This window comes from Snodgrassella communis (assembly GCF_914768045.1).
Taxonomy (GTDB): domain Bacteria; phylum Pseudomonadota; class Gammaproteobacteria; order Burkholderiales; family Neisseriaceae; genus Snodgrassella; species Snodgrassella communis.
This window is the reverse complement of sequence record NZ_CAJZCD010000009.1, coordinates 1-56,202: the sequence shown is the minus strand read 5'-3', so window position 1 is coordinate 56,202 and position 56,202 is coordinate 1. Positions and strand designations below refer to the sequence as shown.

The following is a 56,202-nucleotide window of genomic DNA, read 5'->3' as shown; positions in this document are numbered from 1 at the left end:
AAAAAAACTGGAAACTGGTTATTCTTGTTCGATGAGGTGAATGACTGCCATAATGATGTAAAAATGTAGTTTGTATCCGTATCGCTTTCAATTAAATAATTATGTCAAAAATTATGTCATCAATAAAATTCAGCTCAATTCGCCGTTGGCTAGCGTGGTTCAGTGTGCTATTTCTGGCAGCCTGTCACTTTAGTCATAAACCGGTCGACAGCATCATTTCTGGTGAGAGTAGTGCACTGGCACCGGGCAAACCCTTGCCGCCAAACTATGTCTATACGCCGGGTAAGGCTGGTGTCAGCTATCGGGTGGTCTCCTATCAGGCATTGCCACAATGGTCTACCCAGTCATTTATTGATAGTCTGGAAGCATTTAAAGCCAGCTGCAACAAACTGCAAATGCAGCCAGCGTGGCAAACCGTGTGTCAACAGGCGGCACGTACAACCAGACACAATCATCAGGCCAAAGCATTTTTTGAAACTTACTTTACACCATGGGAAGTTAGTCAGAACGGGCAACTGGCCGGTACCGTAACAGGCTATTACGAACCTATGCTGCTGGGCGATACCAAACAGACAGCACAGGCGCGCTTTCCTATTTATGGAATTCCAAATGATTTTGTTGTCGTGCCACTTAACTCAGGGTTGCGTCAGGGAATTGTACGTATTCGCCTAACCGGCACAAACAGTGGTGTCATTACGCCCACTGGAAATTACACAGCCAATCTGGCCTCTTTTCCCCTGAATGAGAAAACACGCGCACTGAAAGGCCGGATAAGCGGTAATCAGCTTGTCCCGTATTACACTCGGGCGCAAATCAATGCCGGAGCGCTCAATGGTAAAGCACCCATTTTGGGTTATGCCAATGATCCGGTAGAGTTGTTTTTTTTGCATGTGCAGGGATCTGGACAGCTGAAAACATCGGATAATCGAATGCTGCGGCTCAGTTTTGCTGATAAAAATGACTATCCTTATGTATCAATTGGTAAATACATGGCGAACAAGGGCTACCTGCCTCTGGGACAGACATCAATGCAAGGTATCAAGGCATGGTTACAGCAACATCCGCAGCGGCTTGCCGAAGTATTAGGACAAAATCCAAGTTATGTCTTCTTTCGCGCATCAGCAGAACCCGCCAGCGGACCCACTGGTGCATTAGGTGTACCACTTACCAAAGGTTATTCTGCTGCCGTGGACAGCCATTTTGTTAGCCTTGGTGCACCAATATTTGTAGCAACAACACACCCGGCCAGTGGCTATGGATTGAACAGATTGCTGATGGCGCAGGATACCGGCAGTGCCATAAATGGTGCCGTAAGAGTAGATTATTTCTGGGGTTACGGCGATGAGGCGGGTGCGCTGGCCGGTAAAATGAAATATCCCGGTTACGTATGGCAACTATTACCTAATGGAATTTTGCCTCAGATTAAATAAAAATCTGGCGAACAAATGCAAGTTAAGGTAAAATAGTTAAAGTATTGACAATTGTATGTGAAGCGTTACCGTAAATGAAAAACATGCATTTAATCATGCGCTCATGCATCTGGCAGTTAACTACAATAAAAGGGATGTAAATTATGGAGTTATATTTACCTATTGCCCTTTTGGTCATATTGCTGGTTGTACTGCTTGTGCTGAAGAAGCGGCAAAAGGCGGGAACTCATGCCAAAGGCAAAAGTGCTGCCCGTAAAAAACAACCTGCATCTAAACGTAAAAAAGATACAGGGAGCAAGAGTACAGACGCTCAGACTTCACCAGATGGTGAAGAAGCAACAGAATCTTTGCCAGAAGATTGGGACTGGCAGCCAGCACAGCCAGATAGGGCTACCGTTTCTGTTGCTACTGTGGATCACCTAACTGAATATAAGGTTTATAAACAGTTTGGGTACTTCCAAAAAGCAGCTGATTCACTTGCTTCATATCTAGAGCAGAATGCTGCTCAGCAGAGTCCGGCAATGGCCAATACTTTGGTTAATGAGCTGGCTGGGCTGTGCATAGAGGCTAAAAATACAGATAAGCTTGCTGAGGTAATTGATCAGTACCGAAGTTATCTGCAACGGCCTGAACTGGAAAGTCTGATTCGTCAGGGCTTGGCACTAGATGCAAATCATCTGGGTCTGCGCGTATTGGCCGAAGACTTGCTGCAATGGGACGTTAAGGAAACTGAAAAAGAAGTTGGTATCAATCAGGATAAGAAAACAGAAGATACCAGACCGGACGCTGAATCTACCAGTAATACCCCAGATATCACCGAACAACCACGCGAATTACTGGTTGAAGGTAATATGGGTAACTTTAAAATTCGTGGCGACGAGCGTGATGTCCTATTAAGTTTCTCCAAGCCAGAAAACAGCTATGTATTGCTAAAAGAGCAATTGCCGTATGATGCCGCCATCCGCTGTCTGAACAAGGCTATTAAAACGTCTAAAAAACCTGCTGGGCTGATTATTGATGCTTTAGCACTGGATTACCGGCGCAATAATATCAATGTATTTGCACAGCATCTGTGGCGTTTATATTACACATTGGGTCAATATGGTAATGTTATTAAAGAACGTATGCTAGGTTGGGGTTATAGCCTTGGACAGCATCCAATGTTCGATTTGCTTGAGACTAAGCCAAATGAAACTGTACTGCGCGATATTGGGATAACGCAGGGATATTTACCTGTGAATAGCAGTGCACTTAAGGCTAAACGCCTGTCTTTGGTTGATAAGGCATCTTCAGATAATGACGTAGCCGAAACACCTGCAGAGCGTGTATTGCGTGATGTTGAATCGTTACTTACATTTGGTCAGTTTGACGAAGCAACGGATTTGCTTGAGAAATCAGTCCTGCTTTATCCACAGGAGTCACAGCTCTACATTACTTTATTTGACTTGTATGAACGTGCAGAAGAATGGACACGTCTGGAAAAAATGTTACAGGTAATCCGTGCTGAAATTCAGACGCCACCTGAAGAAGTTGTACTGGCTATGAGTCAATTATTGAAACGTATTAACCACGGTGGTGTGCAAAATCAATGATGAACAATTCAATACCCAAAGTAAAAACTGCCTATGTTTTGCTCGTCAATGTGGATGATCGCCAGACAGCCATGTTGCGCATGGCATTTAAAATGTACAATAGTGTCAACTACCAGTTGATTCAGCCTGAGGATAATGTACAACCTGAGCTGATTCTGGTAGATGGTGATACAGCTGATGGTGAAGCGGTATGGCAAAAGGTTAAAAAGAAATATCCTGATGCTGTAGTCGTGTTTTTTGGTCGTAATTCGCCCTCATTCACCGCACCTTATCTGATGAAACCAATCAGATTCGATACTTTGTTTCAGCATCTGCGTAATTTGCAACAGGGCAATGGTGTCTGGCTGGCTGATAATAAAGCTGGGGCACAGCAAGAAGCAGTCAGTGAGAAGACTGTGTCCAATACAACACAACAGGATCACAATGCTGCGGATCATTTGCAGCAGGCTGTAACTGTAGTACGTTTCCAAACGAATGGAACATTGCTGGGCATGGTGCAAAAACTGGCAAAGCAAAAGGAAGATACTGCAATCCTATTTGAAAACAAGCCTGTATTGATTGTTTTTCCAAGTGTTGAAAAAGTATTGTTGGCAGTTGAGAGTGATGCTTTACAACAGTTGTGTATGCAAACAGATGTTGAATGGCAGACAAAAGCGGTACCTGCATCTGCACCAACCGCACAGTTGCATGACAAAGCTAAACTAACGCTACAGTCCTGTATATGGCAGTTGTCAATCTGGACAGCTCGTGGTCGCCTGATTGATCCTATTACACCCGATACAGTTATCAAACTGAAGGCTTGGCCAAATATGACTCGTATGGCTTATCTGCCAGAGTCTATGCGCTTGTCAGCTTTTCTTGTGCGCACGCCTGTAGCACTTAACACTTTATACAAGTTGTTACCAGTTTCACTTGAAGATGTATTAAACTATATAGCTGCCACATATTCAATCGGTTCCCTGATTATCGAGCAGCCATTAACGCATTCTGCTGCGCAACAGGAAAAAGAGATGGTTCTGACTCGCAAAGCACCACAGCCTGCTACTAAATCAGCGGCTGGTGCACATACAGCAGAACATAATGAAAGCGATGAAAATAAACCGAAAGGTTTACTGGCACGGTTGATGGGTCGCTTGCGTGGCAATTAATACTTAAGCAGGGAGTAATTATGGTTGAAAATAAAATTATCTTTACCGGCCCAGTTGGGGTGGGAAAAACAACTGCTATCGCTGCATTATCGGATGATCCTCCGGTACAGACTGATGCCAGCGCATCGGATATGACACAAGACAGAAAAGGTCATACTACTGTCGCTATGGACTATGGTGTCATTCGGTTGGATGATCAAACTAAAGTCCATTTATATGGTACACCGGGTCAGGAACGCTTCGATTTCATGTGGAGTATTCTAAGTAAGGGCAGTATGGGCTTGATTCTGCTGTTGGATAACACTCGTCAGAATCCACTGAAAGACCTGAAATTTTTCCTTACTTCTTTTCACGACTTACTAGAAGATGCCCCTGTAGTCGTTGGAGTCACCAAAATGGATTTGAATCCACAGCCAGGAGTGGATGTTTATCAGCAGTATCTGGCGCAACACAATCTCAATGTGCCTGTATTCGAGGTTGATGCCCGTAATGAAAACGATGTCAAACAACTGGTTACTGCTATGCTGTATTCTATTGATCCAGGTTTGGAAGGATAGTCAGTATGGATTCTACATTACAGTTACATCATGATTTATATCCAAAAGTGATGCCTGCGGGTGCATTTTATGCCGTATCTAGCCCAAGTCACAGTGCAAGTCGTATGTTACTGGCCAATATTCTGCAAGCAGATATTAACGCTAAACTAACAGAAGAGCGTCTGAGGCAATGGGCTGAGACAGATGGTGTTCATACTGCCTTAAATTTATTATATCGTTTGCAACGTCTGGAATTCTTATATGGAGAAACTAAACCCAGCTCACAGCTGGTTAAGGTAACTTCTGATGGATTTGAAGATATTCTTGGGCAATTGTCAGACAGCCATAAGGCACTGCTAGTCGATCAGGATGGTTTTTACTTTGCTAATGTTGGTTTTAATCATGAAACAGCCGAAGAAGTGGCTAATCTAGCCAGTGAGGCAACACGACTAACCGAAAAACATAGTCTGCTGATTAAAAATAACCTGAATATTTACAACAATGCTATCGGGATCTGTGACCCTGCTGGCCAGAGTGAATTGACATTCTTCCCTCTATATATTGGGAATACCAAAAATATTTTGGTAACGGCTGGATTGCCATTACTTAACAGTGAAGCTTTCGTCACTATGGTACGTGGCCTGTTTGTATTGGCTGGTGAAGACATTCATGTAGTAAATGAATAAACATCAATAGAAAGACATCAAGATGCAAGAACAATTACTGGTTTCGGTATTAAGTGATTTAAATAGCTCTTCGGCTGACATTACCGCATCTGCTGTAATTTCCTCCGATGGTCTGCCGGTAGCAACCTTGTTACCAAATGGTGTTGATCCAGACCGCGTTGGTGCAATGGCTGCAGCTCTGCTTGCTTTAGGTAACCGTACTTCTCGTGAGTTGCAGTGTGATGAGCTTGAACAAGTTATGGTTAAAGGTAAGCATGGCTACATTCTGCTGATTCAGGCTGGAGATAACAATGTATTGGCTGTCACTGCCAATGAGGGTGCGAAGCTGGGGCTGATTTTATTGGATGCTCGGCGTGCTGCACGCAGTATTGTAGATATCTTACACTAACTGATTATTTCTGAAGAAAACCCTGTTTCTAGCAATTGGACAGGGTTAAAGGATTGTAGTATCCGGAATTAAATTGATGACTGTTTTTCAGCAACAATGTAATTCATAATTTCTTTAATGGGTAATCAATACACTACATGTGTCTTGCTATAAGAATATTTATGCTTTTTAAATAAAAACTGAATTTTCTTATGAATTTTGTTTTATTGATGAAACAGACTCTTTGATTGTTGTCTAAATTGGGTGTATTTGCTGGCAACAGTCCTAAGTATGTTTTTATTGATATATTCAACCATATTACTTAGATCACTGTATTCTAATTATAAGATAACAAAGTTAGCTGTAGCATAATCGTCTGATTAAGCAGATACGATTAAACAGATACTGATAATGGGCAAAGGTTAAATGGTTAGCAATATATTAGCATCAAACATAAAAAATTTATTATTAGGTAAATAAGGCTGTAAGGCTGTATTGAATACATTTTGTAACATCTGTTTTAATGCAAATACAATATATTAATAAAATAAACTAATGATAATTCAAATATTTTCTGAATAAAATAATGCAGAAATTAGTCAGGCTATTAAAGAAAAGATAAGTGGATATGTATAGAATTAATTAATTAGCATGTTCGTGCCAAATAATAAAGTAGTTTGCATCCGGTAGCAAAAAACCTAAAAACCAGCTTTTAGTAATGTAGTCACAAGCAAAGTAGATATATTGCTTGCTTATATAGATAAAGCAATGTTTTTCTTTATCAACAAAAATACTCATCCTATATTTATAGAAAAATATATTCTCAATTCACATGCTGTATCTTACAACAGATATAGATACATTTATTGAAGATAATCCTGATTTGATAAAAGTGCTAACAGATAATATGAATTTCTCTTAATAAACAAATAGAGCGAAGTGGATAGAATAATAGAAGCTATTATCCTTGAAGGTTCTGATATGGATATTGGTTTTTTGGATATTATTGATCATATATCCCAAATTTATTTCTTATACGAGCCATATCTAACAACGCCTGAGTAGAAAGGTATTATAATTCAATTGATTATAATAATATCATGCCAGCTACATGATGACAAATTATCATATCTTATTAGTTTGAATAAAGAGAAGTTAATTGTTTTTAAAAAATACTGTTGTTTATCATAAACCTCAATATGAAATTGAAAACAAAAATAGATGATATTGGATTGCATAGTTAGCGTGATTAGTGCATTTATCAGTTGTGCTTGCTAAAATATAATCATCAGGATTACAAATAAAGTAAATGAAAATTGCCAAGAAAAAGCCGGTATTACAGCATTTGAACCAGATATTCAGTTTAGATGTTGATAACCGCAGCAGTGCTAATCATGTTCCCGTTATTAGTCAGTGGCGGCAGTGGATATGGCAAACGTGTAAAAACTGTTATAAACGCGCCAATATTGCTATATTGTTATGTGATGAAGAAGAAGCATGCCAGTTCAATTATGATTTTCGACACAAAAATTATGCAACTAATGTGTTAAGTTTCGCGCTTAATGAGGGTGAAGACATGTATTTGCCAGAGAGCGATGGACTTCATGGTGATTTGGTGTTTTGTCCTCAGGTAATTGAAAAAGAAGCCATAGCGCAACATAAACCATTGATGGCACACTATGCTCATTTAACTGTTCACGGAACTTTGCATCTGATGGGTTATGATCATATTGAAGATGATGAGGCTGAAATAATGGAAGCACTTGAAATACGGATACTGCATCAGTTAGGATATGCGAATCCCTATGCACAGGATGAATATTGATTATGGACGAGAGTTCGTCGAAACCCGGATTTTTTGAGCGACTGGTAAATCGTATATCTGGAGAGGCTCCAGATACTGAAGAGGAAGTATTACAAACTTTGCGGGAAGCGCATGAACGGCAGGTTTTTGATGCGGATACTTTACAGTATCTGGAAAACGTACTGGATTTTGCTGATCTGGAGGTGCGTGATGCGATGATAACGCGCAGTCAGATGGATGTGCTTAAAATAGAAGATCCGTTAGATAAAATTATTGCTTATATTATTGATACAACCCATTCGCGCTTTCCCGTGATTGGTGAAGATAAAGATGAAATTCTGGGTATCCTGCATGCTAAGGATTTACTTAAATATTGGGGCAGAGGTGAACATTTTCAGCTAGAACAGATACTGCGTCCGGCTGTGTTTGTTCCTGAGGGAAAATCTCTGAGTACGCTGCTGAAAGAATTTCGTGAGCAACGTAATCATATGGCGATTGTTGTCGACGAATATGGTGGTACATCGGGACTGGTGACATTCGAAGATGTGATAGAACCCATTTTCGGCGATATTGAAGACGAATTTGATGAAGATGATAGTGCCGATAATATCTTGGCTGTATCGGCTGAACGTTTCCGCGTAAATGCCGTAACAGAAATAGAAGACATCAATGTATTTTTCGGTACCGATTATTCTGATGATGAAGTAGATACGATTGGTGGTCTAGTCATTCAGGAATTAGGTCACATGCCGGTACGGGGTGAAAAAATTACCATTGGTAAATTGAATTTCACTGTTGCCAAAGCTGATGCACGGCGTTTACAGACCTTGATGGTAACTGTAAAAAATAATGCTCACTAATATTTAAATACCTGTTATGGTTGTATGTTGAAATACCATTGATCTGATTCAGCTTCTGAAACTACTGCTTTAGCACTGGCAGAAAATGTAGATTCAGGCTGCAAATGCGAGTGTTTGCTGGCTGTGGGCTATGGTGATTCAGCAAATTTAATTCGGCTAACTAAAGGCTGTGGAGCTTTATGTGACTAATAAACTGGATATGTCTGTGCAGTATTCTTCTGGTATGAAATGTTATGCTGTTTTAGCAAAGACATGGGTGTACTGGCCGCTATTATTATTGTCAGCAGCTCTGGTGCCATTTGCTTTTGCTCCTTATTATCATTACTGGCTGTTACCTGTTTTGCTGGCCGTATTACTGCTTTTACAAGCTGCACGTCCACAATGGCGTATTCGTTCTGCCTATCTTTGGGCATTAACGGCATATACAACATTATTGTACTGGATAGACATTGCCTTACATGATATTGCCGGGTTACCACAGTTTTTAGCATGGCCACTAACCATGTTGTTACCGGCCTATCTGGCTATTTATCCGGCTTTGGTATTCTGGTTGTTGGGAAAATTCAGGTTTTCCAATACAACCTGTCATGCTGTGATATTACCGCTATTATGGACAGTGGCTGAATTTGTACGCGAACGCGCGCTAACTGGTTTTGGCTGGGGGATTTGGGGATATAGCCAGATAGCAGATTCAGCTTTAGCCGGTTTCGCTCCAGTGGGCGGTATTTTTCTGGTAACACTGGTTACTGTTGCCAGTGGTGCATGGTTAGCAGAACTGTTGCTGGCAACAAAACGTAAAGCAAAGATTGGCTGTGGTGTCAGCCTGATAAGTGTGTGGTTGCTGGGAGCGGTTTTATTACAGTACAACTTTACACAGGCTGATGGTACTCATGCCACAGTGGCGCTGGCACAAGGCAATATTCCACAATCCCTTAAATGGGATGAGCGTTCTTTACAACCCACACTACAGCGCTATCTTGATCAGATAGCCAGTACACGCGCTAATATTGTTATTCTGCCAGAGACGGCTATTCCGGTGATGCGGCAGGATATGCCGCCAGAACAATTGGAAATATTTGCTCATCTTGCGCGGGAGCATGGTTCGGCATTGGCTGCTGGCATTCCCCAATATACTGCAGATGGAAATGGTTACCTGAATTCGGTGGTTAATTTTACAGCCAATACTGCTACAGCCGGTTTACCTTATTATGCTAAAAATCATCTGGTTCCGTTTGGTGAATATATCCCATTACCGCAATTGCTGGGCTGGCTGTATCGCTGGATGGATATGCCACTGGCAGGCTTCTCCAAAGGTGGTTCTGTTCAGACGCCATTACAATTAGCAAATCAGCATGTTGCTTTTAATATCTGCTATGAAGATGGTTTTGGTGATGAATTAATCGCAGCGGCCAAACAAGCCAGTTTGCTGGCTAATGTAAGCAATATGGCTTGGTATGGGCACTCACATGCTATGCAACAGCATTTACAGCAATCACAGGCACGGGCACTGGAAACCGGGCGCTATATGGTGCGTGCCACCAATACGGGTATGACAGCCATTATTAATCCTAAGGGGCAAGTTGTGGCACAGCTAAAACCCGATACGGCGGCCGTATTGGAAGGAAAAATCTCTGGCTATCGGGGGGATACGCCTTATATGTGGCTGGGGAGCAGCTGGCCTTTGGCCTTGATTAGCCTGTTTTTATTGTTAATAATCAACGTGTATGGGCGTTATCGCCATTAAACAAATTGGATTGATGTGTATAATAAATTTTTATAATTGAAATCTGCAAAATACATTATTTTACCCATAATGAACGAATCATAAATAGTAATTGAAGTACATTCATATTTTAATTACAATGATAAATAATCAGCTTAGTTATTGATTAATTGGTTTTCCTGTAACAAACAACGTGTTATTGTGTTGTAACAGGAGTAATTAAAATAACTGGGCACACACAGAAAGGATAGGCATGAATACCGCTTTTGCATTACCCGTGCCGACAGGGCATGGTAGTTTGGAGCAATACATTCATACCGTAAACAATATTCCTATGCTTTCCCCCGAGGAAGAACAGGATTTGGCGGTACGCCAGACCGAAGGGGATCTAGAGGCTGCTAAAAAACTGATTTTGTCTCATTTGCGTGTAGTGGTTTCTATTGCACGTGGTTATGATGGTTATGGCCTGAATCAGGCGGATTTGATTCAGGAGGGCAATATCGGTTTGATGAAAGCGGTAAAACGCTTTCAGCCAAGTCGTGGCGTACGTCTGTTTTCGTTTGCGGTACATTGGATTAAAGCTGAAATTCACGAATTTATTTTACGTAACTGGCGTCTGGTACGCGTAGCTACTACCAAACCTCAGCGCAAGTTGTTTTTCAATTTACGCAGTATGCGTAAGTCCATGGCAGCATTGAGTAATAAAGAAGCGCAATCTATTGCCGATGATTTGGGCGTAAAGCTCTCTGAAGTTCTGGAAATGGAACAGCGCATGACCGGCAAAGACATGTCATTGCTGGCAGAAAATGACGATGAAGATAATTTTGCGCCGATAGACTGGTTAACTGATAGCGCTAACGAGCCAACACAAGTGCTGGCACAACAGGCACATTATGCCTTACAGACTGAAGGCTTGCAGGAAGCACTAGCCAAACTGGACGACCGCAGTCGCCATATTGTTGAAAGTCGCTGGCTGGCAGATGATGGTGGCTTGACCTTGCATGATCTTGCTGGTGAGTATGGTGTATCCGCAGAACGTATTCGCCAGATTGAAGCCAAGGCGATGCAGAAATTACGCGGTTATCTGGCAGAAGCTGAATAATTTAGTTTGAATGAAAAAACTGCATAGATCAGATTTAGCTGGTCTATGCAGTTTTTTTATAGAAGAACAGATACGTTTTGGGGTAGTAAGTTCTCTATACTCAAACGGTATGGCGACAAAGCAGAAACATTCTCAATTGTTTCTGCATCGCGTGATTCTGATGTGATGGTTGTGCTAACTATGAGGTGATTAGATTCTTGCAGTTACACAGCCCAAGCTTTATGTGCCTTGGTAGGCACTATAGTTTTCTTATGGTTTTCTCCAAAGCTGAGCTTTTAAACTCAGCTCAGCAAACACCTGCTTAAGCTTGCGGCCTTCAGTTGCCAGCTTCTTTAAGCGCCACCGTATTTATCGCGCCATTAATAAAAAGCCGAATTCTCCATGCCATATTTACCGCAAATTTTTAATGAGAATACCAACTTCAGCTTCTTTTAAAATAGATACAATCTGATGTTCAGTCATTTTTTCACATTTAAATCCCCTGTGGGCTAACGGAGAAAATTTTCTACTTCGGAGCTGTACTATTTTTAGGGGATAGATAACTTACTGTATTAGCAAAGCGGTAACTATAATCATTTTATTATTGATGGGGTTTGGTTGCTTATTTCTTGATAATGGTAAGTAAATCTTGTGATTTAATATTATGTTTTCCTGTGCTAGCACTTACTATATAAGTTAATAATGATAAGGCTTGATGATGTTTGCATACTCGCTGATTTATATCAGCTAAGGTGTTTTTCCTTTTTGGTAAATGTTTTGATTTGAGCCGGTTTATGAAAGATAAAGCTCAGTAGGATTTATCTTTGCTATGTTTAGGTGATGTATGAGCGGCTGTTGTTTAAGTTAGTTGATAGGTGAATTGGTGGCTGTTTAATGTGAAGCCATGCTTCAGATATAAATGATGTAGGTTGTTGCTGTCTGTTGTTACGCTGGAGTTTGCATGAATGCAGGTGCAGTGCTCTTGATGAGCAATTTTTTTCAGTTCGTTTAAGATTGTGAGGATATGGTTGTCGTCGATAGGCTGATGATAGCTGCTCAGGTCTTCAATATTCAGATGTTTTCCTGCTATCAGGGTAGTTTGGATGCGGAAGCCACAAATGGTGGTGGCATTTTGTTTGCCTTCTTCAAATATGCCTAAGAGGCGATAGCCTTCCGCTCGCTGAATCTGTATCAGTTCTTGAAATTGTCCGATACCACGAATATTAGTATGCAGGCGGTGGAGTGCCGGGAATGCTGTGGTATCTTCTTCTGGTGTAAGTTCTCGTAATGCAGTATTGATTGTGTTGGCCGCCGGCTGGTCGGTAACGATTGTTTGTTGTGTAGAGTTTTCCTGTTTGATTGCGTTTTTTAATGGAATTTGAGTGTGTTGCTGTTCTTCTAATAAGGCTTTGCAATCCAGAACACGTAAGTCATTGTCACGGGCAAAATCCATGAGGAAATTAAAAGCGGTGGCGCTGATCTGTTCGAGTTTGCGATCAACGGCAACACAGCGGATATTGTCTACTAGAATCGGCCGTACCCATTGGTGATAAGACAGACGGTGCCCCTGATCAAAAGAAGACAAAACACCGCATAGTCTTTCAGCCCAGTCACTGGGGCGAAAAGGTTTATTATTATTTGTCATGCCCTGAATAACAATTTCATATGGATTGCAAATTAGCATGTTGGCCTCTTGATAGAAACAAAAGTCTGAATAATGTGTATGTGTTTATTTTGCTGTTAGTGTGTGATTATACCTGATTGTAACTGGTTGATGTGTGTCTGCTATGGAGGCTAATTGTCAGATTATGGTTATATTTTTTTATGGGTATAGGTAGTTTTGTAACATCTGTACGTTTTTTTCGGGCTGATGTTATCTGAGCTTAGTTATCGCAGCAGAAGAAATAGGGCAAGGGTAAACATTTGTTGTTGTGAATTAATATCCATTATTGATGTTGTTGATTTTTTATTTTATTGGTTGTATTTGCTATGTTTTGTGGCTTGTGCAGGAATTTGGGCTGCTATAGATAATGAGTGGGTTACTGTAAAGTGGTAAACGATACCTCAGTAATTTTGATACATCTTTGCAAATTTAAAGGAAAGATGTATGGTGCATTGAGTTGGTGTTGATTGGTGTAAATCGTGCTACATGGTTAAGTTAATCTGGGTAGTTTGCTACTTTGGGATGCGCGGTTGACGGTGGATAGTGGGTTTCGATGAAAGAGGTGTTATATGAAAAAAATCACAGCAATGATTAAACCTTTCAAACTGGATGATGTCCGCGAGGCTTTGGCTGAAATTGGGGTACAGGGAATGACTGTAAGCGAGGTGAAAGGCTTTGGGCGACAAAGAGGGCATACTGAGATCTATCGCGGTGCTGAGTATGAAGTAGATTTTTTACCCAAGATTAAAATAGAAATTGTGCTGGTGGATGAGCTGGTAGAGCGTGCGGTTGAAGCCATTATTGCTAGTGGCAGAACAGGTAAGGTAGGTGATGGCAAGATTTTTGTTTTACCTGTGGAGGAAGTGGTGCGAATCCGTACCGGTGAGACTGGTTCGGCAGCTGTATAGACGATAACTGATATTCAAGAAAGGAGAGAGAATATGGATCGGATAAGAAAATGGGTGATAGTCGCGGTACTGTTATTGCCATTACCGCTACTGGCTGCTGATCTGGCCGGCTGGTGGCGGCCATTGTCGGAAATAAACGCAGGCAATACGGCGTGGGTAATGACTTCTGCGGTGTTGGTTCTGTTGATGACGGTACCTGGCTTAGCTTTGTTTTATGGTGGCATGGTGCGTAAGAAAAATGTACTGGGCACAATGATGCATAGTTTTACGGTTGCCGCACTGGTAAGTGTATTGTGGATGGTAATAGGCTATTCGTTTGCTTTTACGCCTGGTAATGCATTTATTGGCGGGTTTGATCGTTTTATGCTTGATGGTATGGGGTTGGATCAGAACCGAGGAATGACAACTATTGTTAATGGAGACGGTACTGTTCCTGAATCGGTGTTTATGTTTTTTCAAATGACTTTTGCGATTATTTCTACTGCTATTGTGACGGGTGCTTTTGCTGAGCGTTTGAAATTTTCAGCTTTGTTGTTGTTTTCTGGTCTCTGGGTAATTTTGGTTTATGCGCCAGTATGTCATTGGGTCTGGGGCGGCGGTTTTATGGCTGATGCGCATACGCCAGTTCTGGATTTTGCCGGTGGGACGGTGGTGCATATTAATGCCGGTGTTGCTGGTCTGGTAGCGGCCTTGGTGATTGGTAAGCGTCTGGGTTTTGGTAAGGATGTGATGGCGCCACACAATATGGTATTAACATTAACTGGTGCTGCTATGTTATGGGTGGGCTGGTTTGGTTTTAATGCTGGTTCGGCCGGTGCTGCGGATGCTTCTGCCGGTATGGCTATGGCTGTTACTCAGGTTGCGGCAGCTTCTGCTGCACTAACATGGATGCTGTGTGAAAAAATGGCCGGACATAAGCCATCTGCTTTAGGTATGGCTTCTGGTGCGGTATCCGGTCTGGTGGGTATTACGCCAGCAGCTGGTTTTGTTGGTCCGCAGGCTGCGCTGGTGATTGGGGTGGTAACGGCTGTTGCTGCCTATTTTGCAGCGGTGTTTTTAAAACGCAGATTTGGCTATGATGATTCGCTTGATGCTTTTGGTATTCATGGTTTTGGCGGTATTGTGGGTTCTGTTTTAACTGGTGTGCTGTTCAGTAATGCCATTTTCGGCGGAGAAGCTACGATTGGAGCGCAGTTGCTGGCACAGATAAAAGATGTGGCTATTACTATTGGGTACAGTGTGATGATGACTTATCTGATTCTTAAGATTGTAGCCATTATTTGTCGCGGTTTGCGTATTGATCATGATGCTGAACGTGAAGGTATGGATGTGAGTATTCATGGAGAACGTATTGAATAAAGACAGCTAATTTTTCAGGTTCATTAAAACAAAACTGGCCAGTTATTCAAAACCGGCCAGTTTTATTTTGTCTGTTCTATTTCTTCTGTCTGAGTATATTTCTGTTTAACGGTATAAATATTGACGTAAAAAACGTAATGCATATTCTACTGCCTGTGCCCGAATCATATCTCTGTTACCGTTAAACTGGTGATGCTTTGCCCAGATGCGTTGCTTGGTTGCCAGTCCGAACCACACAGTACCGACAGGCTTTTCAGCGCTGCCGCCAGTTGGGCCGGCAATACCGGAAACGGAGAGAGCGTAATTTGCCTTGGCATCAATCAGTGCGCCCAGTGCCATTTCGCGCACACATTCTTCACTAACAGCACCATAGTGACGCAAGGTTGTATCGTTAACGTTCAGTAGTTGTTGTTTGGCCTGATTACTGTAGGTGATATAACCCATATTAAACCAGTTTGAACTGCCCGGCAGGCGGGTCAACTCGGCAGCCAGCAGGCCACTAGTACACGATTCGGCGCAGGTTACGGTATGCCCCAGTGTGTTCAGTTTGGAGGTGATATCAAGTAAGATTTGTGTCATGGTGATGTTTTCTAAAATAGTCAATGAGGCCGTTAGTAGAAGCATCATGGTGTAGCGGGCTGTTGGTGCTTAACTCCGGTTCAATATTTTTGGCCAGAACTTTGCCGTATTCTACGCCCCATTGATCAAATGAGTTAATGCCCCAAATTATGCCCTGTACAAATACTTTATGTTCATACATAGCCAGTAGCATGCCCAGATTAAATGGGTTGATTTCGTCTAATAATAGTGTATTAGAAGGCTGGTTGCCGAGAAATACTTTTTGAGGTGCCATAATATCACGGCTTTTATTGTCCAGATGCATAAGTTCTGCATATGCTTCTGCCAGTGTTTTGCCGTGCATCAATGCTTCAGTTTGGGCAAAGGCATTGGCTGCCAGAACTTTATGCTGGGTACTGATGTGGTAAAAGCTGTTAATCGGAACAATAAAATCAGAAGAAATTAGGCGAGGGCCTTGATGAAGTAGCTGGAAAAAGGCGTGCTGGCAGTTTACGCCTTCTTCACCCCAGATAATGGGACCGGTATCAAAATCTAGTCGTTCACCATAACGACCTACTTGTTTACCATTGCTTTCCATATCCAGTTGTTGCAAGTGTGCAGCCAGACGGCGTAATCCATGATCATAAGGAATAATTGCGTGGCTGCTGGTGGTATAAAAAGTGTGATACCACAGGCCAATCAGGCCAAGTAGGACGGGGATATTGTGTCGTAAAGGCGCATGAAAAAAATGTTCGTCCATTGCCCGCCCACCTGCCAGAAAATTCTGGAAATTTTCTTTACCAATGGCACAAATTACTGATAGGCCAATAGTAGACCAGACAGAATAGCGGCCTCCCACCCAGTCGAACATGGCAAAGATATGTTCCGGAATGATGCCAAAGGTTTGTGCTTTAGCAACGGCACTGGTAATCGCAATAAAATGACGGCTGATATCTGCTTCGCTCATCCCTTGCTGTAAAAACCAGTTGCGCGCGGTCTGCGCATTAAGCAAAGTTTCAGGTGTGGTGAAAGATTTGCTGGCAATAATGAAAACGGTTGTGGCCGGATTAACTGTATCCAGTACCTGCATTAAATTAGCACCATCAACGTTGGCAACGTAATGGATATTCAGTCCAGTCTGCTGAAAAGGACGCAATGCCAGTGTGACCATTTCCGGGCCAAGATGGGAACCACCAATGCCAATGTTAATAATATCGGTAATACGCTCACCATGAGCGCCTGTGTATTCACCATTGCGCACTGATTCGGCAAAGCAGTAGGCACGTTCAAGTTCATGATGAATATCAGGTACGATATTATGATCATCAACATATACGACAGCATGTGGTGGTAATCTGAGGGCTGTATGCAGTACTGCACGGTTTTCACTGACATTGATTTTATCGCCACGGCGCATCTTATCTGTCCAGCCACGCACGTCGGCAATATTTGCCAGTTCAATTAATAATGTCAGAGTATCTTCAGTGATACGATTTTTGCTGTAATCGAATAATAGACCGTTTAGTTGTTCATGCATTTGCGCAAAACGATTTGGCTGTTGCCGGAATAAATCGCGCATATGCAAAAAACGGGTACTACGCTGGTGTTGATGTAGTTGTGCCCAAATGGCTGTCTGGTTAATAGGGCAGGATGGGTTCATCATAACTGGATTGGATTTCAGCAAAAAATAATGACGCAGTATACAAAATCAGGCGGATATTGTTAAGAAATGTTCGCGGTAATAGGCCATTTCCTCAATACTTTCTTTGATATCATCCAGAGCCTGATGCGCACCTTTTTTGCTAATGCCTTTGGCAACGGTAGGATTCCAGCGTTTTGCCAATTCCTTGAGTGTTGATACATCTAGATTACGATAGTGGAAGTAAGCTTCCAGTCGTGGCATGTAGCGCACCATAAAGCGACGATCCTGATGAATGGAGTTGCCACACATTGGTGAAGTTCTTTCTGGTATCCATTCGCTGATAAAGGCCAGTAATTTTTCTTCAGCCTCGGCTTCGGTCAGGGTAGATGCTTTTACTTTATCCACCAGACCGGTACGGGTATGGGTAGCCGTATTCCATTTATCCATATGATCAATAATACTGTCAGGTTGGTGAACAACCAGTACTTCAGACTGTGCCAGTACATTCAGATCGCTATCAGTAATAATCATGGCAACTTCTATAATCCGGTCAGTATCTGGATTTAACCCAGTCATTTCCATGTCCAGCCAAGCAAGATTTTTAGCGTTTTGCATATCTCAATTCTGCTTAATAATAAAATATCATTTTAGCTTTTTTCTGTTGTGGCTGATAGTTTAACCTGATTTTTACCTGTAAATATGCCATCAATTAAGTTGCAGTAATCGTTTTAATAGAAGATAAACTGGAATAGACAAAACAGGAGAGTTTGTATAAAGGCTATCTACAAAGATTATTTTATCAGTTTGAGGTAAGCGGTATTTAGTATTGCCACAAGACAATATTTAGGCAGAGTGCATCATTATTAATACCGCTAATTGTGGTGATATTTGTCAGACCATCGACTATTAGGTTACAGCTTTATTAACCAGTAATGGATAAACTCCGCTACAATTATTGTTTTCAAGCATAGTGTATTCTTAATATGGCATTTTATCTTTCTGCCCAAACAGTTTATATGCTGTTTTTACTCTTTTTTATATGTAGTACATGTGGTCAGCTATATTTGTCTGTGCGCCAGAGCAAGGCTGTGTTGGCGCATCGTAGCCATGTACCAGTGGCCTTTGCACAAAGTGTAACACTGAAAGAGCATCAAAAAGCGGCAGATTATACTTTGGCCAAACAACGTCTGGCACGCTATGAAATTGTGTTTCAGGCATTGTTATTGCTGTTGTTCACCCTTGGCGGTGGGCTGGATTTGCTGACGCGGCTAAGTCGAGTATGGGTACATTATGATATTGCTCAGGGAATGGTGCTTATTGGTCTATTTGTATTGGTTAATATGATTCTGGGCTGGCCCATGGCTTGGTATCGCAGTTTTCGTCTGGAAGCTAAATTTGGCTTTAACAAAATGACAATGGCCACGTTTTTTGCTGATCAGTTCAAGGGTTGCCTGTTAGCTATTATTGTTGGTTTACCTTTACTGTATATTATCCTGTTGCTGATGCGCACCCTGATTGCGGCACACTGGTTTGGCGGTGCTTGGTGGCTGGCTGTGTGGCTGGTATGGGTGATTTTTTCTTTATTACTGATGTGGGCATTTCCCAAATGGATTGCTCCGCTTTTCAATAAATTTGAACCATTAAAAGATGAGATATTACGCACACGAATCGAAAACCTGTTGCAACGCACTGGTTTTCATAGTGACGGTATTTTCGTTATGGATGGTTCCAAACGCAGCGGGCATGGTAATGCTTATTTTACAGGTCTGGGGAAACACAAACGCATTGTATTTTTTGATACTTTGCTGAAAGATATGCAAACAAGCGAAGTTGAGGCAGTTCTGGCGCATGAGTTAGGGCATTTTGCCCACAAACATGTATTCAAACAAATGATTGTCACTTTTATACTGGCGTTGATCGTATTCGCTGTATTAGGCTGGTTATTGCCACAGTCAGGCTTTTATCTTGGTTTGGGTGTACATGAACCCAGCAATGCTATGGCTTTATTGTTATTTATGCTGGTGCTGCCTGTTTTTACCTTCCCGTTTTCACCTTTGGCTAGTGTATTATCGCGCAAAAATGAATTTGAGGCCGATCGATTTGCGGCAAAGCATGCTAATGGTAATGATTTAATTCTGGCTTTAACCAAACTTTATCGCACTAATGCAGCCAGTCTGGTTAGCGATGTTTGGTATTCGCGCTTTTATGATTCACATCCGGGTGCACGGGAGCGCATTGCTGCATTGCAGACAGCCACAAAGGCAGATTAAGTATGGTGCAGCAAATGAATGAGTTATTGACGGCGCAGATTATCACCAGTTTTGGGCGGCGCTTTATGGTGCGTACACCTGCTGGTAAAACTTACGAAGCCACTACCCGCAAAAAAAGAATTGATTTTGCCTGTGGTGATGAAGTTCTCATCGGGCATATCAATCAGCAGCAGGCTGTGATTGAGGATTGTTTGCCACGACGTAGTCTGCTTTATCGTCAGGATGCCACGCGCAGCAAGCTCATTGCTGCCAATGTAACGCTGATGTTAATCGTACTGGCTGCTGTACCCACTCCAAGTGAATTATTATTACAACGTGCATTGCTGGCCGCAGAAGCGGCAAACATATCACCGCTAATTGTATTAAACAAGGCAGATTTACCTCAGAATGCACAGTGGCTGGAAAAACTGATGTTTTATCAAGATCTAGGTTATAAGGTGATAAATATCAGTGCTTTGTGTGAGGTGGCTGCACTGCGCCAGCATTTGCAGGGGGAATGTGCAATTTTGTTAGGCCAGTCTGGTATGGGTAAATCGACATTAACCAATGCATTGCTGGGCGATGAGCAGGCACGGGTAGGTACCATTTCGGCGGCACTGGATTCCGGCCGTCATACTACCACTCATGCACAGCTGTATGATCTGGACGCACACAGCCAGCTTATCGATTCTCCCGGTTTGCAGGCATTTGGTTTGCATCATTTACAGGTAAGCGACTTACTGCATTATTTCCCCGATATGCGCCAATATATTGGGCAGTGCCGTTTTCATAACTGCACTCATCGGCAGGAACCAGACTGTGCCCTTAAGTTGGCTGTGGCCGATGGAAAACTGAAACCAGAGCGGCTGCAATTTCTGCAAAATATCACTAATGAATTAACTAAATAAAAGTTTGTTAAAAGAAAAAGTAAACTGGTATCAAATATATATAAATGGCGGAAATATCTAAAAAATACACAAGCCGTCATATGTAAAGCATAGGCGTTGTTTTTTTGTCTAAAAATCCGTGCTTTATTGGCATAAAAATTGATTCATGCAGAATAAACATGATACTATCGCCATCTTGCCGATTTTATATCGGCAAGATTCTTTATTTGTGCGAGGCCAATCAATCGTAATTGGTCCCTTTATAAAAGGAAATAACTATGACTTTAGGTCTGGTTGGGCGCAAAGTAGGCATGACGCGTGTGTTCGATGAGAACGGCGCTTCAGTTCCGGTAACTGTACTGGATATGTCTGCTAATCGCGTCACTCAACTCAAATCCGAAGCTACCGACGGCTACACTGCCGTACAGGTGACTTTCGGTCAGAAAAAAGCCAATCGCGTAAGCAAGGCGCAGGCAGGTCACTTTGCCAAAGCTGGTGTTGAAGCTGGTCGAGGCTTAGTAGAATTTGCTGTTTCTGAAGAAAAATTGGCTGAATTGTCTGTTGGTGCTGAAATTAATGTCGGCATTTTTGCAGCAGGTCAGTTGATTGATGTCACTGGTACCAGCAAGGGTAAAGGCTTTTCTGGCACCATCAAACGTCACAATTTTGGTTCTCAACGTGCTTCTCACGGTAACTCCCGTTCTCATCGCGTACCAGGTTCAACCGGTATGGCACAGGATCCGGGTCGTGTATTCCCAGGTAAACGTATGGCTGGTCAGTACGGCAACGTTAAATCCACCATTCAGAATCTGGAAATCGTACGCGTAGATACCGAACGTCAGCTGTTGCTGGTGAAAGGTGCAGTGCCCGGTGCGGTTAACAGCGACGTTGTCGTGCGTCCGAGCGTGAAGGTAGGTGCGTAATGGAACTGAAATTAATTGATGCCCAAGGTCAGGTAGCAGGTGCTGTTGCTGCTTCTGATGCATTGTTTGCACGTGAATACAATGAAGATCTGGTTCACCAGCTGGTTACTGCTTTTCTGGCTAATGCCCGCTCCGGTAACCGTTCACAGTTGACTCGTGCCGAAGTAAAACATTCCACTAAAAAACCATGGCGTCAGAAAGGAACTGGCCGTGCCCGTTCTGGTATGACATCTTCTCCGCTGTGGCGCAGTGGTGGTCGTGCGTTCCCAAATAAACCAGATGAAAATTTTACCCAGAAAGTAAATCGTAAGATGTACCGTGCAGGTATGGCGGCTATCTTGTCTCAGCTGGTACGTGACGAACGCCTGTTTGTTATTGATGAATTATCTGCTGCTACGCCGAAAACCAAAGCATTTGCCGAACAGGTAAAAAATCTGGGTATGGAACAAGTCTTGTTCATCACCAAACAGCTGGATGAAAACGTATACTTGTCTAGCCGCAACCTGCCGAATGTATTGGTTTTAGAAGCACAACAAACTGATCCGTACAATCTGTTACGCTTTAAGAAAGTAGTGCTTACCAAAGCAGCAGTTGCACAACTTGAGGAGCAATGGGTATGAATCAACAACGTTTAATGCAAGTGCTCTTGGCTCCTGTTGTGACTGAAAAAAGCAACATGCTGGCTGAAAAACGCAACCAGATGACGTTTAAAGTATTGCCAAATGCCACCAAACAGGAAATCAAAGCTGCTGTGGAGGTGTTATTTAATGTGAAAGTGGATTCTGTAGCCACTACCATCATTAAAGGTAAAAATAAACGTTTTGGCCGTACCATCGGTAAGCGCAGTGATGTGAAAAAAGCTTATGTCAGCCTGGCGGCTGGTCAGGAGCTGGATATCGAATCTGCTGCCGCTTCTGCAGATAAGGAATAAGCACTATGGCTATTGTTAAAATGAAGCCGACTTCTGCTGGCCGTCGCGGCATGGTACGCGTGGTAACAGAAGGTTTGCACAAAGGTGCGCCATATGCACCATTATTGGAAAAACAATCTTCAACCGCTGGTCGTAACCACGGTGGACGGATTACCACTCGTCATAAAGGTGGTGGCCATAAACACCATTACCGTGTTGTAGACTTCAAACGTAACGATAAAGACGGTATTGCTGCCAAAGTAGAACGCATTGAGTATGACCCAAACCGTACTGCACACATTGCTCTGTTGTGCTTTACAGATGGTGAACGCCGTTACATCATTGCTCCACGCAATGTGCAAGTAGGTGCTGTGCTGGTTTCCGGTTCTGAAGCTGCGATTAAAGCTGGTAATAATCTGCCAATTCGCAATATTCCGGTTGGTACAACGCTCCACTGTATCGAAATGAAACCAGGTAAAGGTGCACAGATTGCCCGCTCAGCTGGCGCATCTGCCGTACTGTTGGCTAAAGAAGGTGTATATGCCCAGCTGCGTCTGCGTTCTGGTGAAGTACGTAAAATCCATGTTGACTGCCGTGCCACTATTGGCGAAGTAGGCAACGAAGAACAAAGCCTGCAAAAACTGGGTAAAGCCGGTGCTAAACGCTGGCGCGGTATCCGTCCTACTGTACGTGGTGTGGTAATGAACCCGGTTGATCACCCACATGGTGGTGGTGAAGGTCGTACTGGTGAAGCTCGTGAACCTGTTAGTCCATGGGGTACACCGACCAAAGGTTATCGTACTCGTCGTAATAAACGCACGAACAATATGATTGTTCGCCGCCGTTACTCAAATAAAGGTTAACTGATATGGCTCGTTCATTAAAAAAAGGCCCATATGTCGACCTGCATTTACTGAAAAAAGTCGATGCGGCTCGTGCTACTAACGACAAGCGCCCGATTAAAACCTGGTCACGTCGTTCCACTATTCTGCCTGATTTTATCGGTTTGACCATTGCTGTACACAACGGCCGTACCCACGTGCCAGTTTTCATCAGCGACAATATGGTTGGCCACAAATTAGGTGAGTTCTCATTGACCCGTACCTTCAAAGGCCATCTGGCTGATAAGAAGGCTAAAAAATAAGGGATAAAACATGAGAGTTAGTGCACAACATAAAAATGCCCGCATTTCTGCGCAAAAAGCCCGTCTGGTTGCTGATCTGGTGCGTGGCAAAGATATTGCCCAAGCGTTGAATATTCTGACATTCAGCCCGAAAAAAGGTGCTGAGTTGATCAAAAAGGTACTGGAATCTGCTGTGGCTAATGCCGAGCATAACGAAGGTGCCGATATCGACGAATTGAAAGTGGTTACCATCTATGTCGACAAAGGTCCAAGTCTGAAACGTTTTCAGGCACGCGCCAAAGGTCGTGGTAATCGCATTGAGAAACAAACTTGTCACATCAACGTGATTGTGGGCAACTAAGGAAAAGCGATGGGACAAAAAATTAACCCTACAGGCTTTCGCCTGGCAGTGAATAAAGATTGGTCTTCCAAGTGGTTTGCCAAAAGTGGCGACTTTTCCAAAGTGCTAAAAGAAGATATCGACGTACGTAATTTTTTGCGTAAACGTCTGGCTAATGCTTCTGTTGGTCGTGTTGTAATTGAACGTCCGGCTAAATCTGCACGTATTACCATTTATAGTGCTCGTCCAGGGATTGTAATTGGTAAAAAAGGCGAAGACATTGAAGTATTAAAACGTGATTTGCAGAAAATCATGGGTGTGCCGGTACATGTCAACATCGAAGAAATCCGCAAACCGGAAATCGATGCGCAAATCATTGCCGACAATATCGCTGCACAGCTGGAAAAACGTGTAATGTTTCGCCGTGCCATGAAACGTGCTATGCAAAATGCCATGCGCGTTGGTGCTAAAGGCATTAAAATCATGTCTTCTGGTCGTTTGAACGGTATCGAAATTGCTCGCACCGAGTGGTATCGTGAAGGTCGTGTACCCTTGCATACCCTGCGTGCCAATGTTGACTACGCAACTAGCGAAGCCAAAACTACATATGGCATCATCGGTATCAAAGTCTGGGTTTACAAAGGTGAATTGACACCGGGTGAAATTCAGGCTAAGCCGGAACAGGACAAGAAACACAGCAGAAAGGCAGGTGGTCGAAATGCTGCAGCCAACTAGAATGAAATACCGCAAACAGCAAAAAGGCCGCAACACCGGTATTGCTACTCGTGGCAATAAAGTCAGCTTTGGTGATTTTGGTCTGAAAGCTGTGGGTCGTGGTCGTCTGACTGCGCGCCAGATTGAGGCAGCACGTCGTGCGATGACACGTCACATTAAACGTGGTGGTCGTATCTGGATTCGTGTATTCCCAGATAAACCTATCACTGAAAAACCAATTCAGGTGCGTATGGGTGGCGGTAAAGGTAATGTGGAATATTACATTGCCGAAATCCAGCCGGGCAAAATGCTCTACGAAATGGACGGTGTAGATGAAACTTTGGCACGTCAGGCTTTTGAGCTGGCTGCTGCCAAATTGCCGATTCAGACCGTATTTGTTAAACGCCAGGTAGGTCAATAATGAAAACCAGTGAATTGAAAGACAAATCTGTTGAGCAGTTAAACGAAGAACTGGTTGGTCTGTTGAAAGCGCAGTTTGGATTGCGTATGCAGCATGCCACCGGCCAGCTGGGTAAGAACAGTGAGCTGAAAAAAGTGCGTCGTAATATTGCTCGTGTAAAAACCATTTTGCACCAGAAGGATGGTGAATGATGACTGAAGCTAAAAACGTACGTACTTTGCAGGGCAAAGTCGTGAGCGACAAAATGGATAAAACCGTAACCGTATTGGTAGAGCGTAAGGTAAAACACCCGCTGTATGGCAAAGTGATTCGCCGTTCTACCAAAATCCATGCACATGATGAGCAGAACCAATATGGTATTGGTGACGTTGTTGTCATTTCTGAAGGTCGCCCATTGTCAAAAACCAAAAGCTGGGTTGTAACAGAGCTGATTGAAAAAGCGCGCAATGTGTAATTAACACAACAATGTGCTTCAATTAGGGAACGAAGTCTTGCGACAATCAGATATTGTCTGTAAACTTCGTTCCTTAACTTTCAGTTTCTTGAAAGTGTCCGGCACTCGCCGGAGCTCTCCCTTCGGGACCCAAGACTGGTTTACTAGAACCGTTAATGGTTTCAAATAGCTTTAAGTGTTATCAGGCTAATTGAAAGCGGTAAATTAAGTTGGATTTTAAAAGGTAATAACATGATTCAAATGCAGACCATCTTAGATGTGGCTGACAACTCTGGTGCGCGCCGTGTAATGTGCATCAAAGTATTAGGTGGATCTAAGCGTCGCTACGCATCTGTAGGCGACATTATCAAAGTGGCCGTAAAAGACGCAGCTCCTCGTGGCCGCGTTAAAAAAGGCGACGTATATAATGCTGTAGTAGTACGTACAGCTAAAGGCGTGCGCCGGAACGATGGCGCGCTAATCAAATTTGATAACAATGCAGCCGTGCTGTTGAATACCAAACTGGAACCTATTGGTACCCGTATTTTTGGCCCGGTAACCCGTGAGCTACGTACTGAGCGATTCATGAAAATCGTTTCATTGGCTCCTGAAGTACTGTAAGTGAGGTTGCAATGAAAAAGATTAAGACTGGTGATCAAGTGATCGTCATTGCCGGTAAAGATAAGGGCAAACAGGGTAAAGTAGTGCGTGTTCTGGGTGAAAAAGTGATCGTTGACGGTGTTAACCGTGTTAAACGTCATCAAAAACCTAACCCCATGCGTGGGATTGAAGGTGGTGTAATTACCAAAGATGCGCCATTGGCTATTTCCAATGTAGCAATTTTCAATCCGGAAACCCAAAAAGCTGACCGCGTAGGTATCAAGGTAGAAACAGTAGACGGAAAAGTAGTACGCACCCGTGTATACAAATCTACCGGTGCCGCCGTGGGAGCTTAAGGAGTAATCAATGGCTCGTTTAAAAGACTTTTATAACACCACTGTTGTTCCTGAGTTGACCAAACAATTCGGTTACAAATCTATCATGGAAGTACCGCGTATTGAAAAAATCACCCTGAACATGGGTGTAGGTGAAGCGGTTGCTGATAAAAAAGTAATGGAGCATGCGGTTGGTGATCTGGAAAAAATTGCAGGTCAGAAACCGGTTGTAACTGTAGCACGCAAGTCAATCGCTGGTTTTAAAATTCGCGATAACTACCCAATCGGCTGTAAGGTAACCTTACGTCGCGACCGTATGTATGAGTTTCTGGATCGCCTGATTGCTATTGCCCTGCCACGTGTGCGTGACTTTCGTGGTGTGAATGGTAAATCATTCGATGGCCGTGGTAACTACAACATGGGTGTGCGTGAACAAATTATTTTCCCGGAAATTGAATACGATAAAATTGATGCTTTGCGTGGTTTGAATATTACCATTACCACAACTGCTAAAACTGATGCAGAAGCAAAAGCACTGCTGTCTCTGTTCAAATTTCCGTTTAAGGGTTAATTATGGCTAAGAAAGCACTTATTAATCGTGAGCTGAAGCGCGAAGCTTTGGCAAAAAAATATGCTGCCAAACGCGAAGCCATTTTCGCTATCATCAACGATGCCAATGCGACTGATGAAGAGCATTTTCAGGCACGTCTGAAGTTACAGGCTATTCCGCGTAATGCTGCTCCGATTCGTCAACGTCGTCGCTGCGCTTTGACTGGTCGTCCGCGTGGTAATTTCCGTAAATTCGGCTTGGCCCGTACCAAAATCCGTGAAATCGCCATGCGTGGTGAAATTCCGGGCGTAATCAAAGCCAGCTGGTAATAGGAGTATAAAATATGAGTATGCATGATCCTATTTCCGATATGTTGACCCGTATTCGCAACGCTCAGCGTGCGAATAAAGCTTCTGTAAGCATGCCTTCTTCCAAGTTAAAAGTGGCCATTGCCAAAGTTCTGAAAGAAGAAGGTTATATAGAAGACTTCGTTGTATCTGCTGAAATCAAGGCGACATTGGAAATACAATTGAAATACTATGCTGGTCAGCCTGTGATTGAGCGCATTCAACGCGTATCACGTCCTGGTCTGCGTGTGTATAAGGGTTCCAACGACATTCCTTCTGTAATGAATGGTCTGGGCGTTGTGATTGTAAGCACTTCTAAAGGCGTAATGACTGACCGTAAAGCCCGTGCCAATGGTATTGGTGGTGAGTTGTTGTGCGTGGTTGCCTAAGGGGAAAACATGTCTCGAATTGCAAAACATCCGGTAGTAGTTCCGGCTGGCGTTGACGTTAAGTTTTCTCCAGAGGCTATTATTGTTAAAGGTAAAAACGGCGAATTATCTTTGCATCAGCATGCAGAAGTGAATGTGGCATTGACTGATGGGCAGTTGGTTGTTACCGCTAATGACAACAGTTCTAAAGCAAATGCTTTATCTGGTACGGTACGCGCGTTATTGCACAACATGGTCGTAGGTGTAAGCAGTGGTTTTGAGAAAAAACTGCAACTGATTGGTGTAGGTTATCGCGCTCAAGCCCAAGGTAAAGTATTGAATCTTTCTTTAGGTTATTCTCATCCAATTAATTATGAATTGCCAGAAGGCATCACTGCCACAACTCCTTCAGCTACCGAAGTAATTATCGCTGGTGCTGATAAGCAGGTAGTAGGGCAGGTGGCCGCTGAAATTCGTGGATTCCGTCCACCAGAGCCTTATAAAGGTAAAGGTGTACGTTATGCTGATGAGCGTGTCGTTATCAAAGAAACCAAGAAAAAATAATTGAGGCTCACTGATGGATAAAAATGTAGCAAGACTGCGTCGTGCACGTAAAACCCGTGCCAAAATTGCAGCTCTGAACAAAGTGAGATTGTGCGTTTTCCGCACCAATAATCACATTTATGCCCAGGTTATTAGCGCAGAAGGTGACAAAGTATTAGCTCAGGCTTCTACTCTGGAAGCTGATGTGCGTTCCAGCATCAAATACGGCAGCAACGTTGACGCTGCTGTAGTAGTTGGTAAACGCATTGCTGAGAAAGCCAAAGCAGCTGGCATTGAGGCGGTAGCATTTGACCGTTCAGGTTTTCAATACCATGGTCGTGTCAAAGCGTTGGCTGAGGCAGCCCGTGAAAACGGCTTGAGCTTCTAATAAACTGGAGACCAGAAATATGGCAAAACACGAAACTGAAGAACGCGGTGACGGCCTGATCGAAAAGATGGTTGCCGTAAACCGTGTGACTAAAGTGGTTAAAGGTGGCCGCATCATGGCTTTCTCGGCTTTAACCGTGGTTGGTGACGGCGATGGTCGTATCGGTATGGGTAAAGGTAAATCCAAAGAAGTACCTGTAGCTGTACAGAAAGCTATGGATCAAGCCCGTCGTAATATGATTAAAGTACCATTGAATGGTAGTACTATTCACCATGAAGTAATCGGACGTCATGGCGCTACTCGCGTATTTATGCAACCTGCCAAAGAAGGTAATGGTGTGAAAGCTGGTGGCCCAATGCGCTTAGTATTTGATGCTATGGGTATTCATAATATTTCAGCTAAAGTACATGGTTCAACTAATCCGTACAATATTGTACGTGCAACGTTGGATGGTTTGTCTAAACTGTATACGCCTGCTGAGATTGCTGCCAAACGTGGCCTGACCGTAGAAGAAATTTTAGGAGCAGATCATGAGTGAGCAAAAAACCATTCGTATTACATTGGCTAAAAGCCTGATCGGTACTATTGCTGCTCATCGTGCCTGTGCGCGTGGCTTAGGTTTACGTCACCGTGAACATACCGTTGAAGTGCTTGATACCCCCGAAAATCGTGGCATGATCAACAAAATCAGCTACCTTTTGAAAGTGGAGAAGTAACATGCTTTTGAATACCATTCAACCAGCTGTAGGTGCCAAACATGCGGCTCGCCGTGTGGGTCGTGGTATCGGCAGTGGTTTGGGCAAAACTTGTGGCCGTGGTCACAAGGGGCAGAAAAGCCGTAAAGGTGGTTATCATAAGGTTGGTTTCGAAGGTGGTCAGATGCCTTTGCAGCGTCGTCTACCGAAACGTGGCTTTAAATCTTTAACTGCCGGTTTTAATGCTGAAGTGCGTTTAGATGATCTGGCTAAAGTTGCAGTTAGCGAAATAGATGTTTTGGTACTAAAACAAGCTGGACTAGTGCCTGCTACTGCTTTAAATGTTAAAATCATTGCATCGGGCAGTATTGATAAGGCGGTAACTTTAAATGGTATTAAAGCCACCAAAGGTGCGCAACAGGCCATTGAAGCTGCCGGTGGTAAAGTAGCAGAATAAGGCAAGGAATCAAGTGGCTAATCCGCAATCCGCAACAGGACTTTCAAAGTTCGGTGATTTAAAAAATCGTCTGATGTTTTTACTTGGTGCGTTGGTTGTATTCCGCATCGGTTCGCATATACCAGTGCCCGGTGTGGATGGTGCTGCTTTGACCAAACTGTATGAAAGTGCCGGCGGAGGCATATTAAGCATGCTTAATATGTTTTCCGGCGGTTCGTTGCAACGATTCAGTATCTTTGCAATAGGTGTGATGCCTTATATTTCAGCGTCAATTATTGTCCAACTAGCTTCTGAAATTATTCCTGCCTTGAAAGCACTTAAAAAGGAGGGAGAAGCTGGGCGCCGTACTTTGACCAAATATACGCGTTATGGCACCGTTTTGCTGGCTACCTTGCAAAGTTTTGGAGCTGCCGCATTTGTTTATCAGCAGAATGTTGTAGTATCCAGCCAATTTGAATTTTATTTTTCAACCATGGTCTGCCTGGTTACCGGAACTATGTTTTTAATGTGGTTGGGTGAACAGATTACTGAACGTGGTATTGGTAATGGCATTTCGCTGATTATTACTGCCGGTATTGCAGCCAGTCTGCCTGCCGGTATTGGTCGCTTGTTAACATTAACTAGTCAGGGATCTATCAGTTATCTGATGGCTGTTGCCCTGATCGTGGGTGCTTTAGCATTAATATATGCAGTTGTGTATATAGAGAGTGCACAGCGTAAAGTACCAGTGCAATATGCTAAGCGACAAGTTGGTAATCGCATTATGCAAGCGCAAAATTCCCATTTACCATTTAAATTGAATATGGCTGGGGTTATTCCGCCGATTTTTGCATCCAGCATTATTTTGTTTCCGTCTACTCTGCTAAGCTGGTTTGGTTCGGCAAATCAGGATGGATGGCTACAGAAACTGGCCAGTTTGTTACAGCATGGTCAGCCTGTTTATATTTTGCTATTTGCAGCTACTATTATCTTCTTTTGTTATTTCTATACGGCTCTTGTATTTAGTCCAAGAGAAATGGCAGAAAATCTGAAGAAAAGTGGTGCTTTCGTGCCGGGTATTCGCCCTGGTGAACAAACCAGCCGTTATCTGGAGAGAGTTGTATTGCGCTTGACTTTTTGGGGCGCAATTTATATAGCTATCGTGTGCCTGATTCCAGAAGTACTGACTTCTGCGATGAATGTACCTTTCTACCTAGGTGGCACCTCACTACTTATTCTGGTGGTGGTGACCATGGATTTTAAAACGCAAATTGCTTCATATGTTATGAGTAGTCAGTACGAACATTTAATGAAGCGTTCTGCGATGAAATCATTATCATCACGTCGTTAAGTATTATGGCTAAAGAAGATACCATACAAATGCAGGGTGAAATCCTTGAAACCCTGCCCAACGCAACTTTTAAAGTTAAACTTGAAAACGATCACGTTGTTTTAGGTCATATTTCTGGGAAAATGCGTATGCACTATATTCGCATTTCTCCTGGAGATAAAGTGACTGTTGAATTGACTCCGTACGATTTGACTCGTGCTCGCATCGTTTTCCGCGCCCGCTAAGAGTAGAAAGGAAATAATATGCGCGTTCAGCCATCGGTAAAAAAAATTTGCCGCAATTGTAAAATCATTCGTCGCAACCGTGTTGTACGTGTGATTTGTACTGACCCTCGTCATAAACAACGTCAAGGCTAATTGGATAACCATAAGTCTTTGTGTTATAGTGACAGACTTTTTGCCCTAAGGAAAAAATATGGCTCGTATTGCAGGGGTAAATATCCCTAACAATGCCCATATCGTAATTGGCCTTCAGGCTATTTATGGTATTGGTTCGTCTCGCGCTAAACTGGTTTGCGAAGCTGCCGGCGTTGTGCCGAGCACTAAAGTAAAAGATTTGGACGAGGCTCAACTTGATGCTTTACGTGAACAGATTGCCAAATACCATGTAGAAGGTGATTTGCGTCGTGAAGTGACCATGAACATCAAACGTTTGATGGACATGGGCTGTTATCGTGGTCTGCGTCATCGCCGTGGTTTACCCTGTCGTGGTCAGCGTACTCGTACCAATGCACGTACGCGTAAAGGTCCGCGTAAGGCGATTGCAGGCAAGAAATAATTGATAAGGAACAATAATGGCTAAAGCAAACACAGCTCGTGTGCGCAAGAAAGTACGTAAATCTGTAAGTGAAGGTATTGTGCATGTACATGCATCTTTTAATAATACCATCATTACTATCACTGATCGTCAGGGCAATGCATTATCTTGGGCTACCTCTGGCGGTGCTGGTTTTAAAGGTTCACGTAAGAGCACACCATTTGCCGCTCAGGTTGCGGCTGAAGCAGCTGGTAAAGTTGCCCAAGAGTATGGCGTAAAAAATCTGGAAGTTCGTATTAAGGGGCCGGGTCCTGGTCGCGAATCTTCTGTACGTGCGCTCAACGCTCTTGGTTTTAAGATTACCAGTATTACAGACGTTACACCATTGCCACACAATGGTTGTCGGCCACCAAAAAAACGTCGTATCTAACAGGAGTATTTGAGTATGGCACGTTATACCGGCCCGAAATGTAAATTAGCCCGTCGTGAGGGCACTGATCTGTTCCTGAAGAGTGCACGTCGCTCTCTGGATTCTAAATGTAAATTGGACTCTGCTCCTGGCCAGCATGGTGCGAAAAAACCGCGTTTATCTGGTTATGGTTTGCAATTGCGTGAGAAACAGAAAATCCGCCGTATTTACGGTGTTTTAGAACGTCAGTTTCGCCGTTATTTTGCTGAAGCAGCCCGTCGTAAAGGTTCGACTGGTGAACTGCTGCTTCAGTTGTTGGAATCTCGTTTAGATAATGTGGTATACCGCATGGGTTTTGGTTCTACCCGCGCTGAGGCTCGTCAGTTGGTATCTCACAAAGCCATTACCGTGAACGGTCAGGTTGTGAACATTCCTTCTTTTCAGGTAAAAGCTGGTGATGTTGTTGCTGTTCGCGAAAAAGCCAAAAAACAGGTGCGCATTCAGGAAGCATTCAGTTTGGCCAGTCAGATTGGTTTGCCAAGCTGGGTTTCCGTTGAAGAGGGCAAACTGGAAGGTGTTTTCAAAAACATGCCAGATCGCACTGAATTGAGTGGCGATATTAATGAACAGCTGGTGGTAGAGTTTTACTCTAAATAAAGCTGGTTAAGTGAGGACAGTTAAATGCAAAACACATCCGAATTCTTGAAGCCACGTCAAATTGACGTTGACACCTTGTCTGCAACCCGTGCCAAAGTGTCTATGGAGCCTTTTGAACGTGGTTTCGGCCATACGTTGGGTAATGCTTTGCGTCGTATCTTACTGTCATCAATGAATGGTTATGCGTCGACAGAAGTAACGATTGAAGGCGTATTGCATGAATACTCTACGCTTGACAGCGTACAGGAGGATGTCGTTGATATCCTGCTGAATCTGAAGGGCGTAGTATTCAAGGTGCATGGCCGCACAGAGGTAACTTTAAGTCTGAAAAAATCAGGTGCAGGTGTTGTTACTGCTGCTGATATAGAGTTACCACACGATGTCGAAATTGTTAACCCTGATTATGTTATTTGCCATCTTTCTGAAGGTGGTAGTATTAATATGGAAATTAAGGTTGAACAAGGTCGAGGTTATGAATCTGTGTCAGGACGTCGAAATAAAGACGACCACAAACGTATCGGCGCTATTCAACTAGATGCAAGCTTTTCGCCTATCAGTCGTGTTAGCTTTGAAGTGGAACCCGCTCGTGTAGAGCAGCGTACTGATTTAGACCGCTTGGTTCTGGATATTGAAACCAATGGTGCTATTGATCCAGAAGAAGCGGTTCGCAGTGCGGCCTGTATTTTAATTGACCAGATGTCAATTTTTGCCGATTTACAGGGTACTCCGGTTGCGGTGGTGGAAGAAAAAGAACCACCAATTGATCCGATTTTGCTTCGTCCAGTTGATGATCTGGAGTTGACTGTTCGTTCAGCAAACTGCTTGAAAGCTGAAGATATTTACTATATTGGCGATTTGATTCAACGCACAGAGACTGAATTATTGAAAACCCCGAATTTGGGTAGAAAATCTCTGAACGAAATCAAGGAAGTTTTGGCTTCCAAAGGTTTGACGTTGGGTTCAAAACTAGAAGCCTGGCCACCGGCCAGTCTGGAAAAGCCTCAAGTTTGATGATTAAAGGATAATGACATGCGTCATCGTAATGGTAACCGCAAATTAAACCGCACCAGTAGTCACCGTGCTGCTATGTTGCGTAATATGGCCAATTCTTTGTTGACTCACGAAGCAATTGTAACTACCTTGCCTAAAGCAAAAGAGTTACGTCGTGTAGCTGAACCATTGATTACTTTAGGTAAAAAGCCTTCATTGGCTAATCATCGTTTAGCTTTTAATCGTACGCGTGATCGTGACGTTGTGGTGAAACTTTTTAATGAGTTAGGCCCGCGCTTTGCTAATCGTAATGGTGGCTATCTGCGCATATTGAAGTATGGTTTTCGTAAGGGTGATAATGCTCCACTAGCTTTAGTTGAGTTAGTTGAGAAAGCTCCTGAAACACAAGCTGTAGCTGAGTAATCAGGCTACACAGACAAGCCAGCCGTTGGGCTGGCTTGTTTCATTTTGATGTTTTGTTTCCCTCTATGCTTGATGGCTTTGATACTTTTCTTTTTTAATTTGTGCATTTGGACTTGTGTTTAATATTGTTGCTTTATCAATTCAATGTATTCGCTGGTAAGTAATATATGCGAATAATATTAAATGTTATGTAGTCGTTAGTTTTAATTCGGTGGCCAAAGCACGCAATTTTATAAAGTTTAGTTGATGGCTTGTTGTTTGGGTTTTCTTTTAAGGTATATCAGTATGTGGATTTTACGTTGAAATTTGTTGTAAGTATTGATTATGAGCTGTCTTTAACTAAAATCTAAGTATGATTTCAATTTAATTGTATTTCTTGAAATTTAGCAGGGTACTTTTGTTTAAATTGATGTTTATATGCTGATTATTTAGTTGCCTAGCTTTTAAAAGACTTTTTTGCTTTGTAAGCTGTTAGTTATTTGTCTTCTGCGTATAATTATTGCCTGTAAGTTGACCTTCATTGTTATTTAAGGAGAAAACATGAAGTATTTGCGTTTGGCGTTATGTGGTTTGATTTTCTTTACCTCTTCGTTTGTATGGGCTAGTCGTGTTTTACCTAATGATGTTCGTATTGTTGTGATGAAGAGTGCTGAAGGACAGCAGGTGGTGCTGGGTACGGCGAAAAAAGCTTGGTTACGCACTTTAAGTCTGGGTTTAATGAAAGGTAATAAAACATTTCAGTTAAGCAAAGTAGTCCGAGTACATGATACTAGTAATCGTTTTGTTACTTACAATACTTTATACCGGTTTAAGAATATACCTATAGCAGTACGATTTGATAAGGCAAATCAGATTCAGGAAATCTGGATATTGACGGATGAGGAGCGAGATGCATTGGTTCGTCCGAATAATCCTCAGGTTGATTAATATTGTTAGGTGATATGAAAAAAGTATTTATACGAACTTTTGGTTGTCAAATGAATGAGTATGACAGTGAAAAAATGCTGTCTGTACTGGCTGAAGGGCAACCATTAGAACGCACTGACCGAGCCGAAGATGCGGATATTATTCTTTTTAATACCTGCTCAGTGCGAGAAAAAGCTCAGGAAAAAGTATTTTCAGATTTAGGGCGCATCAGGCCTTTAAAAGCTAAGAATCCAGATTTGATTATCGGGGTTGGCGGTTGTGTTGCTTCACAGGAAGGTGAAGCAATTATTCAGCGTGCGCCTTATGTAGATGTGGTATTTGGTCCGCAGACTTTACATCGTTTGCCGAAGATGATTCAGGATAAGGAAACCAGTGGTCTGTCTCAAGTAGACATTTCTTTTCCGGAAATTGAAAAGTTTGATCATCTGCCACCTGCACGGGTTGAAGGTGGTGCAGCATTTGTCTCGATTATGGAAGGCTGTTCCAAGTATTGTAGTTTTTGTGTTGTGCCTTATACCCGTGGTGAGGAGTTTTCACGCCCGCTGGAGGATGTTTTAACTGAAATTGCTGGTCTGGCACAACAGGGTGTTAAGGAAATTAATCTGCTCGGACAGAATGTAAATGCCTATCGTGGAGATATGGGCGATGGTGAAGTATGTGATTTTGCTACTTTGTTACGCATAGTCCACGAGATACCGGGTATTGAACGTATGCGCTTTACGACAAGTCATCCGCGTGAATTTTCTGATGCTATTATTGAATGCTATCGTGATTTGCCGAAATTGGTATCGCATTTGCATTTGCCGGTACAGTCTGGTTCTGATCGTGTCTTAACAGCGATGAAGCGCGGTTATACTGCACTTGAGTATAAACATATTATTCGCAAATTACGTGCTATCCGGCCGGATTTGTGTTTAAGCTCAGACTTTATTGTTGGTTTTCCTGGTGAAACGGAACGTGAATTTGAGCAGACTCTGAAGTTGGTACAGGACTTGGCTTTTGATTTAAGCTTTGTCTTCATTTATAGTCCTCGTCCGGGTACACCGGCAGCAAATTTGCCGGATGATACGCCACATGCTGAGAAGGTACGTCGTCTGGAAGCATTGAATAGTGTAATTGAAGCTGAAACGGCTCGAATTAATCAGTCTATGGTTGGTAGTGTGCAGCGTTGTCTGGTGGAAGGAGTGTCGAAAAAGGATCCAGACCAGTTACAAGCGCGTTCGGCAAATAACCGGGTAGTTAATTTTACGGGACATCCTCGTTTGATTAATCAAATGGTGGAGCTGGAAATTACTGAAGCATATACATTTTCTTTGCGCGGAAAGTTAGTCTTAGCCGAATAAAGTACTCAGTTGCAGAATAGAGGAAAAACACCGCATTAGTTCACTCGTGTGAATACAGGTACATGTACATATTAATACAGGTATAAAGGCTGTGCTTGTTGTCGGATTTTGATGTAGTAGTTATTTAAATTTTTTATTGTCCGGTTATCAGGAAAATTTTTGGTGATAACTGGTTTTATCTGGCCTTTTTTCGGTATTAAAAGGAATTGGCATGAGCCTAGCGGTTACTTCTTTTTTGGATCGTTTTTTTAAAATTAAAGAAAGTGGCAGCAGTGTACGCACTGAAGTGTTAGCTGGTCTGACCACTTTTTTGGCAATGAGTTATATTTTGGTGGTTAATCCCACTATTCTTCAAGATGCCGGTATGGATTTCGGTGCGGTTTTTGTGGCTACCTGTATTTCTTCAGCCTTTGCTTGTATGATGATGGGGCTGATAGCAAATTATCCGATAGCTCTGGCACCCGGAATGGGGCTGAATGCTTATTTTACTTATGCTGTGGTAAAGGGTATGGGTATTCCGTGGCAGGTAGCATTAGGAGCAGTTTTTGTTTCTGGCATCATTTTTATTATTCTGAGCTTGTTTAAAGTACGTGAGGCGATTGTTAATTCGTTACCAAATTCCCTCAAATATTCCATTGGTGGCGGCATCGGGTTGTTTCTGGCTCTGGTGGCGCTGAAAAGTGCCGGCATTGTGGTATCCAATCCAGCTACTTTGGTTAGTTTGGGTGATATTCATTCTCCAAAGGTGCTTTTGGCAATTGTCGGCTTCTGTTTGATTGTTGCATTGGAACATTTCCGAGTGCGTGGCGGGATTATTATTGGTATTTTATTAATTACGGCAATTGCTTCTGTAACCGGACTTAATCAATTTCAACACGTGTTTGCACCAGTTCCTTCGTTGGCTCCGACATTTTTGCAGCTAGACTTTCATGATTTGTTTACCATGAGTCTGGTTAGTGTTATTTTTGTATTTTTCTTTGTGGATTTATTTGACAGTACCGGTGTTCTGATCGGTGTTGCTGGTCGCGCTGGTTTGCTGGTAGATGGTAAGTTGCCACGAGTGAAAAAGGCATTGTTAGCTGATTCAACCGCGATTGTGGTTGGTGCTGGTTTGGGCACTTCTTCTACTACTGCTTATGTGGAATCTGCGGCTGGAGCTGCTGTTGGCGGTCGTACTGGTTTGACAGCAGTAGTAGTTGGTGTTTTGATGCTGGCCAGTTTATGGTTTTCTAAACTAGCGGCTAGTGTTCCAGAATATGCTACTGCCCCTGCATTGCTGTATGTAGGAGTGCTGATGATGCGCAGTATGACAGAAATTGACTGGAAAGATGTTACTGAGGCAGCACCTGCATTCTTTACTCTGATTTTTATGCCTTTTGCTTATTCTATTGCAGATGGCATAGCGATGGGTTTTATCAGTTACGCACTGATTAAGTTGTTCTGTGGTAAGGTTAAAGAAGTATCTTATATGGTATGGATTATTGCTTTATTGTGGGCATTCAAACTGCTCTGGCTAGGTGCGTGAGATAATCCGGTTTGTAACAGGCAGCCGTTACGGCTGCCTGAATACTTTATAGCTATATATTCTGGGCGCTGATGCACTGATATATTGAGCAGGGTGCAGCTATTATATAAATGAAAAGGGAGGAATTATGTCTTTAATTGATGAGATTATGGACTTTAACCAGAAATTTGTTGATGCTGAAGAATATGAGCAGTTTTTTACGGACAAGTATCCAGAAAAAAATCTGGCTATTGTTTCCTGTATGGACGCACGAATTCTGGATTTATTACCGCGTGCTCTGGGGCTGAAAAATGGAGATGCCAAGGTGATTCGTAATGCAGGAGCTTTGGTCACTCACCCATGGGGTTCTGTGATGCGCTCATTGCTGGTGGCTGTATTTGAGATGCATGTGCATGAAATTATGGTAATTGGGCATTATGATTGTGGTATGCAGGAATTGCATGTCCCCGATATGCTTGATCGAATGCGTGCTCGGGGTGTCAGTGATGAGCGTCTTGAAATTTTGGAGAATGCGGGCGTAGATTTTCATAAATGGCTCACTGATTTTGATAGTGTGGAAGATGCGATTATGCATTCGGTTAATATGATACGTAAGCATCCATTGATGCCGAGTGAGATTAAAGTACATGGTCTGGTCATTCACCCGATTACGGGTAAGCTGAATATTGTGGTTAACGGAAATAAAATATGAAACGTATCGGTTTGTTTGGTGGTACTTTTGATCCACCACACAATGGCCATATTCATATCGCGCAGGCTTTCGCTGATGAATTAGAACTCGAAAGTGTTATTTTTATTCCAGCAGGTGAACCGTATCATAAACAAGTTGTTACCCGTACTACTGCGGCACAGCGTCTGGCTATGGTGGAGCAGATGATTGCTGTAGATGAACGCTTTAGTGTGTCTGATTGTGATGTGGTACGTAAAGGACCTACTTATACGATTGATACTGTGTCTCTGTTTCATCAGGTATTTGCGCAGGCACAGTTATGGTGGTTGCTGGGAATGGATTCATTGTTGCAATTACCGAACTGGCATCGTTATGAGGCTTTATTACAAGGTGTTAATCTAGCTATAGCTCAACGTGGCGAGCAACGCTTAGCTGCTTTGCCTGCGACATTACAGCAATGGTTACCTGAAGCATTAGCTAAAAATCTGACTACACCGGAGGGCAATGATGGCGGACGTGCAGTGTTATTGCAGGCATCTTTCTTACCGGTGAGTTCCACTGATATTCGAAAGCAATGGCCGATGGGTAATCATGATTGCGTTCCGGCTAGTGTGGCAGAGTATATCGACCGCGAACGCCTTTATCAGGCATAATTTATATATTTATAGAGTATTTCTGAGCAGGAAATGCTTTTAACACAATAGGATATTTACTGTATGGATGAAAATCTTATCGCGCAATGGGACAATATGGTAGCCATTGGCGTTAATGCACTCGAGGATGTTAAAGGTAAAGACATTACTGTACTGGATACATCGGCACAAACTTCGCTGTTTTCTCGGATGATTATTGCCAGTGGTGACAGTACGCGTCAGGTAAAGGCTCTGGCAAATAATGTTGTTGTGGATTTAAAAGAGGCTGGTTACGATATTATTAGTACGGAAGGCCTTGATAGTGGTGAATGGGCACTGGTTGATGCTGGTGATCTGGTTGTTCATGTGATGCAGCCTGCGGTGCGTGATTATTATGATATCGAAGCTTTATGGGGTGGAGAGAAGCCTTCTTTTCATGCAGGCGCAGCTAAACCATGGCAAGCAGTAGATTGATGCTTGCTGGATGATATATTTATTGAGATTAAATGAATATTACAGTACTGGCGGTAGGAACAAAAATGCCGCACTGGGTGGATTATGCGGTAGCCGATTATAGTAAAAGGTTTGGCCGTGAGATTCAGTTTCAGCTTAGGGAAATCAAGCCGGAAAAACGTGGTGCCGGTATTAATGCTGCGCAGGCGATGGCCGCAGAAGAGGAACGTATTGTTGCAGCTATTCCCTCACATAGTTATCTGATTGTACTGGATGAACGTGGGAAAGCGCCAACTTCCATGGAACTGGCGGATTGGCTGAAACGATGGCAGCAACAGGGTGATAATCTGTGTTTTGTTATCGGTGGCGCTGACGGGCTGACTGATCGTTTAAAGCAGCGGGCAAATTTGTTATTGCGCCTTTCCAGTCTAACTTTGCCACATGGCATGGTGCGTGTACTGTTAACTGAGCAGCTTTACCGTGCTCAGTCGATTTTGCATAATCATCCATACCATCGTGAGTGATTTTGATGGATGTCAGTAATTTGGGTATATGTTTATGTTTTAGTCATGGTTTTGATGTATACAGCTTGTTCTGATTAATCAGGATAAAATAATTTGTTGACATCAAATGAATACCCCCGTACAGGGGGTATGTTAGTATATAATTGCTGTGCGCTTGGTTTGGCTGGTATATGGCCCGTTATCTGCATTAATAACAAGTAAAGTCTGATTATGAATCCTACCCCTCTGCTTGATACTATTGATTTACCACAGGATGTGCGCCGTTTGCAAAAGAACCAGTTACCTCAGCTGGCAAATGAGTTACGTGCTTATTTACTGGAATCAGTAAGTAAAACTGGTGGACATTTTGCCAGTAATCTGGGCGCGGTTGAATTAACAGTTGCTCTACACTATGTATACCAGACGCCGCAAGATCATCTGATCTGGGATGTAGGACATCAGAGTTATCCGCACAAAATCCTGACAGGGCGTAAAACACGTATGACGACTATGCGTCAATGTGGTGGTCTGGCAGGTTTCCCCAAGCGTAGCGAGTCGGAATACGATGTGTTTGGTGTTGGTCATTCTTCTACGTCGATTGGTGCTGCGCTGGGTATGGCTGTCGCTGATAAATTACAGCATAAAACTAACCGCAATGTTGCTATTATTGGTGATGGTGCGATGACTGCGGGGCAGGCGTTTGAAGCATTGAATAATGCTGGTGATATGGATATTGATTTGCTGGTTATTCTTAATGATAATGAGATGTCTATTTCACCAAATGTCGGTGCACTGCCCAAATATCTGGCCAAAAATCCTTTGCATGATGTTAAAGGGTTGGTGAAATCAATCAAACATAAATCAGAAAAAGTATTAGGTTTAGTGCCGGGAGCTCTGGATGTAGCGCAGCGGGTAGAAAATAAAATCAAAGATCTGATTGAAGAGAGTACCAGTACTGATACGCTGTCTTTATTCGATAATTTCGGTTTTACTTATTCGGGACCGATTGATGGGCATGATGTTATTCAGCTGGTAGATGTGTTGCAGGATATGCGGAATCGTAAAGGACCGCAGCTATTGCACATCATTACTAAAAAAGGTCATGGTTATAAACTGGCTGAAAATGATCCGGTTAGTTTTCATGCTGTCAGTGCGTTTGATCCACAGCAGGGGTTGCATTCGTCTGTAACGGTGTCTAAACCTACCTATACCCAAATTTTCGGCCAATGGATACTGGATCAGGCAGCAGTAGATCAAAATTTGCTGGCAATTACACCAGCCATGCGTGAAGGCAGTGGTCTGGTAGAATTTGCCCGGCAATATCCAGAACGTTATTTTGATGTCGGTATTGCTGAGCAGCACGCTGTAACTTTTGCAGCTGGTTTAGCTTGTGAGCAAATGAAGCCGGTAGTGGCAATTTACTCAACTTTCCTGCAACGGGCTTACGATCAGCTGATTCATGATGTGGCATTACAGAATTTACCGGTTTTGTTTGCAATTGATCGTGGCGGAATTGTTGGGGCAGATGGTCCAACGCATGCTGGTGTTTATGATTTGAGTTATCTGCGCTGTGTGCCTAATCTGGTTATTGCAGTGCCAAGTGATGAGCGTGAATGTCGTTTGTTGCTATCAAGCTGCTATCAGCTTAATCAGCCTGCAGCTGTACGCTATCCTCGTGGTATAGGTGCAGGTGTTGATGCAGGAGCTGATTTGGCTACAGTACCGATTGGCAAGGGGGTGCTGCGCCGTCAAGGAGACAAAATTGCTTTAATTGCATTTGGCAGTATGGTGCAAACAGCCCTTATTGTGGCTAATGCAATTGATGCTGCTGTGGCAGATATGCGTTTTGTGAAGCCATTGGATGCGGAGCTATTGCTACAACTGGCAGCAGAATATGATTATTTGGTTACATTGGAAGAGAATAGCCAGATTGGTGGCGCAGGAAGTGCTGTCCTTGAAGTGCTGGCGCAGCATAAGCAGAATAAACCGGTATTGACTCTGGGGATACCTGATGTGGTTACCGGACATGGTGATACAACACAAGTGCTTGATCAAATAGGATTAAGTGCTGACAAGATTCGGCAACAGATTCTTCAGTGGATAGGGTAAGCTTTTATCTGAATGGTTATAGGTAAGCGATATCTTTTGTTATATTTGTGAGTTAATATCATTATATTGTTCAGGGATCTATAACTGAATTGTGGGAAATTTTTATTATAAAATTTTTGTTTCAATATTAAATCATGTGTTTGCAGATGGCTGGCAGATTTTACAGGTAAGTATTAGGCATAGTTTATTGCTAGTGCTTTTCCGATTATTCAAGAAATTTATTCAGTTGTATTGTTCCAGAATTGAAACGAAATCATTGTACTACGCTATACTGTCTTAATATTGAACGATAAAAGGCGGAAGCTATTTCAGTTTAGTTTGGATTATGTACTACTATAATCAATTTTTTTAGTAAATGATGGTATTTGCGTTTGGAGTACCTGCCTAAAAATTGTACAATGGTCATATCCGGCTATTGTTTTCCCCTTATCTTTTTTATTTGTTATGCATATTGGTTGTTATCAGCTTGTTTCTCCTTTTGCCTTAGCACCCATGGCAGGAATAACTGATAAACCATTTCGCCAGCTATGTCGTGAGTTTGGTGCAGGCTGGGCTGTGAGTGAAATGATTACCAGTAATCCGCAATTGCAGCAAACACGCAAGACTTTACAGCGAGTGAATTATGAGGGTGAGAATGGTATCAGGGTGGTGCAGATTGCCGGTAGTGATCCGAAGCAGTTGGCAGATGTGGCACGCTATAATGTAGCCCGTGGTGCAGCGGTTATTGATATCAATATGGGTTGTCCGGCAAAAAAAGTATGTAATGCGCTGGCAGGCAGTGCTTTACTACAAAATGAATCGCTGGTTGAAGCAATTTTACAGGCAGTTGTCGATGCTGTTGATGTACCGGTAACCCTTAAAACACGTCTTGGCTGGGATGATGAGCATCGCAACATTTTGACTATTGCACAGATAGCAGAACAGGCAGGAATTACTGCTCTTGCAATACATGGCCGTACACGTACACAAATGTATCGTGGAGAGGCCAGTTATGATTTGATTTCACAGGTACGACAGCAGGTAAACCTGCCAGTGTGGGTTAATGGGGATATTACCAGTCCGCAAAAAGCATTAAGAGTATGGCAGGACACTGGTGCGGATGGTGTAATGATTGGACGTGCAGCTCAGGGGCAACCATGGCTGTTTCGTGACCTTGTGCATTACCATAAGTATGGTCGTTTGCCACCTTCGCTGACTGTGGCTGAGCATGCTCAAGTGATAACACGTCATATTGTTGCCATGCATGATTTTTATGGCATGGTTATGGGTGTACGTATTGCCCGTAAGCATATTGGGTGGTATGTAGCTGCATTACCGGAAGGTGAGCATTTTCGCAGGCACATTAATACAGTAGATAATGCGCAAATGCAGTTACAACTGGTGAATGACTTTTTAGACAGGCAGGTTGCACAATTAACCGCATGGCCGTGTGCCTATCGGTAGCTGTAAACAGTTTTCCCTGCCATATAAGGAAAATGTAAATGAGTGGAACACCTAAAGTTAGTATCGCACAATGTATAGAGGCAAATATAAGACAGTATTTTGCTGATCTGGATGGTGAAACACCTTGCGCGGTCTATGATATGGTGTTGCAGCAGATGGAACTACCGCTATTACGTTGTGTGATGGAGGTTTGTGAGCATAATCAAACTCGTGCAGCACAGATTCTGGGTTTGAACCGCAATACACTACGTAAAAAATTAACGCAATATCATTTGTTGGATTGAATCAGTAATATTTGTATTTTAAGGGAAAAACCATGGCTGTAATCAAACGGGCACTGTTGAGTGTGTCAGACAAAACCGGTGTGATTGATTTTGCACATCAGCTAACGCAATTGGGTGTCGAATTACTCTCAACAGGAGGAACAGCTAGTTTATTGGCCAATGCAGGTATCGCAGTAACTGAAGTGGCCGACTATACCGGCTTTCCAGAGATGCTGGATGGGCGGGTAAAGACATTACATCCAAAAATTCATGGTGGGATTCTAGGACGGCGCGACTGCCCTGAACACAAGGCACAAATGGCCAAGCATGATATCGGTACCATAGATCTTGTATGTGTGAATCTGTATCCATTTGCTGCAACAGTGGCGAAGCCGGATTGTACATTAGAAGATGCTATCGAGAATATTGACATTGGTGGCCCGTCCATGGTGCGCTCTGCCGCTAAGAACTGGCGAGATGTGGTCATTGTTACAGATTGTAATGATTATGTAGCAATTATTACCGAGTTAAAGCAACATGGTTGCCTGTCAGCACAGACCCGTTTTAGCTTGGCTCGAAAAGCTTTTGCGCACACTGCTCAATACGATGGCATGATTGCCAATTATCTGACGAGTGTTGATGACAAAAATTTGGCTGGGCAACCGAATTTACATACTTTCCCACAACAATATAATCAAAGCTGGCTAAAAGTACAGGATTTACGCTATGGCGAAAATCCGCATCAGCAGGCTGCCTTTTATCGTGATTTACAACCGGCCGCTGGTAGTCTGGCTAATTATCAGCAACTACAGGGAAAAGAATTATCGTATAACAATATTGCTGATGCTGATGCTGCATGGGAAGCTGTTAAATCTTTTACCCAGCCTGCCTGTGTCATTGTAAAACATGCTAATCCGTGTGGGGTGGCAGTTGCTGCTGATACCTTAACTGCATATCGGCTGGCATTTGCTACAGATACTACCAGCGCTTTTGGCGGTATTATTGCTTTTAATTGCGAAGTAGATGCCGCAACAGTAGAGGCCGTTACCGGCCAGTTTCTTGAAGTACTAATGGCTCCAAAATTTACTGCCGAAGCAAAAGCCATCATAGCGGCCAAAAAGAATGTGCGTGTACTGGAAATTTCTTTGTCAGGCGGAGCAAATCAGTTTGAATTAAAACGTGTTGGCGGTGGTTTGCTGGTACAGACTACAGATAATCATCAGATAGAAATGAATCAATTAAAGGTTGTAACAAGGCGTACACCCACAGAGCAGGAAATGCAGGACTTACTATTCGTATGGAAAGTAGCCAAATACGTGAAATCTAATGCAATTGTATTTGGCAAGGGTGGACAAACCTACGGAATAGGTGCCGGGCAAATGAGCCGGGTTGATTCAACGCGAATAGCTGCGCGTAAAGCTCAAGATGCAGGCTTTGAACTTGCTGGTGCCTGTGCTGCTTCAGATGCATTTTTTCCGTTTAGAGACGGGGTCGATGTGATTGCTGCGCAAGGTATTAAGGCTATTATCCAGCCGGGCGGTTCTGTACGTGATGAAGAAGTAATTACTGCTGCCAATGAGCATGATATTGCCATGGTAATAACCGGCGTGCGTCACTTCCGCCATTAAAATTAGGCCATTATCTTTCAGAAGTAATGCAATTTTAATTTAGCCACTAGCGCATACCAGCATTATCGTTTAATCGACTTATCTATGGAACTGCTTACTTATTTATTAATAGGTACTGTAGCAGGTTTTGCCGCCGGCCTGTTTGGGGTTGGCGGTGGATTAATTGTGGTACCTGTTCTGTATATTGTCTTTATGCAATCCGGTTATGGAGAAGCGGTAAGTATGCATCTGGCTCTGGGAACATCTCTGGCTACCATCATGGTTACTTCCATCAGTTCTATACTGGCTCATAATAAAAACCATGCAGTATTGTGGCTGGTAGTAGGGCAATTAACTCCCGGGCTTATACTAGGCTCATTTGGTGGTGCTGCTATTGCTGATGCCTTGTCAGGTCAGAAGCTGCAACTGATTATTGGTATTTTTTCCTTGCTCGTTGGAATCAACATGTTTTACAGTGCCCAGACAAAAAGCAATTTACAGCAGGGACAATCAATTAATCCATACTGGCACTGGTTCGCAGGTGCCATTATCGGCATAGCTTCCGCCTTATTTGGTATTGGTGGCGGCAGCTTAACCGTACCTTATCTGAGTCGCAGCGGGCTAACTATGCAACAGGCTGTTGGTACTTCTGCTGCCTGTGGTCTGCCAATTGCAGTTACAGGTGCTTTAGGTTTTATGTTTTTTGGTGCGCATGAACAAATCCATATAGCTCATACCATTGGTTATGTCCATATTTATGCATTTATTGGCATCAGTATAATGAGCTTTATCACGGCTAGACAGGGAGCAAAAGTAGCACACCGGCTTTCACCCGCTATGCTGAAAAAATGTTTTGCCTGTTTACTATTATTCATGAGTATGTATTTTTTAAGTAAAGCCCTGTTATTATAAATGGGTAGCAAAATAAAGGAAAAAAATGGCTTTACAGATGAGAGTTATACCCGTAACCCCGTTTCAACAGAATGCGGCACTACTATGGGATGATGTTAGCAAAGAGGCAATATTGACAGATGTCGGTGGTGAAGCCGAACGTTTATTGAGTGAGGTAGACAAGTACCAGCTCAAATTACAGGCCATCTGGTTAACACACGGACACCTTGATCATGCTGGTGGGGTGACAGATTTAACTGCCCAGCACGCTGTTCCAGTATGGGGGCCACATCAGGCAGACGATTACTGGTTGCAGGCATTACCGGAGGTTACCACTAATTATGGCTTTCCTCTTAGTCAGCCGTTTACACCTACTCACTGGTTACAGGATGGTGATAAGTTAACTGTTGGTGAACACACATTTGTTGTCTATCACATACCCGGGCATACTCCCGGTCACGTTGTATTCTACAGTCAGGCGAATAGCCTGCTGATTGCTGGCGATGTTTTATTTCGGGAATCCATTGGCCGTACTGATTTCCCAGGTGGGAATCATGCTGATTTAATTCATGGCATTCAGAGTAAATTGTTTACCTTGCCCGATGAAACCCGAGTTTTGCCGGGGCATGGATTTATGACTACGATTGGTCATGAAAAAGAATATAATCCATTTTTGCGTTAATCATACCACCACTTATTTGCAAGGAACTTAAATTTAAATATTAGAAAATAACTACATGCTTAGTTGATTACAGACAAATGTGTAGTAAATTTCTTATCATCAAATCATGGGTAATAAACATTCAAACATTGATTAGCCTTTTATTCCATGGCGCAACTTTCAACAATAACAGCATACCTGGTAAGGCTAGAAAAAAACATAACCAGAAAAAACTCACATAGCCTAACCAGTTAACCAAATAGCCTGTAGTTGCGTTAATCAAGGTTCTTGGTACTGCAGCAAGACTAGTAAACAGCGCCAGTTGTGTCGCCGTAAAGGCGGGATTGGTTTCCCGCGCCATATAAGCCACAAAAGCAGCCGTACCCAAACCTACACCAACAGCCTCAAATCCAATAACAGCAGCCAGTATCAACAGCTGTTTTGTACCGATAACTGTAAAGGGTCCCTGACTAGCCAGCCAGGCAAAACCCAGAATAGAAAAAACCTGTACCAGCCCAAATAACCATAAAGCACGATTAATGCCCAGCTTAATCATCCAGATACCACCCAGAATTCCAGCAATAATCGTTGGCCATAAACCAGCATTTTTGGCAATCAGACCAATATCTTTCTTACTAAAGCCCATATCCAGATAAAAGGGTGTAGCCAGCGCAGTAGCCATACTGTCACCAAGTTTATATAGGAAAATAAAAAATAGTACCAGCAAAGCGCTTTTAACGCCTTTACGGGCAAAAAACTCCTCAAAAGGATCAATAACAGTCTGTTTAAAAGACTTAGATGTCAGTACAGGTAGCTTTGGTTCATGAGCCAGAAAGAGAGTCACCAACATCCCGGGCAACATAAATAATGCTGTAATAGCAAATACCGTTGGCCATGGATATATATCGGCCAGAATGAGTGCTAAAGAGCCCGGAACCAGTGCCGCAATACGATAGGAATTAACATGAATCGCATTACCCAGCCCAAGCTCATTATCCTGTAATATTTCACGCCGGAAAGCATCCAATACAATATCCTGACTGGCAGCAAAAAAAGCCACAAACAAAGACAAAATCTTAATCGCCGTCATGTTCTGCTGTGGATTAAGCACCATATAACCCAGCAGCGCCAGCAATAGAGCAACCTGTGTGATAAACATCCAGCTACGTCGTCTTCCCAGCCATGGAAAATAAAGCGCATCCATCAATGGTGACCATAAAAACTTCCAAGTAAAAGGTAAACCAACGATTGAAAACAGACCAATAGTAGTTAGATCTACACCTTCATTACGCAGCCACGCCGGTACCAGATTAATCAGAAAATATAACGGTAGGCCGGAACTGAAACCGGTAAATACACAAATCAGCATATGGCGACTGAAAATTTTATGCCATAAAGATGTAGTTAATTGAGTATTATTCTGAGTCATACAGATATAATCCACCAGCAAATCACATATGCCCGAAAAACCTGCATAAATCTCAGCTCTTATGCAATTGGCACAAATTGTTAAAAAAGAAAACAGACTAGTAATGAACTCGTTATTGTACGCCAGTTTGAAATCGCATAAAGCAACATGTACTCATGGCTTACATAAGGTGCTATCCAAGTCATCGATGTACAACAGATAATTAACTATTGAATTGGTAGGGCCTAATCAGAGAGAATCTGTAGTGGCCACAGGTAATTCTTCTTCGTCCTCTTCCAGACATTGATAGTGTTCAGGCAAATTTTTACTGCTTTGCACACCCAGTTGACGCAATTTATTGGCTTTACTCACCAGATTTCCACGACCACTTACCAATTGTCCCATGGCTTTCTGAAATTGTCCTTGTGCCTGATCCAGATTTTTACCCACACCTTCCAGAGTATTTACAAAGCCAACAAATTTGTCATACAACCTGCCGCCTTCCTTTGCGATAGTCAAAGCATTCTGATTTTGTTGTTCACTACGCCAGATATGAGCAATTGTACGTAGTGTAGCCAGTAAAGTACTGGGACCAACCAGCATAATCCGCTTTTGAAAGCAGTCATCAAACAGCTGATTATCCTGTTGTAGCGCAAGTAAATAGGCTGGTTCAACCGGAATAAACATAAACACAAAATCCAGCGTATTTAGCCCATCAATTTCATCATAGCATTTGGCCGACAGCTCTTTGATGTGCTGACGTACCGACTGAATGTGTGCGGCTAAAGCCTTGTCAGCACTGCTGGCATCAGTTGCCTGAGTATAGCGCACATAAGCAGTAAGCGATGTTTTAGCATCAATAACTATCTGTTTATTTTCTGGTAAATTTACCAGTACATCCGGTTGCAAGCGACGTTGGCGGCCAAACTCATCAATAACAGTAGAAGAAGCCTGTAAAACATATTCCCGCCCCTTGTGCAAACCAGAATTTTCCAATACCTTTTCCAGAATCATTTCGCCCCAGTTACCCTGATTCTTATTTTGGGTACCAGACAACGCATCAGTAAGTGCTTTGGCATCATAATGCAATTGTGCATTCAACTGCTGTAAGTGTTTCAGCTCAGTTTCCAGAGTAGTCCGCTCTTTAGCTTCTTTTTCATAGGTATTTTGCACCAGCTGACTAAATCCTTGCATACGTTCGTGTAAAGGATTCAGCAATTGGCTAAGACTGGCCTGATTCTGCTCACTGAAGCGTTTACTCTTCTCTTCCAGAATATCATTAGCCAGTGATTTAAACTGGTCACTGAGACTGGTACGAGCTTCATTTAAAAGTACAAATTTTTCTTCATATGCCTCACGTTCATGCTGTAGCTGTGAAGCCAGACGACTATTTTCTACACGGACATGATTCAGTTCCTCCTGAACCTGCATATATTTTTCTTCACGCAAACGCCATTCCTCACCGTGCAACTGCCAGTTTTGCAACTGTTGTTCTGCTGTAGCCAGTTTAGTCGAAAGAATCTGGAATTGTTCTGAGATCGACCGATATTGCTGTCGCTCCTGCTGTAATGTATCTTGAACATTGATTAATTGAGTATTAACTGCTTCAGCAGCACTCAAACGCTTGTGAACAAGCTGTAACTCCTCACGGCAGTGGTTCAGCTCAATTTCAATATTCTGATTAATTTGTTGTAAATTATTTGCTTCCGTTTGAATACGAACCATTTCATTTGTTGCCTGCGACAGACGCATGTGCCCAGCCTGACGTTCTTGCAATAATTTTTGGTGCGATATTAAATAGATAACAGATGAAACCAATATAAGTGCAATAATCCAAATCAGCCAGATAGTGAAAGTAACAGCTGCCATAATGAAATAATACCAAAAAACTAATACAAAGAAAGCAATAATATCATGGTCGTATCTTTACAGAAACGTATTTAAAAATTGGAATTTGACAATCCATATAAATCAGCTTTCTCAGCCAATTTATCTTTTTTAAATTTAATTTAAATACTTAATCTATATCGTGATTAAAAAAAGAAAGCGCAAGCAATAATATTTTTAACAAGGTTTTAAAAACTAGCTATAGATTATTTTTAAAATGTGCAAAATTTGGAGCCTGAGCATCTTTACGTGCCTGACTAACTACCATATCTGAGCTTATAGGCCAAGAAATAGCTAGTTCAGGGTCATTCCAGAGCAGTGTGCGCTCACAATCTTTGGAATAAAAATCAGTTGTTTTATATAAAAATTGAGTATTATTTTCCATGGCGATAAAACCGTGGGCAAAACCTGCTGGTATCCAGAATTGTCGACGGTTAGTTGCAGAAAGTTCAATTCCATACCATTTGCCAAATGTATGGGAGTGTGGGCGTATATCAACTGCTACATCCCAAACCCTCCCCTGAACAACACGAACTAGTTTACCTTGTTCATGTGGTGCTATTTGATAATGCAAACCCCGTATCACACCTTTGTGCGATAAAGAGTGATTGTCCTGAACAAAAATAGGGCAAGGCAGATTACGCTCTTGCAAAGCCTGCTCAAACTGGTTTTTATTAAAGCTTTCCATAAACCAGCCGCGCTCATCGTTCAATACCAGTGGCTCAACGATTAATAAGCCTAGAATGGGTGTGTCGATCACATTCACAGTAGGTCTTTCTTATAATATTCAGTGTGAATTCGCAATAAATATTGTCCATAGTTAGTTTTAGATAAGAATTGACCACGTTCATACAATTGATCAGCACTAATCCATCCATTATTAAAAGCGATTTCTTCAAGACAAGCTATTTTTAAATCTTTTTGGTTTTCAGTTCTCTGCACAAACTGATTTGCTTCAATTAAAGATTTGTGAGTTCCCGTGTCCATCCAAGTAAAACCACGATCTAATAATTCAACATTTAACTGTTGCTGTTTCAAATAAATATTATTGATATCAGTTATTTCTAGTTCTTTTCGTGTAGAAGGGGTGATTTCTTTTGCTATTTCAACAACTTGATTGTCGTAAAAATATAAACCAGTGACTGCATAATTAGACTTTGGTTTAACTGGTTTTTCTTCAAGTGACAATATATTTCTGTCATGATCAAATTCAATTATGCCAAATCTTTCAGGATCATTAACATAATACCCAAAAACAGTAGCACCGATTTGCCGTTTATAAGCTACGTTTAACTGTTGGCGAAAATTTTGTCCGTAGAAAATATTATCACCTAATATCATAGTCACATTATCATTATCAATAAAATCCTCTGCCAGAATGAATGCTTGAGCCAAGCCATCGGGAGAAGGTTGTGTTTGGTAACTAATCTTGATACCAAATTGACTGCCATCACCAAATAATTTTTTAAAATTAGGTAAATCACAAGGAGTTGTAATAATTAAAATATCGCGAATATAGGCTAGCATCAAAACAGAAAGTGGATAATAAACCATAGGCTTATCATAGATAGGAAGCAGCTGTTTTGATACAGCTATAGTAACGGGATAAAGCCTTGATCCTATACCTCCAGCAATAACGATACCTTTTCGAGGGGGCATGGGTAATAACATGGAATATAAACTTTATAAATAATGAATAACTATAATATATATCTATTAATTTTAAATAAATCTAGTACTGTAATGTATAATTTTTCATATTTTACAATATATTATATCGAAGTTTGAGTAAAAGTTTAATTTCCTTGAATCTGCTCATATAGTATTTATTTGTGAGATAAGCTTTTAATCCATTGTTGATTATTCAGGTACCAAGTAATTGTTTTATACAAACCAGAATGAAATGTTTCTTTAGGCCTCCAGTTTAACTCACTTTTAATTTTAGATGTATCCAAGGCATAGCGAAAATCATGCCCCTGACGATCAGTAGTATAAGTAATCAGATTCGTATAATTTTCTGATTTTATTTGGGATAATATGTCACATATAGTATGAATGACTTCGATATTCTGATACTCGTTATATCCACCAATATGGTAGGTCTCTCCAATCCGCCCACTGTTTGCAACAGCATATAATGCGTCTACATGATCCGTAACATATAGCCAATCACGAACCTGTTTTCCATTGCCGTAGACTGGAATAGGTTTATGATTTAGTGCATTTAATATAGTTAGAGGGATCAATTTCTCAGGATGTTGATAAGGACCAAAATTATTTGTGCAATGAGAAATAACAACTGGTAAATCATATGTCCGATTCCATGCTCTTACCAAATGATCAGCACTGGCTTTGCTGGCTGAATAAGGAGAACTTGGAGAATATGCAGATAACTCTGTGCATGGGGACATAGTGTGTTGTAAATCTCCATAAACTTCATCGGTCGAGATATGATGAAAACGGAAATTTTGTTGATCAGTATGACTGAGCTGATGGAAATAGTTACGAATCACTTCAAGTAAAGTGAAAGTGCCGACTATATTTGTTTTAATAAATAATGAAGGTGTGTCAATAGAACGATCTACATGAGTTTCAGCGGCGAAATGCATTACAATATTAGGTTTGAACTCATTAAACAAATTTGTTAATGTGGTTTGATTGCAAATATCTGTAGCGGAAAATTGATAACGTGGACAATTGACCACATCTGATAATGAATTTAAATTTCCTGCGTAAGTAAGTTTATCTATGTTTAAAACACAATGATCAGTTCGATTGATCAGAAAACGAATCATAGCGGAACCAATGAAACCGGCTCCTCCAGTTATTAAAAATTTCATATTCTGCGGATTTAAAAGTTAAAGAAATATTATAAGATTAACTAATCTAAAGGATTACTATTTTATCATTGTAAAATTATCTAAGAATAAGAATCTTTATGTCGTTCGTTTCAGTATAATATATGGTAATCTCTATCTAAAATTTATGCAAAATAACGGTTTTAATAATGATTAACATCATACTTTGTGGTGGGCAAGGCACACGCCTATGGCCAATCAGCAGAAATGCTCAGCCAAAACAATATATTCCTTTAATTGAAGGACAGTCACTGTTTCAAAAAACGGTATGTTATAACAAAGAATTGTGTGATCAATTCTATTTAATAACGAATCAAGATCAATATTTTCTATCAAAAGAGCAATTAAGTCATCTTAACGGTATAGATAATAGTCAGTTCTTAATTGAACCTATAGGCCGAAATACCGCTCCAGCTATTGCCTTGGCCTGTCTGGATTTAAATGAAGACGATATAGTGCTGGTTACCCCATCGGATCATTTAATTACCCAACAACAAAATTATCAGGCTGTTTTGCAAAAAGCTCAAGATACAGCAGAGAGAGGCTTTTTAGTAACCATAGGTGTAACACCTACATCTCCTGAAACGGGTTACGGTTATATTGAGTGTGATAATGGTAATAAGAATGAAATATTGGATGTCACCAAGTTCCACGAAAAACCAAATGTCCAAACGGCGTTGCAGTATATTTCGTCAGGAAAATTTTATTGGAATGCCGGAATATTTTGCTTTAAAGCTGGTGTTTTCTTAAAAGAATTATCGATATATGCCCCAGAAATATTAGATGCGTGTGTTTTGGCATCGAAAAACGCAGAGCGTAAGGATAATGTTAATCAGATTTCCTTGGAATATATGCAGAATATTCCAGAAAATAGTATTGATTATGCAGTTTTGGAAAAGTCGAACATAATAAAAATGATCCCCGCTCAATTTGGCTGGTCAGACTTAGGATGTTTCGATGCATTAGATCAAATCCTACCTAAAGATGAGCAGGGCAACACAACTGATCAGCATTATATTGGGTTAAATAGTCATAATAATCTGATTCTCGGCCATGATCGTGCCATTGCTACGATAGATATAAATGATTGTATAATTGTTGACACACCTGATGCATTGCTGATAGCTAATAAAGGTTCTTCACAAAAAGTTAAACAACTAATAAATAAATTAGAGAAAAATAATAAAAAGCTTTTACTAGAGCATAAAACCATGTATAGGCCATGGGGTAGTTATACAGTTTTAGAGGATGTTGATGGATACAAAATCAAACGCATCGAAGTTAAACCCGGAAAGCGTTTATCATTGCAGCGCCATTGGCATAGAAGCGAACATTGGATAGTGGTCTCTGGAACTGCTACAGTCACCATTGGTGATGATTCATATTTTGTTCGTCCTAATGAGAGTACATATATACGTATGGGGGAGGTACATCGTTTGGCCAATGATGGCAAAATACCCGTTGTACTAATTGAAGCTCAAGTGGGTGAATATACCGGAGAAGATGATATAGAGCGCTTGGAAGATGATTTCAAACGATGTTGAATCAATTATGAGTAAAAAGTTTAATGCATAATTAAATTTATGAAATATAAATTTAGTTTTCTAATCGTTTAATTTTATAAATCTATTAAGCTTAAAAAGTGAACAAAGCTATAATCTTTACCTTGCTAGATTGTACTACTTACTTATTATGTCGTTGAAAAAATATCAAATTGGTTTAAATAAAGGGCTGCACACTCTAAGTCTGCCCATCATAGCACAAGGAAAAGCTATTCCAAAAGTGATCTATCAAACTTATAAGGATTGGGACAGCCTTAAGCCTGAATGGTATGAAAATATTGATCATATCTGTGAGTTGAATCCCAAGTGGAAATATCATTTTTTTGATGACAAAGCAGTTGAAGAATTTATACGGCAAGAGTATGGGAAAGAAATATTAGAAGTATACTTATCTATTTCGCCTGAATTAGGTCCAGCACGAGCAGACCTGTTTCGCTATTTACTGATATATAAAAGAGGAGGAGTTTACTTAGATATCAAAACAACGTTAACTCAGCCTTTAGATAGTGTTTTAAAGCAAGATGATGTGTTTATACTATCACACTGGTACAATCAAGTACATCAGCCTAAAGAGCTGGCACGCTTAAATTATCAGGAAGATATTCAATGGACTATTTTATCTGCTGCAGGTCATCCATTTTTACGTCAGGTTTTAAATTATGTGTTGGGGAACTTACAAGTATATAATCCATGGTTGCATGGGGTGGGGAAACGCGCAGTGTTAAGAATTACAGGTCCATATGCTTATACCTGTGCGATAGAGCCAATTAAGTATAAATATCCTCACAGATTTACAAATGTAACAGAAAATCTTGGTATTGTTTACTCAATGTATGAGTTGATAAACTCTTCACCAGTCGATCATCCGAGTCAGCAACATGCATTAGATAAAAATCATTATTCACATAGTAGACAATTAATAGTAGATAAAAATAACTTAAGTTTTTGGCTATACAGATTTCTAAAAAAATAAGTCTGCAGGTATTTAAATATGCGGTTTCACTTATTCAAATATTACGCATGTGGTTCGATTAACAGGTATTCCACGTGTTAAATACGAAGCATATTTTTAGCAAAAAATATATATGTGGATAGGCTACACTAATTCATACAACTTTTTTTAGGGGGTAAGGTAAACTTAACTTTAAAAAGGAAAAAATGATGAATCAACAAAAACGCGCACGACGCTCTTTTAGTGCTGATTTCAAAGCACAAATGGTTAAACTTTATCAGCAAGGAAAATCGCGCAGTGAAT

65 protein-coding genes and 1 pseudogene are annotated in these 56,202 nt (G+C 41.9%); 57 read left to right on the top strand and 9 right to left on the bottom strand.

All coding sequences use genetic code 11. The features are described 5' to 3' along the window. The first annotated feature begins 113 nt into the window (after positions 1-113). The 10 genes from mltA to rpoH all read left to right on the top strand — a co-directional run bounded on the left by mltA (position 114) and on the right by rpoH (position 11,248). Positions 114-1,430, top strand: coding sequence for a murein transglycosylase A (gene mltA / locus MJ761_RS09040; RefSeq protein WP_093092440.1), 1,317 nt, complete (start codon positions 114-116; stop codon positions 1,428-1,430). A 143-nt stretch (positions 1,431-1,573) separates the two neighbouring features. After that, positions 1,574-3,022, top strand: coding sequence for a hypothetical protein (locus tag MJ761_RS09035; RefSeq protein ID WP_093092438.1), 1,449 nt, complete (start codon positions 1,574-1,576; stop codon positions 3,020-3,022). Continuing rightward, positions 3,019-4,170, top strand: coding sequence for a hypothetical protein (locus MJ761_RS09030; RefSeq protein ID WP_093092436.1), 1,152 nt, complete (start codon positions 3,019-3,021; stop codon positions 4,168-4,170). The genes MJ761_RS09035 and MJ761_RS09030 overlap by 4 nt, the downstream gene beginning before the upstream one ends. A gap of 20 nt (positions 4,171-4,190) precedes the next feature. Beyond that, on the top strand, positions 4,191-4,727 hold the full coding sequence (locus MJ761_RS09025; protein ID WP_093092434.1) for a GTP-binding protein: 537 nt from the start codon (positions 4,191-4,193) through the stop codon (positions 4,725-4,727). Between the two features lie 5 nt (positions 4,728-4,732). Continuing rightward, positions 4,733-5,392, top strand: coding sequence for a peptidase M23 (locus MJ761_RS09020; RefSeq protein ID WP_093092432.1), 660 nt, complete (start codon positions 4,733-4,735; stop codon positions 5,390-5,392). A 22-nt stretch (positions 5,393-5,414) separates the two neighbouring features. Next, a complete protein-coding gene (locus MJ761_RS09015; RefSeq protein WP_037406921.1) occupies positions 5,415-5,780 on the top strand; it encodes a roadblock/LC7 domain-containing protein in 366 nt (121 codons plus the stop codon). 1,288 nt (positions 5,781-7,068) lie between these two features. Beyond that, positions 7,069-7,584, top strand: coding sequence for an rRNA maturation RNase YbeY (gene ybeY / locus MJ761_RS09010; protein WP_093092430.1), 516 nt, complete (start codon positions 7,069-7,071; stop codon positions 7,582-7,584). 2 nt (positions 7,585-7,586) lie between these two features. Further along, positions 7,587-8,423 carry an HlyC/CorC family transporter gene (locus MJ761_RS09005; protein WP_093092428.1) on the top strand — a complete coding sequence of 279 codons (837 nt, stop codon included), beginning with the start codon at positions 7,587-7,589 and terminating at the stop codon, positions 8,421-8,423. Between the two features lie 223 nt (positions 8,424-8,646). Continuing rightward, the gene (gene lnt, locus MJ761_RS09000; RefSeq protein ID WP_093092485.1) at positions 8,647-10,167 is read left to right on the top strand and encodes an apolipoprotein N-acyltransferase; all 1,521 of its coding nucleotides are present in this window, start codon (positions 8,647-8,649) and stop codon (positions 10,165-10,167) included. Between the two features lie 232 nt (positions 10,168-10,399). Beyond that, positions 10,400-11,248, top strand: coding sequence for an RNA polymerase sigma factor RpoH (gene rpoH, locus MJ761_RS08995; RefSeq protein WP_093092426.1), 849 nt, complete (start codon positions 10,400-10,402; stop codon positions 11,246-11,248). A gap of 838 nt (positions 11,249-12,086) precedes the next feature. Here the strand turns inward: rpoH and MJ761_RS08990 are convergent. Continuing rightward, positions 12,087-12,911: a DUF3579 domain-containing protein gene (locus tag MJ761_RS08990; RefSeq protein WP_093092424.1), complete on the bottom strand. Its 825-nt coding sequence runs from the start codon at positions 12,909-12,911 to the stop codon at positions 12,087-12,089. A gap of 548 nt (positions 12,912-13,459) precedes the next feature. On the opposite strand from MJ761_RS08990, the gene MJ761_RS08985 reads away from it, so the two are divergent. After that, the gene (locus tag MJ761_RS08985; RefSeq protein ID WP_037406940.1) at positions 13,460-13,798 is read left to right on the top strand and encodes a P-II family nitrogen regulator; all 339 of its coding nucleotides are present in this window, start codon (positions 13,460-13,462) and stop codon (positions 13,796-13,798) included. A 33-nt stretch (positions 13,799-13,831) separates the two neighbouring features. After that, positions 13,832-15,157 (top strand): ammonium transporter, encoded by a 1,326-nt coding sequence (locus MJ761_RS08980; RefSeq protein ID WP_093092422.1) that lies wholly within the window; start codon positions 13,832-13,834, stop codon positions 15,155-15,157. A gap of 105 nt (positions 15,158-15,262) precedes the next feature. Here the strand turns inward: MJ761_RS08980 and MJ761_RS08975 are convergent, their stop codons facing one another. Genes MJ761_RS08975 through orn form a run of 3 tightly spaced genes read right to left on the bottom strand, consistent with a single transcriptional unit; the run spans position 15,263 to position 17,972 of the window. Further along, positions 15,263-15,736, bottom strand: a complete 474-nt coding sequence (locus MJ761_RS08975) for a CinA family protein (RefSeq protein ID WP_093092420.1) — start codon at positions 15,734-15,736, stop codon at positions 15,263-15,265. Beyond that, positions 15,717-17,375 (bottom strand): glucose-6-phosphate isomerase, encoded by a 1,659-nt coding sequence (pgi, locus tag MJ761_RS08970; protein ID WP_093092483.1) that lies wholly within the window; start codon positions 17,373-17,375, stop codon positions 15,717-15,719. Before pgi ends, MJ761_RS08975 begins: the two co-directional genes overlap by 20 nt. Positions 17,376-17,423: 48 nt before the next feature. Next, entirely contained in the window at positions 17,424-17,972 is a 549-nt protein-coding gene (gene orn / locus MJ761_RS08965; RefSeq protein WP_093092418.1) for an oligoribonuclease, read from the bottom strand. A gap of 401 nt (positions 17,973-18,373) precedes the next feature. Here orn and MJ761_RS08960 point away from each other — a divergent pair, with 401 nt between their 5' ends. The 43 genes from MJ761_RS08960 (at position 18,374) to MJ761_RS08750 (ending at position 47,253) form a co-directional block, all read left to right on the top strand. Next, complete coding sequence (locus MJ761_RS08960; RefSeq protein ID WP_239392907.1) at positions 18,374-19,627, top strand: M48 family metallopeptidase; 1,254 nt, start codon at positions 18,374-18,376, stop codon at positions 19,625-19,627. A gap of 14 nt (positions 19,628-19,641) precedes the next feature. After that, positions 19,642-20,514: a ribosome small subunit-dependent GTPase A gene (gene rsgA / locus MJ761_RS08955; protein WP_093092481.1), complete on the top strand. Its 873-nt coding sequence runs from the start codon at positions 19,642-19,644 to the stop codon at positions 20,512-20,514. A 257-nt stretch (positions 20,515-20,771) separates the two neighbouring features. Beyond that, complete coding sequence (rplC, locus tag MJ761_RS08950) at positions 20,772-21,416, top strand: 50S ribosomal protein L3 (RefSeq protein WP_037406952.1); 645 nt, start codon at positions 20,772-20,774, stop codon at positions 21,414-21,416. Then, entirely contained in the window at positions 21,416-22,036 is a 621-nt protein-coding gene (gene rplD, locus MJ761_RS08945) for a 50S ribosomal protein L4 (protein WP_025331819.1), read from the top strand. Before rplC ends, rplD begins: the two co-directional genes overlap by 1 nt. After that, the gene (gene rplW / locus MJ761_RS08940) at positions 22,033-22,347 is read left to right on the top strand and encodes a 50S ribosomal protein L23 (RefSeq protein ID WP_176715075.1); all 315 of its coding nucleotides are present in this window, start codon (positions 22,033-22,035) and stop codon (positions 22,345-22,347) included. Before rplD ends, rplW begins: the two co-directional genes overlap by 4 nt. 5 nt (positions 22,348-22,352) lie before the next feature. Beyond that, entirely contained in the window at positions 22,353-23,189 is an 837-nt protein-coding gene (rplB, locus tag MJ761_RS08935) for a 50S ribosomal protein L2 (protein ID WP_037406958.1), read from the top strand. A gap of 5 nt (positions 23,190-23,194) precedes the next feature. Further along, complete coding sequence (rpsS, locus tag MJ761_RS08930) at positions 23,195-23,470, top strand: 30S ribosomal protein S19 (RefSeq protein WP_037406960.1); 276 nt, start codon at positions 23,195-23,197, stop codon at positions 23,468-23,470. 10 nt (positions 23,471-23,480) lie between these two features. Further along, positions 23,481-23,810 (top strand): 50S ribosomal protein L22, encoded by a 330-nt coding sequence (gene rplV / locus MJ761_RS08925; protein WP_037406961.1) that lies wholly within the window; start codon positions 23,481-23,483, stop codon positions 23,808-23,810. A gap of 9 nt (positions 23,811-23,819) precedes the next feature. Further along, on the top strand, positions 23,820-24,524 hold the full coding sequence (gene rpsC, locus MJ761_RS08920) for a 30S ribosomal protein S3 (RefSeq protein ID WP_093092414.1): 705 nt from the start codon (positions 23,820-23,822) through the stop codon (positions 24,522-24,524). Next, positions 24,508-24,924 (top strand): 50S ribosomal protein L16, encoded by a 417-nt coding sequence (rplP, locus tag MJ761_RS08915; RefSeq protein ID WP_037394618.1) that lies wholly within the window; start codon positions 24,508-24,510, stop codon positions 24,922-24,924. The genes rpsC and rplP overlap by 17 nt, the downstream gene beginning before the upstream one ends. Beyond that, positions 24,924-25,115, top strand: coding sequence for a 50S ribosomal protein L29 (rpmC, locus tag MJ761_RS08910; RefSeq protein ID WP_025331702.1), 192 nt, complete (start codon positions 24,924-24,926; stop codon positions 25,113-25,115). The genes rplP and rpmC overlap by 1 nt, the downstream gene beginning before the upstream one ends. Then, positions 25,115-25,378 carry a 30S ribosomal protein S17 gene (rpsQ, locus tag MJ761_RS08905; RefSeq protein WP_025331701.1) on the top strand — a complete coding sequence of 88 codons (264 nt, stop codon included), beginning with the start codon at positions 25,115-25,117 and terminating at the stop codon, positions 25,376-25,378. The genes rpmC and rpsQ overlap by 1 nt, the downstream gene beginning before the upstream one ends. A 231-nt stretch (positions 25,379-25,609) precedes the next feature. Then, entirely contained in the window at positions 25,610-25,978 is a 369-nt protein-coding gene (gene rplN / locus MJ761_RS08900; RefSeq protein ID WP_025331700.1) for a 50S ribosomal protein L14, read from the top strand. Between the two features lie 11 nt (positions 25,979-25,989). Continuing rightward, on the top strand, positions 25,990-26,313 hold the full coding sequence (gene rplX, locus MJ761_RS08895) for a 50S ribosomal protein L24 (RefSeq protein WP_037406968.1): 324 nt from the start codon (positions 25,990-25,992) through the stop codon (positions 26,311-26,313). A gap of 10 nt (positions 26,314-26,323) precedes the next feature. Then, positions 26,324-26,863 (top strand): 50S ribosomal protein L5, encoded by a 540-nt coding sequence (gene rplE, locus MJ761_RS08890; RefSeq protein ID WP_025331698.1) that lies wholly within the window; start codon positions 26,324-26,326, stop codon positions 26,861-26,863. 2 nt (positions 26,864-26,865) lie between these two features. Beyond that, positions 26,866-27,171 (top strand): 30S ribosomal protein S14, encoded by a 306-nt coding sequence (rpsN, locus tag MJ761_RS08885; RefSeq protein ID WP_025331697.1) that lies wholly within the window; start codon positions 26,866-26,868, stop codon positions 27,169-27,171. 14 nt (positions 27,172-27,185) lie between these two features. Next, on the top strand, positions 27,186-27,578 hold the full coding sequence (gene rpsH / locus MJ761_RS08880; protein WP_037406970.1) for a 30S ribosomal protein S8: 393 nt from the start codon (positions 27,186-27,188) through the stop codon (positions 27,576-27,578). Between the two features lie 9 nt (positions 27,579-27,587). Beyond that, positions 27,588-28,121: a 50S ribosomal protein L6 gene (rplF, locus tag MJ761_RS08875; protein ID WP_037406972.1), complete on the top strand. Its 534-nt coding sequence runs from the start codon at positions 27,588-27,590 to the stop codon at positions 28,119-28,121. A 13-nt stretch (positions 28,122-28,134) separates the two neighbouring features. Beyond that, the gene (gene rplR, locus MJ761_RS08870) at positions 28,135-28,488 is read left to right on the top strand and encodes a 50S ribosomal protein L18 (RefSeq protein ID WP_037406974.1); all 354 of its coding nucleotides are present in this window, start codon (positions 28,135-28,137) and stop codon (positions 28,486-28,488) included. Between the two features lie 19 nt (positions 28,489-28,507). Further along, the gene (gene rpsE / locus MJ761_RS08865; protein WP_093092412.1) at positions 28,508-29,026 is read left to right on the top strand and encodes a 30S ribosomal protein S5; all 519 of its coding nucleotides are present in this window, start codon (positions 28,508-28,510) and stop codon (positions 29,024-29,026) included. Further along, the gene (gene rpmD / locus MJ761_RS08860) at positions 29,019-29,204 is read left to right on the top strand and encodes a 50S ribosomal protein L30 (RefSeq protein WP_037406978.1); all 186 of its coding nucleotides are present in this window, start codon (positions 29,019-29,021) and stop codon (positions 29,202-29,204) included. Before rpsE ends, rpmD begins: the two co-directional genes overlap by 8 nt. A gap of 1 nt (position 29,205) precedes the next feature. Beyond that, a complete protein-coding gene (gene rplO / locus MJ761_RS08855; protein WP_093092410.1) occupies positions 29,206-29,640 on the top strand; it encodes a 50S ribosomal protein L15 in 435 nt (144 codons plus the stop codon). Between the two features lie 13 nt (positions 29,641-29,653). Further along, a complete protein-coding gene (secY, locus tag MJ761_RS08850; protein ID WP_093092407.1) occupies positions 29,654-30,970 on the top strand; it encodes a preprotein translocase subunit SecY in 1,317 nt (438 codons plus the stop codon). 5 nt (positions 30,971-30,975) lie between these two features. Beyond that, a complete protein-coding gene (gene infA / locus MJ761_RS08845) occupies positions 30,976-31,194 on the top strand; it encodes a translation initiation factor IF-1 (RefSeq protein WP_003684714.1) in 219 nt (72 codons plus the stop codon). A gap of 18 nt (positions 31,195-31,212) precedes the next feature. Next, positions 31,213-31,326, top strand: a complete 114-nt coding sequence (gene rpmJ / locus MJ761_RS08840; protein ID WP_003697674.1) for a 50S ribosomal protein L36 — start codon at positions 31,213-31,215, stop codon at positions 31,324-31,326. Between the two features lie 58 nt (positions 31,327-31,384). After that, complete coding sequence (gene rpsM, locus MJ761_RS08835; protein ID WP_037406984.1) at positions 31,385-31,747, top strand: 30S ribosomal protein S13; 363 nt, start codon at positions 31,385-31,387, stop codon at positions 31,745-31,747. Positions 31,748-31,763: 16 nt separating this feature from the next. Then, positions 31,764-32,156, top strand: coding sequence for a 30S ribosomal protein S11 (gene rpsK, locus MJ761_RS08830; RefSeq protein ID WP_025331688.1), 393 nt, complete (start codon positions 31,764-31,766; stop codon positions 32,154-32,156). Between the two features lie 15 nt (positions 32,157-32,171). Continuing rightward, on the top strand, positions 32,172-32,792 hold the full coding sequence (rpsD, locus tag MJ761_RS08825) for a 30S ribosomal protein S4 (protein ID WP_025331687.1): 621 nt from the start codon (positions 32,172-32,174) through the stop codon (positions 32,790-32,792). A gap of 24 nt (positions 32,793-32,816) precedes the next feature. Then, positions 32,817-33,803, top strand: coding sequence for a DNA-directed RNA polymerase subunit alpha (locus MJ761_RS08820; protein ID WP_093092405.1), 987 nt, complete (start codon positions 32,817-32,819; stop codon positions 33,801-33,803). Between the two features lie 18 nt (positions 33,804-33,821). Beyond that, positions 33,822-34,205 carry a 50S ribosomal protein L17 gene (rplQ, locus tag MJ761_RS08815; RefSeq protein ID WP_093092403.1) on the top strand — a complete coding sequence of 128 codons (384 nt, stop codon included), beginning with the start codon at positions 33,822-33,824 and terminating at the stop codon, positions 34,203-34,205. Between the two features lie 540 nt (positions 34,206-34,745). After that, complete coding sequence (locus tag MJ761_RS08810) at positions 34,746-35,132, top strand: hypothetical protein (RefSeq protein WP_093092401.1); 387 nt, start codon at positions 34,746-34,748, stop codon at positions 35,130-35,132. Between the two features lie 14 nt (positions 35,133-35,146). Then, the gene (gene miaB / locus MJ761_RS08805) at positions 35,147-36,475 is read left to right on the top strand and encodes a tRNA (N6-isopentenyl adenosine(37)-C2)-methylthiotransferase MiaB (RefSeq protein ID WP_093092399.1); all 1,329 of its coding nucleotides are present in this window, start codon (positions 35,147-35,149) and stop codon (positions 36,473-36,475) included. A gap of 211 nt (positions 36,476-36,686) precedes the next feature. Next, a complete protein-coding gene (locus MJ761_RS08800; protein ID WP_093092397.1) occupies positions 36,687-38,000 on the top strand; it encodes an NCS2 family permease in 1,314 nt (437 codons plus the stop codon). A 127-nt stretch (positions 38,001-38,127) separates the two neighbouring features. Further along, positions 38,128-38,691 carry a beta-class carbonic anhydrase gene (locus tag MJ761_RS08795; protein WP_037406993.1) on the top strand — a complete coding sequence of 188 codons (564 nt, stop codon included), beginning with the start codon at positions 38,128-38,130 and terminating at the stop codon, positions 38,689-38,691. After that, entirely contained in the window at positions 38,688-39,323 is a 636-nt protein-coding gene (nadD, locus tag MJ761_RS08790; protein ID WP_093092395.1) for a nicotinate-nucleotide adenylyltransferase, read from the top strand. The genes MJ761_RS08795 and nadD overlap by 4 nt, the downstream gene beginning before the upstream one ends. A 63-nt stretch (positions 39,324-39,386) precedes the next feature. Continuing rightward, positions 39,387-39,776, top strand: a complete 390-nt coding sequence (gene rsfS, locus MJ761_RS08785) for a ribosome silencing factor (protein ID WP_037406998.1) — start codon at positions 39,387-39,389, stop codon at positions 39,774-39,776. Positions 39,777-39,808: 32 nt separating this feature from the next. After that, positions 39,809-40,279, top strand: coding sequence for a 23S rRNA (pseudouridine(1915)-N(3))-methyltransferase RlmH (gene rlmH, locus MJ761_RS08780; protein WP_093092393.1), 471 nt, complete (start codon positions 39,809-39,811; stop codon positions 40,277-40,279). A gap of 210 nt (positions 40,280-40,489) precedes the next feature. After that, entirely contained in the window at positions 40,490-42,367 is a 1,878-nt protein-coding gene (gene dxs, locus MJ761_RS08775) for a 1-deoxy-D-xylulose-5-phosphate synthase (protein WP_093092391.1), read from the top strand. Between the two features lie 444 nt (positions 42,368-42,811). Next, a complete protein-coding gene (gene dusB / locus MJ761_RS08770; RefSeq protein ID WP_093092389.1) occupies positions 42,812-43,810 on the top strand; it encodes a tRNA dihydrouridine synthase DusB in 999 nt (332 codons plus the stop codon). Between the two features lie 38 nt (positions 43,811-43,848). Next, entirely contained in the window at positions 43,849-44,094 is a 246-nt protein-coding gene (locus tag MJ761_RS08765; protein WP_037407002.1) for a helix-turn-helix domain-containing protein, read from the top strand. A 32-nt stretch (positions 44,095-44,126) separates the two neighbouring features. Beyond that, positions 44,127-45,701 (top strand): bifunctional phosphoribosylaminoimidazolecarboxamide formyltransferase/IMP cyclohydrolase, encoded by a 1,575-nt coding sequence (purH, locus tag MJ761_RS08760; protein ID WP_093092387.1) that lies wholly within the window; start codon positions 44,127-44,129, stop codon positions 45,699-45,701. A gap of 84 nt (positions 45,702-45,785) precedes the next feature. Beyond that, positions 45,786-46,592, top strand: a complete 807-nt coding sequence (locus tag MJ761_RS08755) for a sulfite exporter TauE/SafE family protein (RefSeq protein ID WP_093092385.1) — start codon at positions 45,786-45,788, stop codon at positions 46,590-46,592. Between the two features lie 25 nt (positions 46,593-46,617). Further along, positions 46,618-47,253 (top strand): MBL fold metallo-hydrolase, encoded by a 636-nt coding sequence (locus MJ761_RS08750; RefSeq protein ID WP_093092383.1) that lies wholly within the window; start codon positions 46,618-46,620, stop codon positions 47,251-47,253. A 121-nt stretch (positions 47,254-47,374) separates the two neighbouring features. Here the strand turns inward: MJ761_RS08750 and MJ761_RS08745 are convergent, their stop codons facing one another. The 5 genes and pseudogenes from MJ761_RS08745 to rfbB form a co-directional block, all read right to left on the bottom strand. Continuing rightward, a complete protein-coding gene (locus MJ761_RS08745) occupies positions 47,375-48,661 on the bottom strand; it encodes an AmpG family muropeptide MFS transporter (protein WP_093092381.1) in 1,287 nt (428 codons plus the stop codon). A 297-nt stretch (positions 48,662-48,958) separates the two neighbouring features. Further along, positions 48,959-50,392 (bottom strand): annotated as a pseudogene (locus tag MJ761_RS08740) (DNA recombination protein RmuC); the annotation flags it as partial. Between the two features lie 334 nt (positions 50,393-50,726). Beyond that, positions 50,727-51,293, bottom strand: a complete 567-nt coding sequence (gene rfbC / locus MJ761_RS08735; protein WP_093092377.1) for a dTDP-4-dehydrorhamnose 3,5-epimerase — start codon at positions 51,291-51,293, stop codon at positions 50,727-50,729. Beyond that, entirely contained in the window at positions 51,290-52,198 is a 909-nt protein-coding gene (rfbA, locus tag MJ761_RS08730) for a glucose-1-phosphate thymidylyltransferase RfbA (RefSeq protein WP_239392906.1), read from the bottom strand. The genes rfbC and rfbA overlap by 4 nt, the downstream gene beginning before the upstream one ends. Before the next feature lie 155 nt (positions 52,199-52,353). Continuing rightward, a complete protein-coding gene (gene rfbB / locus MJ761_RS08725) occupies positions 52,354-53,367 on the bottom strand; it encodes a dTDP-glucose 4,6-dehydratase (protein ID WP_093092375.1) in 1,014 nt (337 codons plus the stop codon). 167 nt (positions 53,368-53,534) lie between these two features. On the opposite strand from rfbB, the gene MJ761_RS08720 reads away from it, so the two are divergent. After that, a complete protein-coding gene (locus tag MJ761_RS08720; protein ID WP_093092373.1) occupies positions 53,535-54,929 on the top strand; it encodes a mannose-1-phosphate guanylyltransferase/mannose-6-phosphate isomerase in 1,395 nt (464 codons plus the stop codon). A gap of 148 nt (positions 54,930-55,077) precedes the next feature. Further along, on the top strand, positions 55,078-55,920 hold the full coding sequence (locus MJ761_RS08715; protein ID WP_093092371.1) for a glycosyltransferase family 32 protein: 843 nt from the start codon (positions 55,078-55,080) through the stop codon (positions 55,918-55,920). Positions 55,921-56,202: the final 282 nt, after the last annotated feature.

What these genes read in the sequence shown, in the direction of transcription:
- mltA (WP_093092440.1), top strand. Translation starts at nt 114, where the DNA reads ATGTCATCAATAAAATTCAGCTCAATTCGCCGTTGGCTAGCGTGGTTC.
- MJ761_RS09035 (WP_093092438.1), top strand. Translation starts at nt 1,574, where the DNA reads ATGGAGTTATATTTACCTATTGCCCTTTTGGTCATATTGCTGGTTGTA.
- MJ761_RS09030 (WP_093092436.1), top strand. Translation starts at nt 3,019, where the DNA reads ATGATGAACAATTCAATACCCAAAGTAAAAACTGCCTATGTTTTGCTC.
- MJ761_RS09025 (WP_093092434.1), top strand. Translation starts at nt 4,191, where the DNA reads ATGGTTGAAAATAAAATTATCTTTACCGGCCCAGTTGGGGTGGGAAAA.
- MJ761_RS09020 (WP_093092432.1), top strand. Translation starts at nt 4,733, where the DNA reads ATGGATTCTACATTACAGTTACATCATGATTTATATCCAAAAGTGATG.
- MJ761_RS09015 (WP_037406921.1), top strand. Translation starts at nt 5,415, where the DNA reads ATGCAAGAACAATTACTGGTTTCGGTATTAAGTGATTTAAATAGCTCT.
- ybeY (WP_093092430.1), top strand. Translation starts at nt 7,069, where the DNA reads ATGAAAATTGCCAAGAAAAAGCCGGTATTACAGCATTTGAACCAGATA.
- MJ761_RS09005 (WP_093092428.1), top strand. Translation starts at nt 7,587, where the DNA reads ATGGACGAGAGTTCGTCGAAACCCGGATTTTTTGAGCGACTGGTAAAT.
- lnt (WP_093092485.1), top strand. Translation starts at nt 8,647, where the DNA reads ATGAAATGTTATGCTGTTTTAGCAAAGACATGGGTGTACTGGCCGCTA.
- rpoH (WP_093092426.1), top strand. Translation starts at nt 10,400, where the DNA reads ATGAATACCGCTTTTGCATTACCCGTGCCGACAGGGCATGGTAGTTTG.
- MJ761_RS08990 (WP_093092424.1), bottom strand. Translation starts at nt 12,911, where the DNA reads ATGCTAATTTGCAATCCATATGAAATTGTTATTCAGGGCATGACAAAT.
- MJ761_RS08985 (WP_037406940.1), top strand. Translation starts at nt 13,460, where the DNA reads ATGAAAAAAATCACAGCAATGATTAAACCTTTCAAACTGGATGATGTC.
- MJ761_RS08980 (WP_093092422.1), top strand. Translation starts at nt 13,832, where the DNA reads ATGGATCGGATAAGAAAATGGGTGATAGTCGCGGTACTGTTATTGCCA.
- MJ761_RS08975 (WP_093092420.1), bottom strand. Translation starts at nt 15,736, where the DNA reads ATGACACAAATCTTACTTGATATCACCTCCAAACTGAACACACTGGGG.
- pgi (WP_093092483.1), bottom strand. Translation starts at nt 17,375, where the DNA reads ATGAACCCATCCTGCCCTATTAACCAGACAGCCATTTGGGCACAACTA.
- orn (WP_093092418.1), bottom strand. Translation starts at nt 17,972, where the DNA reads ATGCAAAACGCTAAAAATCTTGCTTGGCTGGACATGGAAATGACTGGG.
- MJ761_RS08960 (WP_239392907.1), top strand. Translation starts at nt 18,374, where the DNA reads ATGCTGTTTTTACTCTTTTTTATATGTAGTACATGTGGTCAGCTATAT.
- rsgA (WP_093092481.1), top strand. Translation starts at nt 19,642, where the DNA reads ATGAATGAGTTATTGACGGCGCAGATTATCACCAGTTTTGGGCGGCGC.
- rplC (WP_037406952.1), top strand. Translation starts at nt 20,772, where the DNA reads ATGACTTTAGGTCTGGTTGGGCGCAAAGTAGGCATGACGCGTGTGTTC.
- rplD (WP_025331819.1), top strand. Translation starts at nt 21,416, where the DNA reads ATGGAACTGAAATTAATTGATGCCCAAGGTCAGGTAGCAGGTGCTGTT.
- rplW (WP_176715075.1), top strand. Translation starts at nt 22,033, where the DNA reads ATGAATCAACAACGTTTAATGCAAGTGCTCTTGGCTCCTGTTGTGACT.
- rplB (WP_037406958.1), top strand. Translation starts at nt 22,353, where the DNA reads ATGGCTATTGTTAAAATGAAGCCGACTTCTGCTGGCCGTCGCGGCATG.
- rpsS (WP_037406960.1), top strand. Translation starts at nt 23,195, where the DNA reads ATGGCTCGTTCATTAAAAAAAGGCCCATATGTCGACCTGCATTTACTG.
- rplV (WP_037406961.1), top strand. Translation starts at nt 23,481, where the DNA reads ATGAGAGTTAGTGCACAACATAAAAATGCCCGCATTTCTGCGCAAAAA.
- rpsC (WP_093092414.1), top strand. Translation starts at nt 23,820, where the DNA reads ATGGGACAAAAAATTAACCCTACAGGCTTTCGCCTGGCAGTGAATAAA.
- rplP (WP_037394618.1), top strand. Translation starts at nt 24,508, where the DNA reads ATGCTGCAGCCAACTAGAATGAAATACCGCAAACAGCAAAAAGGCCGC.
- rpmC (WP_025331702.1), top strand. Translation starts at nt 24,924, where the DNA reads ATGAAAACCAGTGAATTGAAAGACAAATCTGTTGAGCAGTTAAACGAA.
- rpsQ (WP_025331701.1), top strand. Translation starts at nt 25,115, where the DNA reads ATGACTGAAGCTAAAAACGTACGTACTTTGCAGGGCAAAGTCGTGAGC.
- rplN (WP_025331700.1), top strand. Translation starts at nt 25,610, where the DNA reads ATGATTCAAATGCAGACCATCTTAGATGTGGCTGACAACTCTGGTGCG.
- rplX (WP_037406968.1), top strand. Translation starts at nt 25,990, where the DNA reads ATGAAAAAGATTAAGACTGGTGATCAAGTGATCGTCATTGCCGGTAAA.
- rplE (WP_025331698.1), top strand. Translation starts at nt 26,324, where the DNA reads ATGGCTCGTTTAAAAGACTTTTATAACACCACTGTTGTTCCTGAGTTG.
- rpsN (WP_025331697.1), top strand. Translation starts at nt 26,866, where the DNA reads ATGGCTAAGAAAGCACTTATTAATCGTGAGCTGAAGCGCGAAGCTTTG.
- rpsH (WP_037406970.1), top strand. Translation starts at nt 27,186, where the DNA reads ATGAGTATGCATGATCCTATTTCCGATATGTTGACCCGTATTCGCAAC.
- rplF (WP_037406972.1), top strand. Translation starts at nt 27,588, where the DNA reads ATGTCTCGAATTGCAAAACATCCGGTAGTAGTTCCGGCTGGCGTTGAC.
- rplR (WP_037406974.1), top strand. Translation starts at nt 28,135, where the DNA reads ATGGATAAAAATGTAGCAAGACTGCGTCGTGCACGTAAAACCCGTGCC.
- rpsE (WP_093092412.1), top strand. Translation starts at nt 28,508, where the DNA reads ATGGCAAAACACGAAACTGAAGAACGCGGTGACGGCCTGATCGAAAAG.
- rpmD (WP_037406978.1), top strand. Translation starts at nt 29,019, where the DNA reads ATGAGTGAGCAAAAAACCATTCGTATTACATTGGCTAAAAGCCTGATC.
- rplO (WP_093092410.1), top strand. Translation starts at nt 29,206, where the DNA reads ATGCTTTTGAATACCATTCAACCAGCTGTAGGTGCCAAACATGCGGCT.
- infA (WP_003684714.1), top strand. Translation starts at nt 30,976, where the DNA reads ATGGCTAAAGAAGATACCATACAAATGCAGGGTGAAATCCTTGAAACC.
- rpmJ (WP_003697674.1), top strand. Translation starts at nt 31,213, where the DNA reads ATGCGCGTTCAGCCATCGGTAAAAAAAATTTGCCGCAATTGTAAAATC.
- rpsM (WP_037406984.1), top strand. Translation starts at nt 31,385, where the DNA reads ATGGCTCGTATTGCAGGGGTAAATATCCCTAACAATGCCCATATCGTA.
- rpsK (WP_025331688.1), top strand. Translation starts at nt 31,764, where the DNA reads ATGGCTAAAGCAAACACAGCTCGTGTGCGCAAGAAAGTACGTAAATCT.
- rpsD (WP_025331687.1), top strand. Translation starts at nt 32,172, where the DNA reads ATGGCACGTTATACCGGCCCGAAATGTAAATTAGCCCGTCGTGAGGGC.
- MJ761_RS08820 (WP_093092405.1), top strand. Translation starts at nt 32,817, where the DNA reads ATGCAAAACACATCCGAATTCTTGAAGCCACGTCAAATTGACGTTGAC.
- rplQ (WP_093092403.1), top strand. Translation starts at nt 33,822, where the DNA reads ATGCGTCATCGTAATGGTAACCGCAAATTAAACCGCACCAGTAGTCAC.
- MJ761_RS08810 (WP_093092401.1), top strand. Translation starts at nt 34,746, where the DNA reads ATGAAGTATTTGCGTTTGGCGTTATGTGGTTTGATTTTCTTTACCTCT.
- miaB (WP_093092399.1), top strand. Translation starts at nt 35,147, where the DNA reads ATGAAAAAAGTATTTATACGAACTTTTGGTTGTCAAATGAATGAGTAT.
- MJ761_RS08800 (WP_093092397.1), top strand. Translation starts at nt 36,687, where the DNA reads ATGAGCCTAGCGGTTACTTCTTTTTTGGATCGTTTTTTTAAAATTAAA.
- MJ761_RS08795 (WP_037406993.1), top strand. Translation starts at nt 38,128, where the DNA reads ATGTCTTTAATTGATGAGATTATGGACTTTAACCAGAAATTTGTTGAT.
- nadD (WP_093092395.1), top strand. Translation starts at nt 38,688, where the DNA reads ATGAAACGTATCGGTTTGTTTGGTGGTACTTTTGATCCACCACACAAT.
- rsfS (WP_037406998.1), top strand. Translation starts at nt 39,387, where the DNA reads ATGGATGAAAATCTTATCGCGCAATGGGACAATATGGTAGCCATTGGC.
- rlmH (WP_093092393.1), top strand. Translation starts at nt 39,809, where the DNA reads ATGAATATTACAGTACTGGCGGTAGGAACAAAAATGCCGCACTGGGTG.
- dxs (WP_093092391.1), top strand. Translation starts at nt 40,490, where the DNA reads ATGAATCCTACCCCTCTGCTTGATACTATTGATTTACCACAGGATGTG.
- dusB (WP_093092389.1), top strand. Translation starts at nt 42,812, where the DNA reads ATGCATATTGGTTGTTATCAGCTTGTTTCTCCTTTTGCCTTAGCACCC.
- MJ761_RS08765 (WP_037407002.1), top strand. Translation starts at nt 43,849, where the DNA reads ATGAGTGGAACACCTAAAGTTAGTATCGCACAATGTATAGAGGCAAAT.
- purH (WP_093092387.1), top strand. Translation starts at nt 44,127, where the DNA reads ATGGCTGTAATCAAACGGGCACTGTTGAGTGTGTCAGACAAAACCGGT.
- MJ761_RS08755 (WP_093092385.1), top strand. Translation starts at nt 45,786, where the DNA reads ATGGAACTGCTTACTTATTTATTAATAGGTACTGTAGCAGGTTTTGCC.
- MJ761_RS08750 (WP_093092383.1), top strand. Translation starts at nt 46,618, where the DNA reads ATGGCTTTACAGATGAGAGTTATACCCGTAACCCCGTTTCAACAGAAT.
- MJ761_RS08745 (WP_093092381.1), bottom strand. Translation starts at nt 48,661, where the DNA reads ATGACTCAGAATAATACTCAATTAACTACATCTTTATGGCATAAAATT.
- rfbA (WP_239392906.1), bottom strand. Translation starts at nt 52,198, where the DNA reads ATGTTATTACCCATGCCCCCTCGAAAAGGTATCGTTATTGCTGGAGGT.
- rfbB (WP_093092375.1), bottom strand. Translation starts at nt 53,367, where the DNA reads ATGAAATTTTTAATAACTGGAGGAGCCGGTTTCATTGGTTCCGCTATG.
- MJ761_RS08720 (WP_093092373.1), top strand. Translation starts at nt 53,535, where the DNA reads ATGATTAACATCATACTTTGTGGTGGGCAAGGCACACGCCTATGGCCA.
- MJ761_RS08715 (WP_093092371.1), top strand. Translation starts at nt 55,078, where the DNA reads ATGTCGTTGAAAAAATATCAAATTGGTTTAAATAAAGGGCTGCACACT.